Below are 57,671 nucleotides of genomic sequence, written 5' to 3'. Positions count from 1 at the left end.
CGCATCCGCGACGTAAGACTGGGGCCAGACGGCTATCTCTATCTGCTGACCGATCACGACAATGGCAAATTGCTGAAAGTCGGGCTGGATTAATAAATCAGGCACCTTACGGTGCCTGTTTCACTTAAGACAGTGGAATCATGACGTGCTTCTGATACGCCGGGCGCTCGGTGAGTTGCTGATACCAGCGTTCCAGATGAGGATGCGACTGTTGTTCAATCGGCATATTCAGCCAGCCGTAAGCAATACAGCCTAGCGGAATATCGCCAACGCCGAATTGATCGCCGGATAGCCACGGCTGATTAGCCAGAACGGTATCCACAATATCAAACAAACGTTCGCATTCGGCGATGCCTTTCTGTACCAAGGCGGTATCGCGTTTTTCCGGTGGCGTACGCACGATATTAATGAACACCGGCCCGAAGGAGACGGCGAGAGAGGTTGCCCAGTCCATCCATTTTTCGGCACTGGCACGCTTGCCCGGATCGGCAAGATACAGCGAGTCCTGACCATACTGTGCCGCCAGATAACGTACGATGGTATTGGATTCCCACAGCACCAGATCGTCGTCACGTAAACAGGGGATGAGGCCATTAGGATTCATCGCCAGATAGTCGGCTTCATGGTTAAGACCGAATTGTCCGCCTGCCACAATATGCTGATAAGGCAGCGCAAGTTCTTCCGCACACCACAGGACTTTCTTTACGTTGGTCGAGTTATCACGACCCCAAATCGTTATCATAGTTGCCCCTTTCTTCGTGAAGCCTGCCCCGGTTATCCGCGACAGTTGATGAGAAATAATGATATGCCTTTTTAGTCTTTATGATTTAACTCGTCATTCTTAATAATGACAGCAAGTTACATTCAGACAGGAAAGTTACACAATGACATTGACGCATTCTGTTCGTGCCGCGCTGGGCATCACACTACTTGCCGCCGGTATGCAACTGGCGCTGGCCAGCAGCGATCCACAGACGATCACGTTTGGCGTAGCACCCGGGCCGTATGGTGACATGGTGAATCTGGCCATCAAACCTGAGCTGGTGAAAAAAGGCTACAAGGTCGTCGTGCGTGAATTCAGCGATTACGTTCAGCCCAATCTGGCGCTGGCCAACGGCAGCATTGATGCCAACCTCTTCCAGCATACGCTGTATCTGGAAAAATTCGCTGCCGATAAAGGGTTAAAAATCTCCCCGCTGATTACCGTACCGACAGCCAGCATGGGCTTCTACTCGAAGAAAATCAAATCGCTGGATGAGCTGAAAAAAGGAGACGTGGTCACGCTCTCTAACGATGCCACCAATCTGGCGCGCGGTCTGCGTTTTCTGCAATCGATAGGGCTGGTTACGATCAAAGCTGATATCGATCCGACCAAAGCATCTGAGAAAGATATTCTTGAAAACCCGCGCGGCTTGGTCTTCAAACCGATGGAAGCGGCGCAGTTACCCCGCACGCTGGATAGCGTGACGGCATCGCTGGTGAACGGTAATTTTGCGCTGGCGTCCGGAATGAAATTGTCATCGGCTATCAAGCTGGAAACGCTGGATGAGAACCTGAAAAATATTATTGCCGTGCGTACCGACGATCTCGATAAGCCATTTGTTAAAGATACCAAAGCGATTGTGGAATCACCGGCGTATGCTGCGGTGATCAACGATCCGGCGTTGATGTATAGCCAGTTCCAGAAACCAGAATGGATGCAGGCGAAAACGCCAGCGCCCGCACAGTAAGTTTTAGGCTACACAGAATATCTTTTGGCCGGTCTATGACCGGCTTTCTTCTTTTCCGCTCAGGCCAGGAGTTTGCGGATAATGATTCAGCTAGAAGGGGTAAGCGTTGACTTCTCACAAGGGAAGCAACCAGAAAACCGCGCGGTAGACAACGTGTCGTTGCACATCCAACGGGGCGAGGTCTACGGGATTGTCGGCACCAGCGGCGCGGGGAAAAGCACGCTGCTGCGGACCATTAATCTCTTGCAGCGACCGACTGCGGGTCGCGTGCTCGTCAATGGCGTGCTCATCAGCGAATTAGCGGGGCAGCCGCTGCGGGAAGAGCGCCAGAAAATTGGCATGATCTTTCAGCATTTCAACCTGATGCAGACGCGTACCGTGGCGGAAAACGTGGCGTTCAGCCTGAAAGCCGCTGGGAAATCCAGTGCGGATATCGCGGTGCGCGTGCCGGAAATACTGCACGTGGTGGGGCTGACGGATAAAGCGTCGTCTTATCCTGCGCAGCTCAGCGGCGGACAGAAACAGCGTGTAGGTATCGCCAGAGCCATTGCTAACGATCCCGAAGTATTGCTGTGCGATGAGCCAACGTCGGCACTCGACCTGGAAACTTCAGCCGCTATTCTGGCGCTGCTGAAAGAGATTAACGAGACACTGGGCATTACTATCGTGCTGATTTCTCATGAGATGAGCGTGATTAAGGCCGTGTGCGATCGCGTGGCGGTAATGACGGGCGGGCAGGTTGTAGAAGAGGGTGATGTTTTCGATATCTTTGCGACGCCACAGCACGCGTTTACCCGTCAACTGGTATCCCACACGCTCGATCTTGCATTGCCGCCTCGCTTGTTGGTGGATTTACAGGGCACACTACTGAAGATTCTGTTCGTTGGCGAATCGGCGGAGCAACCCGTGCTGTCGGACGTGGCGATGCGCTTTGGCGTGTCCGTTAACATTCTGCACGGCAAGATCGAATACATTGGTAATCGTGCGCTAGGCATTCTCGTCGCGCTACTGACTCATCCATCCGACCCCGAAAAAGTGACCGAAGCCGTGGCGCATATTCAGGTAAGAACGGCGAACGTGGAGGTGCTACATGGCTGATTTATGGATCGATCTGGTCGCGGCGTTTGGCGAAACGTTCCAGATGGTAGGGATCTCCACGCTGCTTGCCGTGATTGGCGGTTTACCGTTGGGGCTGCTGATTTACGTCACCGACAGGAATCTGTTCTGGCAAAACCGCGCCGTTTATCTGTTTGGTACGGTACTGGTGAATATCATCCGTTCTATTCCTTTCGTGATTCTGCTGGTCTTACTGCTACCGCTGACGCAGTGTCTCTTAGGCAATACGATTGGGCCTGTAGCGGCGGCGGTGCCGATGTCGGTTGCGGCGATCGCGTTTTATGCACGTTTGGTGGATAGCGCGCTGCGTGAAATCGACCCCGGTATCGTGGAAGCGGCCGAAGCATTTGGAGCCAGCCCGATGCGTATTATTGGCACGGTGCTGTTGCCAGAGGCGAAAGCGGGACTATTGCGTGGCCTGACAATCACGCTAGTGAGTCTCATTGGCTATTCGGCGATGGCAGGCATTGTCGGCGGCGGCGGGGTGGGGGATTTGGCGATCCGCTTCGGCTATTACCGCTATGAAACCGAGGTGATGGTGATTACCGTTATTGCGCTGGTTATTCTGGTACAGGTGGTACAAACGCTGGGTGACTGGCTGTCAAAACGTGCAGATAAGCGCGAACGCCGCTAAGGGAATGTCCATCACTGGCACGAGGGAAGCTACGCTGTTATGTCCCTCGTGCTATCCGCTATTTTTCTGGTAGTCCTGCCGTCTGCATTTTCAGATATTCCTTAATTTCTCCTAAGTCCTTTTTTTATCTGCATTTTTTTAGAATCTTTCATTTCTTTGACTATCTTTACAGAAGGAACGGTTTTCATCCCAGAGATGACGCGTTACCTTTGTGTGTTACTAAAGTTTTCAAAACATATTGAAAATTAAGAATTTTTAACGACTGATGGATATCGCGGCGAACTCATGAAAACAACTCCTTTCCTGACCAGACTCACGTCTTTCTCTGTAGGTACGGTATTGCTTGTTGGTTTAGTGCCATTCACCTATGCGGAACAGTTGCCAGCGGTGCCGCAGATTGATGCCAAAGCCTATATCCTGATTGATCACCACAGCGGTAAAGTGCTGGCGGAAAGCAATGCTGATGAGCGTCTTGATCCTGCCAGTCTGACAAAAATTATGGCGAGCTATGTGATTGGGCAGGCGATCAAATCCGGTAAAATTCGTCCGACGGATGAAGTGACAGTCGGAAAAGATGCCTGGGCAACCGGCAATCCGGCGCTGCGTGGCTCGTCGCTGATGTTTCTTAAGCCGGGCGACCGCATCCCCGTTTCTGAGTTAAATAAAGGTATTGTCATTCAGTCCGGCAATGATGCCAGCATCGCGCTGGCGGATTACGTCGCGGGTAGTCAGGATGCGTTCGTTAGCCTGATGAACAATTATGCGAAGGCACTTAACCTGACGAATACGAATTTTCGGACCGTGCACGGTCTCGATGCGCCGGGGCAGTACAGTACCGCACGTGATATGGCGCTGTTAGGGCAGGCGCTGATTCGCGATGTGCCGGAAGAATATGCGTTGCACAAGGAAAAAGAGTTCACCTTCAATAACATTCGCCAGCCTAACCGTAACCGTCTGCTGTGGAGCACTAACCTGAATGTGGACGGTGTGAAAACCGGCCACACCAACGGAGCGGGGCACAATCTGGTGGCCTCGGCCACCGAGGGCAATATGCGCTTGATTTCCGTGGTGCTAGGGGCGCAAACGGATGCCATTCGCTTCCGTGAAAGTGAGAAACTGCTCACCTGGGGCTTTCGCTTTTTCGAAACGGTAACGCCTATCAAGACTGATGCGCCTTTTACTACGCAGCGGGTCTGGTTTGGTACTGAGAAAGAGGCTCGACTCGGCGTCGCACAGGATGCTGCGCTGACCATCCCGAAAGGGCAAATGAAGAACCTGAAAGCCAGCTTTACGCTAAATCAGCCGCAGCTTGCCGCACCACTGACCAAAAATCAGGTTGTCGGCACTATCGACTTCCAACTGGACGGTAAAAGCATCGGACAGCGTGAACTGGTCGCGATGGATGATATCCCCGAGGCCGGTTTCTTTAGCCGCCTCTGGGATACGGTGGTGATGAAGGTACAGCAGTGGTTCGGTGGGCTATTCGGCTAATTTCCGGGGTGGATTAACTGAATGCCGTTGTTGGAAAAATAGCGTAAGTAGGTGTCGCTCGGGGCGCTGTCGGAAATGACGGTATCAAACAGCGTCATCGGGCCAATGCAGGCGCGTTTAATCTGACCGAACTTGCTGCTGTCCGCCACTAGAATGATTCGCTGTGCGGTTGCCATCGCGCGTTGCTTCATGCCCAGTTCGGCAAAGTTAAAGCAGGTGGCACCCGCAGTCAGTTCGATACCCGCCGCAGAGATAAAGGCTTTGTTCGGACAGACGTTGTCCAGCTCGCTTCGCTGGTTGAGCGGGGTAAAAATTGCGTTATCTGGATGGTATTCCCCGCCGCACAAAATCACTCTGCACGCCTTTTTTTCCTGTAGTGCTAAAAAGGTGTTCAGGGAATAGCAAATCGCGGTAAAGGGCAACTCATCAGGAATGGCATCAATGATGAAAGGAATCGTGGTGCCACAGTCGAAAAAAACGGTATCGTTTGCTTCCACCAGATAAGCAGCCGCAGTACCGATAGCCTGCTTCTCTCTTACGTGCTTGCTCTGCTGGTCGGAGACAAAATAGTTCGTGACACCGTTATTCTTCAGGTCGCTAACCACGTAGCCGCCGAGCAGCATGACGCTGGTGGAATCGGCATTCAGATCGCGGCGCACGGTCATCTCGGACACGCCGAGTAGCTGTGCGGCGTCTTTAAGATGGAGTTTATCGGTTTTCTTTAATGCCTGAGCCAGTCTGCCGATTCGTTCGTCGCGCCGCGTTTCCATAAAATTCCCTGCTAGTAAGCTATTTTTGTTGTTAGTAGTTTCCTGCTGCGGCCGTTTCACCCGAAACGATAGCGACGCCTGAACTGGTGCCGATACGTGTGGCGCCTGCTTCAATCATACGCTGTGCCGTTTGGCGATCGCGAACCGCGCCGGATGCTTTGACACCCATGTCGCTGCCGACGGTGCTACGCATCAGTCGAACGTGTTCTTCGCGTGCGCCGCCGGTGCTGAAACCGGTAGACGTTTTGACGAACGCGACATCTAACTGACGACACATTTCACACACCAGGACAATCTGTTCGTCATCAAGCAGACAGGTTTCCAATATTACCTTCAACGGTATAGCGGCGCAAACCTCACGCACGGCCTGAATGTCCGCTTTGACGGCGGCAACATTCCCGCTTTTCAGCCAGCCGACGTTAATCACCATATCGATTTCCTGCGCACCGGCATCAATTGCCGCTTTCGCTTCAAAAGCTTTGCTGGATGTCAGGCCTGCACCAAGAGGGAAACCGATAACAGAACATACCTGTACTTCAGTGCCTTTCAGCTTTTCGGCCACGAGAGGTACGTAACCTGAGTTAACACAGACGGCATAAAAACGGTGAGCGATCGCTTCATCGCACAGGGTAACGATTTGCTGTTCGGTGGCATTGGCTGCCAACAGAGTGTGGTCGATATAGCGTGCGTAGTCAGTCATGGTAAATCCTTGGAGGTGGAGATAAGAAATCAGATAGCGTGATTATGACACTCAATGATTTTTATGTCACAAAAATAACAATGGAATTAATTTTTGTTATTTAAATAACAAAAAATGAAATGAATGTGATAGCGGATGTGGGGATATCGGGGAATAGGGAAGAGGTATACTCTAAATAATTCAAATTTCAGGAAGGCGGCAAGCGAAGGACAAATTCGTCGGGAACGAATTTGACCAGCCAACGGCTGACCTTCGGTGAGAGACAGGATGTCTCTCATTTCATCCCGATGAGTTTACACAGGTAAGTGATTCGGGTGACTGAACGTAGCCAACGCACATGCAATTTGAAGTATGACGAGTATAAGCGGAAAAGAAAACGCCCATCGTTCTTGAACCTGAAAGGCGGGAACGATGGGCTCCTCAATAAGGGGAATCAAAGAAAAGCAGTGGCACTTATTCAGACTGTAGGGCAAAGAAAAAGTTCTGGCTTTGAGAAAATAATATTGACGCTTTTTTACACTTTCTCAGCCGGGCAGTTCAGGCCAGATAACGACGATAAGTGAACCCGCTAAAGTGAGTAACACGTTAGCGATGGCATAGGTACCCGCATAGCCGAGCGCAGGGATGTTACTGCGTGCCGTATCGCTGATAATTTCCATCGCGGGGGCGCAGGTTCGTGCACCCATCATGGCACCAAACAGCAGCGCACGGTTCATTTTCAGCACATACGCACCAAACAGAAAACAAATCACCACCGGCAGCAGACTCACGATCAGCCCTGAAGCCAGCATCTGAATACCAACGTCACCCAGGCTGCTGTTTATGGTGCTACCTGCACTCAGGCCAACGCCAGCCATAAAAACCATCAGGCCGAATTCTTTGACCATGTTAAGTGCGCCTTGCGGAATATAGCCGAAGGTCGGGTGGTTGGCGCGCAGGAACCCCAGCATGATACCGGCGAACAATAATCCAGCCGCGTTACCGATGCCAAAGGTGAAGTTGCTGAATTGGATGGTGATCAGCCCGACCATCACGCCGATGACGAAAAAGGCGCAGAAGGCCAGCAGGTCGGTGACCTGGCTATGAATAGAAATGAACCCGATTCTGTCAGCAATACTTTTGACCCGGCGGGCGTCACCGCTGACCTGCAAAACATCGCCTTTATTCAGCACGACGTTATCGTCAATCGGCATTTCAATTTGGCTACGGACAATACGGTTGAGGAAACAGCCGTGATCGGTCAGCTTCAACTGGCTCAGGCGTTTGCCGACGGCATTGTGGTTCTTGACGACGATTTCTTCCGTTACGATGCGCATATCCAGCAAATCGCGGTCGAAAACCTCTTTGCCATCGCGAAAATTGGAGTTCAGGCGAGAATGGGCGTCGGGATAGCCGACCAGGGCGATCTCATCGCCGATTTGCAAGACGGCGTCACCGTCGGGGCTGGCTAAGATCCCGTTGCGTCGGATGCGCTCGATGTAGCAGCCAGTCTGGCGATAAATCCCCAGCTCGCGCAGATTCTTGCCATCCGCCCAGTCAACCAATTCCGGCCCGACGCGATAGGCGCGAATCACGGGCAGGTACACTTTTCTCTGGCTGTCTGGGTCTAATCCGCGCTCGCGGGCAATCTGCTGAGCGCTGGTAGGCAAATCCTGATGCTGGAGTTTGGGCAGGTAGCGTGCGCCAAAAATGAGGCTAACCAGCCCGACCAGATACGTCAGCGCGTAGCCCAAACTCAGGTGATCTTGCTCAATACCGAGCTGATTACCCAAGCTGGCAGTGTTGCGCAGCGTGTCGCCCGCACCGACCAGCACCGGCGTTGAGGTCATGGACCCGGCCAGCATCCCCGCTGTCAGGCCAATTCCCCAACCAAAGAATTTTCCTAAGCCTAACGCCAGTAACATGGCGCTGCCGACCATCACCAGCGCCAGCATGAAATAATTCTTTCCGTCGCGGAAGAAAATAGAAAAGAAATTTGGCCCAGCTTCCACGCCCACGCAAAAAATAAATAACATAAAGCCGAGGCTTAGCGCTTCGGTATTAATCGAAAAATGCTGTTGGCCGAGTAATAAAGAAACAACTAAAACTCCAATAGAATTACCGAGTTGTACTGGCCCGAGGCGCAATTTCCCCAGACAGAGTCCTAATGAAAGAACCACGAATAAAAGTAGAATGTAATTCCCATTTAACAAATCAGCGACGTTTATATTCATGGAATGTAACTTGTTGTTTACCAGTAAGTTCTTGATGTTATTCATTATAGCGGCTAGATTTAGCCATGAAATGCATGAATTCCCGCGACGGTATCAATACGCGTCAGCTGAAAGGAATCAGCCTCGTCCAGTATAATTTATCCGATAAAAATTGTTCAGTGTAATTATTGTTTAATTTAATGATTGTGGTGTCGCTGTTGAAGAAATGCGCTGGGTTATCGTCTTTTTCTGTGGACAGCCTGCGTGTCGAATAAATCGTAGCGAAGCCTCATGTTTTCATATCGGGGAATAGATACACCAATCATTTTTACCATGCCGCATATTTTCGGTATCTGGTTGATGCAGGTTGGGAGGCATATTGAGAAGGGGCGATTTATGGCAAGAAATAAAGGCTGGGTCGGTGCGACCTGCTGTTTTTTATTGTTCACCGTCGTGTTTCTGAGTCAAAAGATTGAGGTATCAGAGGTTGTGATGAGTGATGGGCTACACGGTAGTCCAGGAATGTTACTTTTTCTGCTGCCCGGCATGGTGGCCTGTTTTCTTTCCGCGCGCGGTCGCCTGCTTTACCCATTGTTTGGCGCACTGGCGGCAATGCCCGTGTGTTTGCTGGTGCTACACCTGTGGAGTACGCCTATGCGCTCTTTCTGGCAAGAGCTGGCCTACGTGATGAGTGCGGTTTTCTGGTGTGTATTCGGTGCGCTGGGCATGCTGTGTTTGCGTCGTCTGTATCGACGCTATCTTCGTTGACGGACGCGGTTTCGAACCCATAAAAAAAGCGCGGACTGTCGCCGCGCTATTGTTTTGGCAGTTCGATGATCTAGGTGTTCTGCCAGTGTGATGATTATGACTGGAACAGAGCCAGATGCTCTTTAGCATAGGCTTCAAAATCGGTGCAGCCGCCGATGTGTTTTTCATCCAGGAAAATCTGCGGTACGGTTTCAACCGGCTTTCCTACCGTCTTGGACAAATCTTCTTTCGAAATGCCTTCTGCGTGAATGTCTACATAGCGGAAGCTGAAGTCATCACGTTGCTCGGCCAATTTCTCTGCCAGTTCTTTCGCACGTACACAATAAGGGCAAGCGGGGCGCCCGAAAATTACAGCGAACATGTAAACTCCTTTGTAAAATTAGAAAATGTTCTCATTCTTGAAACGTATAGCGTGACGCCTATTACAGACGAGGTCACGGCTAAAAATGTTACGGTTAATGAGGTTACTGCGAATCGCGTCACTATACCGAAATTTATCAATACTATGCCCGCATTCATTGATGAAAAAAAGTAGTCATTACCTGTTACAACGATTTGCTGAAGCTATTAGGTGGTGGGGTAATGCAGATTCCGCCCGAGCTACGATATAATTTCGTCATACTTCAAGCTGCCTATGAGATGTACTTTACCGACTGAAGGATGCCAGTGTGACACCAACGATTGATTTGCTACAGCGCCACCGTTCTATTCGTGCGTTTACGTCTCAGGCCATAACGGATGAGCAACGCGACGCCATCATTACCGCCGCACAAAGTGCGTCCAGCTCCAGTTTTTTACAATGCAGCTCAATTATCCGTATTACCGATCCTGCGGTGCGCGAAACGCTCGTTCACTATACTGGCGAGCAAGGCTATGTGGCACAGGCGGCAGAATTTTGGGTCTTTTGTGCCGATTTCCACCGCCATGTGGCGATCTTCCCACAGGCAGAAACCGGGCTGGCTGAGCAATTGCTGATTGGCTGCGTCGATACCGCGCTCATGGCGCAGAATGCACTGATTGCCGCCGAATCGCTGGGGTTGGGTGGGGTATTTATCGGCGGGATCCGCAATCGAATCGCTGACGTGACGCAGCTGTTGCAACTGCCAACGTTGGTTCTGCCGTTGTTTGGTCTGTGTCTGGGGCACCCTGACGCGGACCCCATGCTGAAACCGCGCATGCCAACTGCGATGATGCTGCATGAAAATGTCTATCAGCCGCTCGACCGCGATGTGCTGGCGCAATACGACCAGCAGATGGTGGAATATTATCTGCAACGTACCGGTAGTCGTCGTGAAAGCTGGAGCGAGCACGTGGAACGGACGCTGAAAAAAGAGTTACGTCCATTCATGCTGGACTACTTACATCAACAAGGATGGGCGATACGTTAGTATCCGTAGGATATTTATGAAGATAGCCATTCTGTCTCGTGATGGGGCGTTATATTCCTGCAAACGTCTGCGTGAAGCGGCTGAGGCGCGCCAACACAGCGTTGAGATTATCGACCCGCTTTCCTGCTACATGAATATCAATTCGGCGGCGCCATCGGTGCATTACCGCGGGCGTCGGCTGGATAAATTTGATGCGGTTATTCCGCGTATCGGTTCACAGATCACGTTTTATGGTACGGCGGTATTGCGCCAGTTTGAAATGCTGGGCAGCTACCCGCTGAATAATTCAGTCGCCATCATTCGCGCCCGCGACAAACTGCATTCATTGCAACTGCTTGCTCGTGAGGGGATTGACCTGCCGATCACCGGATTTGCTCACTCGCCGGATGATACCGGCGATCTGATTGCGATGGTGGGTGGTGCGCCGCTGGTTGTAAAGCTGGTGGAGGGCACGCAGGGAATTGGTGTGGTATTGGCCGAGACGCGACAGGCGGCCGAAAGCGTGATTGATGCCTTTCGCGGGCTGAATGCGCACATTCTGGTGCAGGAATACGTGCATGAAGCGCAGGGGAAAGATATCCGCTGTTTTGTGATCGGCAACCGCGTTGTTGCGGCGATTGAGCGACAGGCGAAAGCGGGGGAATTCCGTTCAAACCTGCATCGCGGCGGGTCGGCGAATAAAGTGAAAATTACGGCGCAGGAGCGTGCGATTGCTATCAAGGCGACAAAAACGCTGGGGTTGAATGTCGCGGGCGTTGATATATTGCGTGCCGATCGAGGGCCGCTGGTGATGGAAGTCAACGCCTCGCCGGGGCTGGAAGGGATTGAAACGACGACCGGACTCGATATTGCCGGCATGATGATTGAGTTTATTGAGCAAAATACCCAGAGGCGCTTCGCAATATCGGCAACAATAAGCAAAAGTTAGCTTTCTGAAACAGGGACCGCGCCGTAAAATACGGCGTTCCTTATTTTGGCGTGTAAGCACCAGCCAGCGGCGCTATCCGGTACGTCACGTGCCGCGGAACGAGGAAAGCGGGTGGCGTGGCGCTTTTATCATGGCATCGTCGCGCAATATTCCGTAAGCTATGTGCCGTTTTTAAGGCTGTTTCTGTTTTAACATCGCTTCTGTGTAAACGGTGTTTTCTTTTCAACAACGCTGTCTGTACGGCGGCAGGTATGAGGCAAACATGATGGATTCACTCATCGTCCCGGATTTGGCTATGCTACGGCGGTGGCTGGATCAACTGAACATTCTGTATTTCGAATGTGATTCCTGTCAGGCGCTCCATCTTCCTCATATGCAAAATTTTGATGGCGTGTTCGATGCGAAAGTTGATCTGGTAGATAACGTGATTCTGTTTTCTGCTCTTGCCGAAGTGAAGCCCAGCGCGTTGATTCCTCTGGTTGGCGATCTGAGCCAAATCAATGCCAGCTCGTTGACCGTCAAGGCGTTTATCGACGTTCAGGATGATAATCTGCCGAAACTGATTGTCTGCCAGTCATTCAGCGTGGCCGCTGGTATGACGCTGGAACAATTCCGACATTTCATGCAGCAGTCCGAAGAACAAATCTCAATGGTGATCCTTGAGGCCGGCGCTAATAATCTGCTGTTTATCGGCGAGGAAGAAGAGGGCTCTGCTGCCAGAGTCACCACCTCTCATCTGCATTGATACGGTTGCTGCCAACGGCAGCAATTGGTTTTACTTATTTTTCTTTTACCGCCATTTATTCTGGTTATTTCGCATTATTGCCAGATATTTCTCTTTGTTTGCCGCTAAACGCCTTCATCACATCGATAAAATGTGAATAAATAATCGTTAAAACCCATTTTTTACGTTCAAGTATGGTGCACACGATGTTGTGGGGTTATGCTTTATTCCTGTAAGACACAGACAGCGGAATCAGGGCTATGTGTGTGTCTGGGCGAATAAAAATCGGTGCATACTCATTCACCGATTGGAGAGCGCGGCAGGACATATTTTGTATCGGAACGATACATACTACTCCCACGAATCACCCCCTTGAATGGAGGAAGGAACGGATGTTCACCCAACGTAAAAAATGGCTATCGGGTGTTGTTACCGGCTTGCTGATGGCCGCGTCCGTCACCGCATCTGCGGAAGAGAAAACGCTGCATGTTTATAACTGGTCCGACTATATCGCGCCGGACACGTTAGCCAATTTCCAGAAAGAAACCGGCATTAAAGTCGTCTATGACGTGTTTGATTCCAACGAAGTGTTGGAAGGCAAGCTCATGGCGGGCAGCACGGGTTTTGATCTGGTGGTACCTTCTGCCAGCTTCCTGGAGCGCCAGCTCTCTGCGGGAGTTTTTCAGCCATTAGACAAGAGCAAGTTACCGAATTACAAAAATCTGGATCCTGATCTGATGAAGCTGATTGCGCAGCACGATCCAGAGAATAAATATGCCCTGCCTTACCTGTGGGCGACCACGGGCATCGGCTATAACGTTGAGAAAGTCAAAGCCGCGCTGGGTGCCGATGCACCGGTTGACAGCTGGGATCTGGTTCTGAAGCCGGAGAACCTGGAAAAGCTGAAAAGCTGCGGCGTCTCCTTCCTGGATGCACCGGAAGAGATCTTTGCAACCGTGCTGAACTATCAGGGTAAAGATCCAAACAGCACGAAACCGGGTGATTACACCACGTCCGCGACCGACCTGCTGCTGAAACTGCGTCCGAGCATTCGCTACTTCCATTCATCGCAGTACATCAACGACCTGGCAAACGGCGATATCTGCGTCGCAGTCGGCTGGGCGGGCGATATCCTGCAGGCAGGAAACCGTGCGAAAGAAGCGAAGAACGGGGTGAATATCCAGTACAGCATTCCGAAAGAAGGCGCGTTGGCATTCTTTGATGTCCTCGCTATTCCAAAAGATGCTAAAAATCTGGATGAAGCCTATGCGTTTCTGGATTACCTGATGAAGCCGGAAGTGATGGCGGGAATCAGTAACCATGTGTATTACGCGAGCGGTAATCTGGCCTCCTTGCCGTTGGTGAACGCCGAGATTCGTAATAACCCGGGCGTTTATCCGCCGGCGGATGTGCGTGCCAAACTGTTTACGCTTAAGGTGCAATCTCCTCAGATTGACCGTACACGTACGCGTGCATGGACTAAGGTTAAAAGCGGCAAGTAGCCTCTTGGATCTGAATCGTAACCCACGCGCTTGACGGTTGCTGGTTGCGGCAACCTGATGGATGGGTATAAAACGTGGCAAAGAACAGGCGGATAATCCGCCTGTTCGCGCTCTATTTTGTGTCACACTGCTGAATGCAAAAAGCGCCGAATGGCGGCATCTGCGGTGTGGCTTGTTCTGCTTTTGCCGGAGAGCAATGCGAAGTGAATGACGCGATCCCCCGCCCTCAATCAAAACCTCAAAAAGCAGCCACACCGCTGCTGGAAGTGCGTAACCTGACGAAGTCGTTCGACGGTCAGGCCGCCGTTGATGATGTCAGTCTGACTATTTATAAAGGCGAAATTTTTGCGCTGCTGGGGGCATCCGGCTGTGGGAAATCCACGCTGCTGCGTATGCTGGCAGGTTTTGAGCTCCCCACGCAGGGGCAGATTTTTCTGGATGGTCAGGATTTATCATTGGTGCCGCCTTACCAGCGTCCCATCAATATGATGTTCCAGTCTTACGCGCTGTTCCCACACATGACGGTGGAAAAGAATATCGCGTTTGGTCTGAAACAGGACAAACTGCCGCGTGCAGAAATCAAAGATCGTGTGGAAGAGATGTTGTCGCTGGTGCACATGCAAGAGTTCGCCAATCGTAAACCGCATCAGCTTTCTGGCGGTCAACGCCAGCGTGTTGCGCTGGCTCGTAGTCTGGCGAAGCGCCCTAAACTGCTGCTGCTTGACGAACCGATGGGCGCGCTGGACAAAAAATTGCGCGACCGCATGCAGCTTGAAGTCGTCGATATTCTGGAGCGTGTGGGCGCGACCTGCGTGATGGTAACGCACGATCAGGAAGAAGCCATGACGATGGCAGGCCGTATTGCCATTATGAATCGCGGTAAGTTCGTACAAATTGGCGAGCCGGAAGAGATTTATGAGCATCCGAACACGCGTTTCAGCGCGGAGTTCATCGGCTCAGTCAATATGTTTGAAGGGATCTTGCAGGAACGTCAGGACGATGCGCTGATCATCAAAAGCCCTGGACTCGTGCATCCGCTGAAGGTGGATTCGGATGTCTCGGTGGTCGATGGCGTTCCGGTCTACATCGCGTTGCGTCCTGAGAAAATCATGCTGTGCGAAGACGTTCCGGCCGACGGTTGTAACTTCGCGGTAGGGGAAGTGGTGCATATCGCCTATCTGGGCGACCTGTCGATTTACCACGTCAGGCTTAATAGCGGGCAAATCATCAGCGCGCAGTTACAAAATGCCTACCGCTATCGCAAAGGCACACCGACCTGGGGAGATGAGGTTCGGCTGTGTTGGGATGCCGATAGCTGTGTGGTTCTGACGGTGTAGCGAGGAAGAATGTCATGACTTTATTTCCCGAACATAACACGGCGGAACCACCGGGCAAGGCCAGACTCTGGCTCCGTGTACTGATGGCGCGCTGGCGTCAAAAACACGGGCGTAAGCTGGTCATCGCGCTGCCATATCTGTGGCTGCTGCTGCTGTTCATGCTGCCGTTCCTGATCGTGTTCAAAATCAGTCTTGCAGAGATGGCGCGGGCGATCCCGCCGTATACCGATCTGGTCTCGTGGCTGGACGGCAAGCTGGATATTTCCCTGAACCTTGGGAACTACCTGCATTTGTTGGACGATCCGCTGTATTTCGATGCCTATATGCAATCGCTTCAGGTTGCTGCCGTGTCGACGCTGTGCTGCCTGCTTATCGGTTACCCGCTGGCCTGGGCAGTGGCGCACAGTAAACCGTCAACGCGTAATATCCTGTTGTTGCTGGTGATTCTTCCGTCGTGGACGTCATTCCTGATTCGCGTCTATGCCTGGATGGGGATTCTGAAAAATAACGGTATCCTGAATAACTTCCTGCTGTGGCTGGGCGTGATCGATGAACCGCTGGTTATTCTGCATACCAATTTGGCGGTGTATATCGGCGTCGTGTATTCCTATCTGCCGTTTATGGTGCTGCCGATCTATACCGCGCTGATGCGTCTGGACTATTCGTTAGTGGAAGCGTCGTTGGATCTCGGAGCGCGACCGCTGAAAACCTTCTTCAGCGTGATCGTCCCCTTAACGAAAGGGGGAATCATTGCGGGCTCGATGCTGGTCTTTATCCCTGCAGTGGGAGAGTACGTGATTCCAGAACTGCTCGGCGGGCCGGACAGCATCATGATTGGCCGTATTCTGTGGCAGGAATTCTTCAATAACCGCGATTGGCCAGTGGCATCTGCCGTTGCCGTCGTCATGCTGTTGCTGTTGATTATGCCGATTATCTGGTTCCACAAACATCAGAGCAAAACGGCGGAGGGTGAGGCGTGAATAATTTACCTGTTGTTCGCTCACCGTGGCGTATTGTGATTTTGGTATTGTGCTTTACGTTCCTCTATGCGCCGATGCTGATGCTGGTGATCTACTCGTTCAACAGCTCCAAGCTGGTGACCGTATGGGCTGGCTGGTCGGCACGTTGGTACGTCGAACTGTTCCACAATACGGCGATGATCAGCGCGGTGCTCCTGAGCCTGACGATTGCTGCCGCCTCGGCCACGATGGCTGTGATTCTTGGCACGATCGCCGCCGTGGTCATGGTACGTTTTGGCCGTTTCCGCGGTTCCAATGGGTTTGCCTTTATGCTGACAGCGCCGCTGGTTATGCCAGATGTGATTACCGGCCTGTCGCTGCTGTTGCTCTTTGTGGCATTAGGGCATGCGATTGGCTGGCCAGCGGAAAGAGGAATGCTCACCATCTGGCTGGCACACGTTACGTTCTGTACCGCGTATGTCACCGTGGTGATCAGTGCGCGACTGCGTGAGCTTGATCGTTCGATTGAAGAAGCGGCGATGGATCTGGGAGCGAACCCGCTCAAGGTGTTCTTCATTATCACAGTGCCGATGATTGCTCCTGCGCTGCTTTCCGGCTGGCTGCTGGCGTTTACGCTGTCGCTGGACGATCTGGTTATCGCCAGCTTCGTGGCAGGGCCTGGCTCGACAACGCTGCCAATGCTGGTGTTCTCCAGCGTCAGAATGGGCGTTAATCCACAAATTAACGCATTGGCTTCCCTGATATTGTTAGTCGTTGGTATTATTGGGTTTATCGCCTGGTGGTTTATGGCGAGGGCAGAAAAGCAGCGTTATCGCGATATGCAAAAAGCGAGACGCGGCTGATTCGATCTCTCACCCTAATTTGTTAGCCTAGCGAAGATGACCAGCAACGCCGCCAGAGTATGGGGGCGTTGCTGTTTTGTATGGCAATCAAGTTTTGTATGACTATCAAGTTTTATATTGGCATCAGACGTTATATTGATGCTGTATTTTTGGCGGGTAAATACCGCATGAAGGGAGAGCGTTGAAATTCTGTATATGAAGAAGGAAATAACACAACGCAAAGTTTATGCCCCGGTGCCTGTGATGGTGGCGGGGATTGCGATTATTGCTACCCGCGTTTTGGGGATTTTGCTGCTTGTCTGGGAGCTAGGTTTCAGCGATTTGAGCGGCTGGATTGGCAGCAATGCAGAAGCCTGGGATTCAACACTGGTGCTACTGCTGTCGCTGGTTGTCGTCGGTGTTGAAATTCGCTGTGGTTTTGCCGTTTTGGCCGGAGTGAACTGGGGGCGATGGGGTTATGTGGTCTGTCAGGCCGTCGTGGTGTGTTACCTGCTGCTGGCATCGCTGAGTGAATTTATGCCGGCGATATTCCATATCTCAGGAGAAAACAACGCTGCCGTGCTGCATCAGCTCCTGCTGCAAAAGATCCCAGATCTTCTGGTGATTGTTTTACTGTTTCTGCCACGACGCAGTAAGCGTTTTTTTATGCGTCAGAAATAGACATTTCTCTCTTATGAGCCACTCTGGATGAAGGCGTCGCCCATAAATCGGCAAAAGGTCGCAGGGTGACGCCGTCAGGGTGATATAATCCTCGCATTCCGTATTATTTTAATAGTTAGATTTTTATGCATTGTGCCCGCTACAGCACGGGAACCTGTCGTTCCTGCCAATGGCTGGAAAAAGCCTACCCGCAGCAATTGTCTGATAAGCAGCAGCATCTTGAAGGTTTGCTGCAACCGCATGCCGTGCAGTGCTGGTTGCCCGTGCAGCCTTCTGCCCAGTCTGCCTTTCGTAATAAAGCCAAAATGGTGGTGAGCGGCAGCGTGGAACGCCCGCTGCTGGGAATGCTACATCGTGATGGAACAGCGGTGGATCTCTGCGATTGTCCACTTTATCCCTCCACCTTCGCACTGATTTTCGACGTGCTTAAAGTCTTCATCGCTCGTGCGGGGCTGACGCCTTATAACGTGGCTCGACGCCGTGGGGAGCTGAAATACCTGCTGCTGACGGAAAGTACGCAGCACGGTACATTCATGCTGCGCTTTGTCTTACGCTCGGAAACCAAGCTGGCACAGCTGCGTGCCGCATTGCCCTGGCTACAGCAGCAGTTGCCACAGCTTGAGGTGATATCCGTCAATATTCAGCCCGTGCATCAGGCGATTATGGAAGGGAAAACGGAGATTATCCTGAGTGACGCTGTCGCGCTGGCTGAACAATTTAATCAGGTGCCGTTGTATATCCGTCCGCAAAGCTTTTTCCAGACGAACCCGCAGGTGGCAGCCGCGCTGTATGCGACGGCTCGCGATTGGGTGGCAGAGCTGAATATTACCAGTATGTGGGATCTGTTTTGCGGGGTAGGGGGTTTTGGCCTGCACTGTGCATCATCGGAGATGCGTCTGACGGGGATTGAAATCAGCGCCGAGGCGATAGCCTGCGCGCGTCGCTCTGCGGAACAGTTAGGGTTGAAGCAGGTAGAGTTTCAGGCGCTGGATTCTACACAGTTCGCGACCGCTAAAGCGGAAATTCCAGATCTGGTATTAGTCAACCCACCACGCCGTGGTATCGGCAGCGAACTGTGCGCCTACCTGAGCCGCATGGCACCGGACTATATTCTCTATTCCAGCTGTAACGCTGAAAGCATGGCGAAAGACATGACGGAATTGGCGAATTATCGCGCGCTACGCGTACAGCTATTCGACATGTTCCCGCACACGGCACATTACGAAGTGCTGACGTTATTGAAACGCGCTTGATAAGCGATAACTATATGTAATAAAAAATATCTTGGTGGCAATTTACTACGTTGTTGTATCCATGTTCGACAGTATGAAAGTTTCGGGCGTGTCAATTCTGGTGCTTTTCTATGATTTCCTCACACGCCCGACAAGGAGCGCTCAATTGCCGCAGCTCCTTGACCACTGGCTTTCGGCGCGAATTGCGCCGCTGCGCGGTGCCTTCGGCGATCGTTCCCGCTTTTCGAGCCGCCAGTGACGCGTTCCCGACGCGGCACTGTCTTTCGCGGCGTCCTGCCGCTCACTCGACGGTAACGATCACCTCAGCGCAATTTTTTACTCCTGGACGACAAAAAAGCGGCGTTATATGCATGATTTCATACGATACCGCACCGCGCAGATCGAACCTTATTGCGGGAACCACTTGTCGTTGATGGTTTTATAAGTGCCGTCCGCTTTGATGGCGTCCAGCGCTTTATTCAGTTTCTCCAACAGCGCCTTGTCATCAGGACGAACGGCGATGCCCAGTCCGGTGCCGAAGTATTCCGCGTCAGTCACATGTTCGCCAACCGTTGTCAGTTCAGGGCTCGTCTTGATCCACTCGTTGACGACAGCGGTATCACCGAATACACCATCGATACGGCCATTTTTCAGATCCAGAACCGCGTTCTGGTAGCTGTCATAAGAAACGGTTTGCACTTCCGGGTGCTTATCATGCATGTATTTCTGGTGCGTCGTGCCGTTTTCCATACCAATGCGTTTGCCCTTCATCGCGGCAAAGTCGCTGAATTTCCCTTTTTGCGCGATAACCACGGCTGAGTTGGCATAGTAAGGCTGCGTGAACGCGACCTGCTTGCTGCGCTCAGGCGTGATGTCCATACCAGAAATCACGGCGTCATAGCGACGGAATTTCAGCGCAGGGATCAGGCTGTCAAACGCCTGATTGGTGAACGTACAGGTCGCCTGCATTTGCTTACACAACGCTTTCGCCAGATCCATATCGAAACCGACGATTTCGTTGCTGGCATCCAGTGACTCAAATGGCGGGTAGGTAGCTGATGATGCAAAACGTATGGTGTCTGCGGCGGTGGCGCTGAAAGCGATTCCTGCCAGTAACGTGGCGAGCACTAATTTTTTCATTACCTACTCCTGTCTGTTTTTCTTATAGTGCATACCCGTCATACTTCAAGTTGCATGTGCGTTGGCTGCGTTCACGCACCCGAATCACTTACTCAAGTAAGCTCATCGGGATGCCTTCTCTTGCCGCCTTCCTGAAACTCGAATTATTTAGGGTATGAATATATGTGCGGAAGGGTTCCGACGTCATGGCGATTACCATGCCATTAATTGAATTTATATGCAATTAAAATGATTAATAAGTCGATTTATTGCATGTTTTTACGTCAGCAGGCCATAAAAAAGCAGGCTATCAAAGCCTGCTTTCTAAGTGGATACATGCAATAAGCATTAATTGCGGCGTTCGAATGCCAGCGAACGACGCTCAACCCAGCGCATCAGTAGTGTCAGTAACCCGTTGACGCACAGGTAGATAATCCCTGCGGCACCAAACACCATCACATCATACGTCCGGCCGTACATCAGTTGGCTGTAGCCCATCACTTCCATCAGCGTGATGGTGTAAGCCAGTGAGGTACTCTTAAACACCAGCACCACTTCATTTGAATAAGAAGACAGCGCACGTTTAAACGCAAATGGCAGCAAAATACGTAATGTCTGCTTCTGATCCATGCCCAACGCGGCACAGGATTGCCACTGTCCGGCAGGAATCGCTTTTACCGCACCATAGAACAGCTGCGTAGTATAAGCCGCGCTATTGAGCGCCAGTGCCACCATCGCACACAGCCAAGGCTGTGAAAGCAGGTTCCACAGCCAGGGGATTTGCTGGATAGAGGTAAATTGCCCAGGGCCGTAGTAAATCAGGAAGATTTGCACCAGCAGCGGCGTACCGGTAAACAGCGTAATGTAGCCTTTCGCCAACAGCGAGATGACCGGTGTTTTGAGCGTCAGTACCACAGTCAACAGCAGCGATAACACCAGCGCCACGACGATGGAGACCGCCGTTAAGGTCAGGCTGGTGTGCAGGCCTTTTACAAGCTCAGGTAAATAAGCGAGCATCAGGAAGGCCTCCGCTCAAAACGCGTGGTGCGCAGTTCAATGCGTTTCAGCACGTACTGACTTAACAACGTAATAATTAAATAGATCGCCGCCGCGACAACGTACCAGGTAAAGGGCTCCTGCGTCCGTGTCGCAATGCTTTTGGTTTGCAGCATCAAATCGTTCACGCTGATCAGCGACACCAGCGCGGTATCTTTCAGCAATACCAGCCACTGATTGCCTAATCCCGGCAGGGCGTGACGCCACATCTGCGGCATGATCAAACGGAAAAATATCGCGGATTTACTGAGTCCCAGCGCCTGACCCGATTCCCATTGCCCTTGCGGGACGGCTTTCAGTGCGCCGCGCAGCGTTTGGGAGGCGTAGGCGGCATACAGCAACGCCAGCGCAATCACGCCGCACAGGAAGGGGCTGATTTCAAACATGCCGATATCCAGTTTTACCGGAATCTGCACGATGAAGAGATTCAGGGTAAATCCGTCTGCCAGCATCATCAACAGCTGAGAAGAGCCGAAATAGATGAACAGCACGACCAGAATTTCTGGCAGGCCGCGCAACAGCGTCACGACAGCGGTTCCCGTCCAGCTAACGGCTTTCCAGCGGACAGTTTCCCAAACGGCAAACAGCATCGCCAGCACGAGGCCGAGCACCAGTGCACAAACGGCAAGGCCGACGGTCATCCCGGCGGCGCTTGCAAGAGGTTGAAATTCAATCATTGAGCGTCAGATTACTGCTGGAACCATTTTTTGTAGATGGTCTCGTAAGTGCCATCCTGCTTGATTTTGTTGAGCGCAGTGTCGAATTTTTTCAGCAGCTCATCGTTGTTCTGGCGCACGGCGATGCCCAGACCGATACCGAAGTAACCTTTATCCGTCACTTTCTGACCCACTGTTGCCAGCGCATCGTTCTGCTTCAGCCATTCGTTAACCACGGCGGTGTCACCGAACACGGCATCCAGACGACCATTTTTCAGGTCCAGCACGGCATTCTGGTAGCTGTCGTAAGGCACGGTTTTGATATCGCTATGCTTTTCCATCAGGTATTTCTGGTGGGTGGTGCCATTCTGTACGCCAACGCGTTTGCCTGTCAGCGCGGCGATATCGGCAACTTTCCCTTTCTGAGCAATAAACTGAGCAGAGTTGTCATAGTAAGGCTGGGTGAACGACACCTGCTGCTGACGCTCAGGGGTAATGTCCATTCCCGCGATGACAGCTTCGAAACGACGGAATTTCAGGCCAGGGATCAGGCTGTCGAAAGCCTGATTGCTGAACGTGCAGGTTGCCTGCATTTCTTTGCACAGCGCATTGGCCAGATCGATATCAAAACCCTGGATTTGGTTATTGGCATCGACAAATTCGAACGGAGGGTAGGAGGCTTCGGTTGCGAAACGGATGGTATCTGCGGCGTTAGCAGAGACGGCACCGACGGCGAATAAGGCTGCAACAATCAATTTTTTCATTATCATTTTCCTGATAGTAATCAATGTGACAAATAACCAGCGAATTCAGGCGTCTGCGGCTGGGTAAAGTGCGTCGCATCCCCTTGTTCAACGATGCGGCCGTTTTCCATATACACCACACGGCTTGCCGTTTTACGGGCAAATTCAACTTCGTGGGTCACAATCACCTGCGTAATGCCAGTTTCTGCCAATTCACGGATGATGTTGACGACCTGAGCGGTAATTTCTGGATCCAGCGCGGCAGTAGGTTCATCAAACAATAGAACCTGCGGTTCCATCATCAGCGCACGGGCAATCGCGACACGCTGTTGCTGTCCGCCAGAAAGATGAAGAGGGAAGCGATCGGCAAAGTCATTAAGGCGCAGACGTGTCAGCAGTTTATCTGCTCGCGCTTTCGCTTCTTCCTTACTCAGCCCCAGCACGCGGCAGGGCGCTTCGATCAGGTTTTGCACTACAGTCAGATGCGGCCACAAATTATATTGCTGGAACACCATCCCGACATTCTGACGCAATTCACGGATCGCGCTGTCGGATGGCGTGCGCTGAAAATCAAACTGATTACCGGCGATGGAAAGCTTGCCAGAACGTGGCATTTCCAACAGATTAAGAACGCGTATCAGCGAGCTCTTTCCCGCGCCGCTGGGACCAAGAAGAACCAGCGTTTCACCCGCAGGACAATCGAGGGTGATATCAAATAGCGCCTGGTATGTGCCGTAGAAACAGTTAATGCCGTTTAGTTGAATACTCATGCGTAAGAATTGAATAGACATTGATGCGGCGAATGTTAACGTCGGCAGAATAGTTATGCAATCACCGTGGGTTAAAATTTGCCAATAAGCGATTTGTTGGTTAAATAATAGCACAAAATAGTGACTTACGGCTGAGCACGTGCTTTCTCATCGCGATGCCAGCAGAGCCGCGCCCTATATAGCCAATAGCAGTGAAAGGAGACGACATGCAATTATCCACTACGCCGAATCTGGAAGGCTTCACCATTACTGAATATTGTGGCGTCGTGACCGGCGAAGCCATTCTGGGCGCGAACATCTTCCGTGACTTTTTTGCCAGTATCCGCGATGTCGTCGGCGGCCGTTCCGGTGCCTATGAGAAAGAGCTGCGTAAGGCGCGGCAGATTGCGTTCAAAGAGTTACAGGAGCAAGCCGAAGATTTAGGGGCGAATGCCGTGGTAGGCATCGATCTTGACTATGAAACCGTTGGGAAGGACGGCAGCATGCTGATGGTGACCGTTAGCGGTACCGCAGTAAAGGTTCGCCGCTAGTGGCTTATAGTCGTCATACTTCAAGTTGCCAGAGACGGTGTGAAAAAGCGGTGGGACAACGATGTTGAAATGGATGGTCTGCATAGCGCTGGGGCTGTTGGCAGGTTGCCAGTCAGCCTCCTCGTTGAAAGAACAGAATAATTATGTGCTGGAGACCGCATTGCAGTCGCGAGCGCAGGAGTCTCGTATCCGCTTTCTGGTGATTCATTATACGGCGGAAGACTTTGCCACCTCGCTGAATATTCTGACGGATGATCACGTCAGCGCGCATTATCTGGTTCCAGCACATCCACCTTTGCAGCACGGTAAGCCACTTGCCTGGCAACTGGTGCCGGAATCTCAGGCTGCCTGGCATGCGGGAGCCAGTAGTTGGCGTGGGTTTAGTCGGCTGAATAATTCGTCGATTGGCATTGAGATCGAAAACGCGGGCTATCAGCGCACGCTAACCGGCTATACGTGGGAACCGTTTACCGCCTCGCAAATTCAGCTCGTGACCGCGATCGCCCGCGATATCGTTGATCGCTATCAGATTGCGCCGCAGAACGTGGTGGCGCACAGCGATATCGCCCCACAGCGCAAACAAGACCCCGGGCCACTCTTCCCGTGGAAAGCGCTTGCGCAAGCGGGAGTGGGGGCCTGGCCGGATGCGCAGCGGGTAGCATTCTATTTGAATGGACGTTTGCCGTTGCAGCCAGTGGATGAAGCGGTTCTGCTGGAAAAGCTGGGGCGTTATGGCTACTCGGTGCAGGACACGATGGCCGCGCGTGAGAAGCGGCAGGTGATTGCCGCTTTCCAAATGCATTTCCGCCCCGAGAACTATCAAGGCCAGCCGGATGCGCAGAGTGAAGCGATTGTCGACGCGCTGCTGGAGAAATACGGCAGCCGCTAAACCGTTTCCTTTTCTGCCAGTTTCGCAATACGCGCCGCCATACCACGGAAGATAAACAGATGAGCAGGCATCATCAGGAACCAGTAAACCAGCCCGTTGAACCCGGAAGGGTGCCAGCGGGCGCGGACGTCCACGGTTCGGTGAGTGCCTTTATCCGTGATAGTAAAGTTGAGTTTCCCCAGCCCCGGTGCTTTCATGCCGAATAGCAGCACCAGCTGACGCTGTGGCTTGATCGAGATAACCTTCCAGCCGTCAATCTTGTCGCCCACTTCCAGCGTTGGACGCTCGGGGCGTCCATAAGTCACGCCGTTACCGCAGAGATCGTCCAGCCGGGCGCGGATGTTCCACAGTGTATTCGCGTAAAAATAGCCTTCCTTCCCGCCGACTTGCTGGATGACCTGCCAGAGCGCCTGACTGGACGCGGGCGTCTCCATCGTATGGCCCGCCTGTTTAGGGTAAAAGCCGTAATTCGGCTTCCAGCGCGCGCGCACCTCGGTGTCATCGCCCCAGTCCGCCTGCTGTACGCTCTCCATTTCGCTTTGCAGCGTGAGGCGCACGGCGTCATCAAAGCTCATTAGCGTTTGTGGGATTAATGCTTGCAATTCGCGGCCATCGGCCTGTAAGTCGTGTTTTAGCCCCTGAATTAGGGCGCGGGCGATGGAGGGAGGAACCGAGGTCACCAGATGCAAGAACCAAACAGACACCAGATGCGTCGGCATGGGAACGGGAATCAGCAACCGGCGCTTGCCGCTGATCTGAATGAAACGCTCGAACATGGTCTGGTAGCTGATGTATTCGGGGCCTGCGGCATCCATGATGCGGTTTTCTGTCGCGGGGTGCTGTGCGATGCCGATCAAATACACCAGCAGGTTTTCCAGCGCTATAGGGGACGATTTAGAGCGCACCCAGCGCGGCGGCGTCAGTATCGGCAGGTTATAGACCATATCGCGCATGATCTCGAACGCCGCCGAACCGGTCCCGATAATAATGCCCGCACGCAGCTCTGTGACGGGAATACCGCTGCTGCGTAAAATATCGCCCGTGATCTGGCGTGCCTGCATGTGCGGTGAGGTATCGTCTTTCGCCTGAAGCGACCCCAGATAAATAATCTGTTTTACGTTGCTGGAGGTTAGTGCCAGCAGCAGATTCATGGCGGTCATCCGTTCTCTTGCGACGAAGTCCGCGCCGTCGCCCATGCTGTGCACCAGATAATAGAGCGTTTCCGCGCCCCACAGGCCATCAGGCAAACTTTCTGGCTTAGCGAGATCAACCTGTTGGCAGTCGACGCCCGGCCAATGCCGCGACGCGAGGGATTCGATATTCCGACCGGCAGCGATGACTCGGTTGCCTTGTTTGCTCAAGCGCTCGGTTAAATGGCGGCCAATGTAGCCAGTTGCGCCCAGAATCAGGATCGGGGCTGAGGGGGATGTCATGTGCCAGTGGCTCCACAGCAAAATATAACCATGGCTTACTATAATCGGGAAAGGGCAAATCGGGAAAAGACAAATCAGGAAAAGACAAATCGGCAAAAGATGAATGGGGAAAGGGCAAAAGCGATGAAAACTATGGCGTTAATACTCGCCTGAAACCCAGCGTCATTTAACATGACCTACCTGCCCGATAGCCGAGGCTACCAGGCAGAAGGGGGTAAAACGCGGGTATATCAGGCCAGAACGGTGTCGCCTTGCAACTGGCAACTACAGGCCAAAACATAGCCCTGTTCGATCTCGGCTGGTGTTAGCGTCATGGTACTGCTGGTGGTGTAATTACCGGATAGCACGCGGGTTTTACAGCTCCCGCAAACACCGGCGCGGCAGGCGGCGACAACTGGCACCTTATTGGCTTCCAGTGCGGCCAGCAGACTGATGCCTACCGGAACGCGCAGATTTTTCAGCGGACGACTGATGGTCAGCGTGAGCTGATCGGCATCGTCATCCAGTGCTTCATCTGCCGGGCGGAACTGTTCTTTGAAGATGCGGTTTGAGGCAACGCCAAGCTGCTGACTCAATGTTTCAATCTGGTTCATGTACGGTGCCGGGCCGCAGGTCATCACGGTGCGGCTGGCGATATCCGGCACGTGTTCGACCAGCAGGTCGCCGCTGATACGTCCCGAAAGGAAACCGGGCGCAGCGTCAAACTCTGCCATCAGCGTCAGATGCAACTGCTGCGGATAACGCTGCACCAGATCCTGCCATTCTTTGGCGAAGATCACCTGCAGCGGATTGCGCACGTTGAAAATAACGTGGATATCGGTTTGCGGTTTATTTGCCAGCAGCCAACGGCACATCGACATAATCGGCGTGACGCCACAGCCTGCTGCCGCCATCAGGTAGCGATCGCTGACCGCGTTGGCGCAGGTAAACTCGCCCTGTGCATCGGACAGCCACAGATAATCACCGACTTTCAGCGCTTGGGTCAGCCAGCGGGAACCGACACCGTCGTCGAGTCTTCTTACCGTCAAGGTAATAAAACGGCTGAGGCCCGGTGAAGAAGAAATCGTATAAGCCCGTAGCGTCTCCGCGCTGTTGGCAATGCTGACTAACGCATACTGACCCGGCTGATACGGATAAAAATCATGATTAACCAGTGAAATCGTCCAGACATCAGGCGTTTCCTGAGTAATCGAATGTACCTGCATGCGGTTAGAACACAGCGGTGTCGGCCCAATCTGTAGTGCGGGCATGGTCATAATCAATCTCCATAACAAACGGGTACGGTGAAGCGTGTAAAACTGGCGGCCCATAAAACAGTGGGCTTAGCGTGAGGCATCAATGCCGATACCTCACGCTGCATGACGAGGAACGCGCTCCTCCGTCCGCATTGATTCATCAAGCGGCCAGAATGGTGTTCATGTCCTGTTCAACGGTGGTAATCGCTCGCATACCGAATTTGTCGTTCAGGATGGCAAGCAGGTTGTCCGTCAGGAAGCCCGGTGCCGTTGGCCCGGTGTAGATATTCTTCACGCCGAGGGACAGCAGGGTGAGCAGGATGACAATCGCTTTCTGTTCAAACCAGGACAGCACCAGACTCAGCGGCAGATCGTTCACGCCACAGCCCAGTTTCTCCGCCAGCTTAACGGCCAGAATAATGGCCGCGTAGGCGTCATTACATTGGCCGACATCCAGCAGACGCGGCAGGCCTTCCAGCGTACCGAAGTCCAGTTTGTTGAAACGGTATTTACCGCAGGCCAGCGTCATGATCAGGCAATCTTGCGGAACGTTTAGCGTAAAGTCCGTGAAGTAGCTACGTTCTTCACGGCTACCGTCACATCCGCCAACCAGGAAGACGTGGCGCAGTTTTTTCTGTGCAACCAGATCGATGACGGTATCCGCAGCGCTCAACAGCGTTTCACGACCAAATCCGACGGTGATCATGTGCTCGATTTCGCTGTATGGGAAACCAGCCAGACCCTGTGCCTGTTCGATAACCGGGCTGAAATCGTCGCCTTCCAGGTGGTTCACGCCCGGCCAGCCTACGATGCTACGCGTCCAGATGCGGTCGCCGTAGTTACCTACGTTTGGATCGATAATACAGTTGGAGGTCATGACGATTGCGCCAGGGAATTTGGCAAACTCAGTCTGCTGGTTCTGCCAGCCGCTGCCGTAGTTGCCCGCCAGATGCTTGAATTTTTTCAGCTCTGGGTAACCGTGTGCAGGCAGCATTTCGCCGTGGGTATAAATATTCACGCCGGTGCCTTCGGTTTGCTCGAGCAGCATGCGCAGATCTTTCAGATCATGACCTGAAATCAGAATCGCTTTACCCGCAATTGGGCGGACGTTGACGGAAGTCGGCTGTGGATGGCCGTAAGCATGGGTCTCGCCATGGTCAAGGATCGCCATAACGTTGAAGTTCATTTTACCGATGCCCATTGCGTTGTTCAGCAGGGTGTCAACATCGGATGGCTGTGTGCCCAGCCATGCCATGAAAGCATGATATTCGGCATAGATCGCGTTGTCATACTGACCGAGAACGTGGGCGTGCTCCATATAAGCTGCCGCACCTTTCAGGCCGTAAAGGTTGAGCATGCGCAAGCCGTGAACGTCGTCACCAACGCTGGCTTTATCGCTGTCCAGCGCAAAGTCTGCCGCCTGTTGCAGTAAGGTCGGAATATCGTTACCAGCCAGTTGCAGGGCTGCCATTGGGTGATCGACGGTCACGGTGGCATCGTGCAGACGGCAGCGAACAGCCAATGACTCGCGCAGTGTAATGGCTTCCTGTGCGTAGCCAATAATGCGCTGAGAATCGAAGTTAACGTTGGTCAACGTAGAGAAGAAGGCGCGTGGCGCAAAGCTGTCGACATCGTGATCGATGATATCCAACTCGCGCGCTTTCAGCGCCCAAGCAGAAAGCCCTTGCAGCACAGCGACCAGCAGGTCTTGCAGGTCGGAGGTTTCTGCGGTTTTGCCGCACATGCCCTGCGCGTAAGAGCAGCCGTTTCCAACAGGGGTACGAATCGTTTGTTCACATTGCACACAAAACATAATGACTTCCTTTTTTAAGTTGCATTTAAAATGCTTGTTTTAAAGCATAGTGTTAGCCGAGGCAGGTAAAAAGGCTTTTTTACTGCAACTTTAGGTAAATTTGATTTAGCGCAAGTTTGGTGATGGGCAATGAAAATCACTCTCAATCACAGCCCATAAACGAGGGGGAAAACGGTGTTCAGTGTGCGCTTATGAAGAAAATAACGCCATCAATATGGGAGCCGCGAGGCTTAATAAGAAACCATGTACGATGGCAGCAGGCACGACATCGATACCCGCGCAGCGGTACCAGATAGCCAATGATGAGCGGTAATAAAATAATTAATAATCCTGAATACATCACAGAATTGATGTCCTTACGCGAGAAAAACGGCGCTAACCCGTATTTTAGGATTGGCAGGGGCCCGTCGTTAAACCATGAGGCTTTTCTTCTTCAGTTCTACCCCGATAGGCATCGACACAGCGGAAAGACAAACCGTGCGTTCGTTGACAACATCGTAGGATTCATCGGCTACACTTGGCGGGAAGAAAAACGATAATCTATTAAAATTAAACAAATTATCGAAGTGAGTAAAGCGCTGTCTGGCAGGATATTCTATACACTGAGCATTTTTGCAGCAGAAACTCGCAGGCAGCTGCTACAGGAGAGAAAGATGCATCTGGAAAGTATTGAAATCCTGGGATTTCGGGGAATCAATCGTCTGTCGCTGACGCTGGACGAGAACAACGTACTGATTGGTGAGAACGCCTGGGGGAAATCAAGCCTGCTGGATGCGCTCTCGCTGCTGCTGGCACCGACGTTGCCGCTTTACCATTTTGATATGCAGGATTTTCACTTCACGCCGGGAGATGAAAATAGTCGGGAAAAGCATCTTCAGGTTATTTTCACGTTTTGCGAGACGGCACCTGGCCATCATTTATCCCCTCGCTACCGTTCGCTTAGCCCCGTGTGGGTGGAGGGCGAAGCGTCGCTATACCGCGTTTTTTATCGGTTAGAAGGTGAGGTCGACGAAAGCCAGTCGGTCTTCACCTGGCGTAGCTTTCTGGACGCTGACGGGCACCCGATACCACTGGATGATATTGATGAACTGGCCAGAGAAATTATCCGCCTGCATCCGGTACTGCGGCTGCGTGATGCGCGTTTTATGCGGCGTTTGCGCTCCGGGACGCTGGCCGCGACGTTAGATAACAGCAATGAAAAGCTGGCTCAGCAGTTTGAGCAACTGATGCGCGAGCTGGTGCAAAATCCGCAGAAGCTGACGGATAAAGAGCTGCGTCAGGGTCTGGTGGCGATGCGGCAACTGCTGGAGCACTATTTTTCCGAGCAGAACGCCACGGGTAATGACCGGCGCCATCATCGGCATGCGCGAACGCATAACGGTAAATCGTGGCGATCGCTGGATAACATCAATCGCCTGATTGCTGACCCGAATAGCCGCAGTCGCCGGATTATCCTGCTGGAATTGTTTTCTACGCTGCTACAGGCGAAAGGGTCGGTGGCGTTGGATCCCCATGCGCGTCCGCTCTTGTTGATTGAAGACCCGGAAACCCGGCTGCACCCGATTATGCTATCCGTCGCCTGGGGGCTTTTGGTGCAGTTGCCACTCCAAAAGGTCACAACAACGAATTCGGGCGAGCTGCTGTCGCTGGTGCCGATGGAGCAGGTGTGTCGTCTGGTGCGGGAATCCTCACGGGTGGCGACATACCGTATTGGTCGTCAGGGTATGAGTGCTGAAGATAGCCGACGCATTGCGTTTCACATTCGTATGAATCGACCCGCGTCACTCTTTGCCCGCTGCTGGCTGCTGGTGGAAGGGGAAACCGAAGTTTGGATGCTGAATGAACTGGCGCGCCAATGTGGACATCATTTTGAGGCGGAAGGGGTGAAAGTGATTGAATTTGCCCAGTCCGGGCTCCGGCCATTGCTGAGGTTCGCACGTCGTATGGGGATTGAATGGCATGTGCTGGTCGATGGCGACGATGCGGGGAAAAAGTATGCCGCGACGGCGAAAAGCATGTTAACCGTACAGGACGAGAGCGAGCGCGATCATTTGACCGTCTTGCCCGCATCGGACATGGAACACTACATGTACCGTGAGGGATTCAGTCACGTTTATCACCGCATCGCGCAGTTGCCGGAAAAAGTGCCGCTCTCGATGCATAAAATCATCATCAAGGCTATTCATCGGTCGTCCAAGCCAGACCTGGCGATTGAAGTCGCGATGGAAGCCGCAGCGATGGGTAGCGAGGCAATCCCACCGCTTATCCGCAGCATGTTCTCCCGCGTGCTGTGGCTGGCCCGTGGGCGGGCGGATTAGTGCGATACATATAAAAAAATGCCGTTCGATATAACGAACGGCATTTGTCGCATTATAGTCATTTTACGGTTTAGCGTAGCGTGTTCTGAGTAGACATGTAGGGTGTAGCAGGGGTCAGGATGCGGCCTCGGCGACTTGCGGGACGATCAGGCAGGCATGATTGCCTTTCGGCCCTTGATGAACATCAAACCTGACAACTTGTCCGGCTTTCAGAGTCCGGTAGCCATCCATTTGAATGGTTGAGTAGTGCGCGAAGATATCGTCACCGCCCCCTTCTGGACAGATAAAACCAAACCCTTTGGCATTATTGAACCATTTAACAGTACCTGTCTCCATGCATTGACATCCTTCGCAAGAGTATTCTTTTCAGTAAGGTGTGGTTATTTGGTTACTACGAATACGAATTGATTAAAACCCCATCAATTCATCCGTACACTTTAGTGAAATCGATCCCGACGTCAAGCGATCCACCGCGTGGTGAGGAGGGCAGTTTGTCAAAGTTTGATGCAGATAACGCTATTGATGAACCCACGATCGCGTTGCGTAATCAAGATATCGGTTACAGACCTTGAATTTTGCTTTCCGGGAACCATTTAATCCCTCAGGTGGTAAAATAAAAAGCAGACGTGCTACTGTAAATGTAGAGATACCCGTCATCTTTCAAGTCGCAGGCGCTTACTTCCTGCTTCTCGGATCTATTAGGAATAAACAGACCAATGTCGTGAGTCGCGATATTCGTTACATGATGTGGATAGAGAATGGGAAACAACAGTACGTGGTCACAATCTGAGAACCTGACCGCCGATAAACAGAAAGAAAAATTGCAGCCGCCTTCCATGTATAACGTGGTGTTGAATAACGATGATTACACCCCGATGGAATTTGTTATTGACGTTCTGCAAAAGTTCTTTTCTTATGATATTGAACGTGCCACACAGCTTATGTTAACCGTGCATTATCAGGGTAAAGCGATTTGTGGCGTATTCAGCGCTGAAGTGGCTGAGACCAAGGTCGTACAAGTTAATCGTTATGCCAGAGAAAATGAGCACCCGCTGCTCTGTACGCTGGAAAAAGCCTGAAGTCAGGCGATTTATTGGGAGAGGTGCCTATGCTCAATCAAGAACTGGAACTCAGTCTCAACATGGCTTTCGCCAGAGCGCGTGAGCACCGACACGAGTTTATGACCGTGGAGCACCTGCTGTTGGCTCTGCTCAGTAACCCAGCCGCCCGTGAAGCATTGGAAGCTTGCACGGTAGATTTAGCCGCGCTGCGTCAGGAACTGGAAGCGTTCATTGAGCAAACCACACCAACATTACCGCAGAGTGACGACGAGCGCGAAACTCAGCCCACGCTTAGCTTCCAGCGCGTACTCCAACGTGCCGTTTTCCACGTGCAGTCCTCTGGCCGCAGCGAAGTGTCCGGTGCCAACGTATTGGTCGCTATTTTTAGCGAACAGGAATCTCAGGCCGCCTACCTGCTGCGCAAGCATGACGTCAGCCGTCTGGATGTGGTGAACTTTATTTCCCACGGCACGCGTAAAGAAGAATCCGATCAGGCGCCGAACCCTGAAAGTCCCGTCAATGAAGAACAGGCAGGAGGGGAAGATCGTATGGAAAACTTCACCACCAATCTGAATCAACTGGCTCGCGTTGGCGGTATCGATCCGCTCATTGGCCGGGATAAGGAACTGGAGCGTACGATTCAGGTATTGTGCCGTCGCCGTAAAAATAACCCGCTGCTGGTCGGCGAATCTGGCGTCGGTAAAACCGCGATTGCTGAAGGGCTGGCCTGGCGTATTGTGCAGGGCGATGTGCCGGAAGTGATGGCGGAGTGCACGCTGTACTCGCTGGATATCGGCGCGCTGTTGGCAGGCACCAAATACCGCGGTGACTTTGAAAAACGCTTCAAGGCGCTGCTGAAACAGTTGGAACAGGATAAAAACAGCATTCTGTTCATTGATGAAATCCACACGATTATCGGCGCGGGTGCAGCGTCCGGCGGTCAGGTTGATGCGGCTAATCTGATTAAACCGCTGCTTTCCAGCGGCAAGATTCGCGTTATCGGCTCGACCACCTATCAGGAGTTCAGCAATATCTTTGAAAAGGATCGGGCGCTGGCGCGTCGTTTCCAGAAAATCGATATCACTGAACCTAGCGTGGAAGAAACCATACAAATCATTAATGGCCTGAAGCCGAAGTATGAGGCTCACCATGATGTTCGCTATACGTCGAAAGCGGTTCGTGCGGCGGTAGAACTGGCGGTGAAATACATTAATGACCGTCACCTGCCGGATAAAGCGATTGATGTGATCGACGAAGCGGGCGCGCGTAGCCGACTGGTGCCGGTTAGCAAACGTAAGAAAACGGTCAATGTGAGTGACATCGAATCGGTTGTCGCCCGCATCGCCCGTATTCCAGAAAAAACCGTCTCCGCCAGCGATCGTGATGTGCTGAAGAACCTCAGCGATCGCCTGAAAATGCTGGTGTTTGGGCAGGACAAGGCAATCGAAGCGCTGTCCGAATCTATCAAGATGAGTCGTGCAGGGCTGGGTCAGGAGCGTAAACCGGTTGGTTCCTTCCTGTTTGCTGGTCCTACCGGCGTCGGTAAGACGGAAGTGACGTTACAGCTGGCCAAAGCGCTGGATATCGAACTGCTGCGCTTTGATATGTCCGAATACATGGAACGCCATACGGTTAGCCGTTTGATTGGCGCGCCTCCGGGCTATGTGGGCTACGATCAGGGCGGTCTGTTAACGGATGCCGTGATTAAGCATCCTCATGCGGTGCTGCTGTTGGATGAGATCGAAAAAGCGCATCCTGACGTCTTTAACCTGCTGTTGCAGGTGATGGATAACGGTACGCTGACGGACAACAACGGCCGTAAAGCGGATTTCCGCAATGTCATTGTTGTCATGACCACCAACGCAGGCGTGCGGGAAACACAGCGTAAATCCATTGGTATCATCCATCAGGACAATAGCACTGATGCGATGGAAGAGATCAAAAAGGTCTTTACGCCGGAGTTCCGCAACCGTCTGGATGGCATTATCTGGTTCAACCATCTGTCGACTGACGTCATTCAGCAGGTTGTCGATAAGTTTATCGTAGAGCTTCAGGCGCAGCTGGATGCGAAAGGCGTCTCGCTGGAAGTGAGCGATGAAGCGCGCGACTGGCTGGCAGAAAAAGGCTACGACAAAGCAATGGGCGCCCGACCAATGGCACGCCTGATGCAGGAAAGCCTTAAGAAGCCGCTGGCCAACGAGCTGCTGTTTGGTTCGCTGGTGGACGGTGGCTCTGTTACGGTGGAGCTGGATAAAGAGACGCAACAGCTGACATACGGCTTCCAGAGCGCACAGAAACGAAAAGCAGAAAGCGTTAATTAATCAATATCGTGTGTTATCTAAGAGGGATGCTGAGGCATCCCTTTTTTATTGGGTCGCAGACTGATCTTGGTGCGCTATTTTGCATTATGGCCCAGTTAAAAACACGATTCTTGGATCTTTTCGGATAGGCCAAGATTTTGCACAATCATGGCTGCCGAGCTGCCAGCCCTGTTACGCGTTACTCGATATATGGCTGTCTCTCTTCGCCTTAACCCTTTCTCATTTTGGAGTGAACGATGAGCCAACGTCTTGATTACTACAGTAAGTCTCCCGAGGCTGCCAGGAAGTATCTGGAGTTCAATAACATTCTGCACAAGAAACCATTTTTGGCTGAAATAGGCCATCTGGTTACGCTGCGTGCCTCTCAGCTTAACGGCTGTGCATTTTGCGTTGATATGCACGTTAAAGAAGCCAAGATTAATGGGGAGCGCGAACTACGCCTGCATCATGTGGCTGTCTGGCGTGAATCACCGCTTTTTTCCCTGCGTGAGCGTGCTGCACTTGAGTGGACAGAAGTATTGACTCATCTTCCGCCGCACGGCGTACCGGACGAGGTGTTTACGCGCGTTCGCGAACAGCTGTCAGAAGAAGATCTGGCTGACTTATCTTTCATGATTATCGCGATTAATGGCTGGAATCGTTTGGGCGTCGCGTTTCAGGTTGTTCCCGGCTCCGCAGATAAGCTGTACGGTCTGGAAAAAGCCAATCTGAGCTAATTAACGGCCGTGCTGTTCAAGCTCGGCCAGAATCAACGTAGCCAGCTGCTCTGGTTCTGACATTGTGGCGCAGTTGGTGAAACTGGCGAGCAGTGCGTTGTCACCGTTTCCTGATACAGCCCAACGTGATAGCGGCTGAACGGCAATCCCTTGAGCCAGCAAGCGGTCGGCAAGTCGTCGATCGCTTATGCTATCCGGCAGGCGTAACACTAAATGCATGCCGCCGGGCTGCGCGTCGATATGTATGCGATCGCCTAAAATACCCTGTAACGCAGCGATGGTGGCGGCGCGACGTTCTGCATAAAGGCGTCGTGTGCGCTGAATGTGCCTGGCAAAATGGCCTTCAGCAATGAAGCTGGCAACGATAGACTGCGTCATGGTTGGCGATGCGGAAGCGAAGAAAATTCGGCTGATATGTTCAAAGGTGGCAATCTGCGCCTGTGGTACAACCAAATAAGCCAACCGAATCCCCGGAAATAACACCTTGCTGAAGGTGCCCGCATACAGAACCCGCCCATGACGATCCAGACTGGCGAGCGCGGGAAGGGGGCGGCTGACGTAGCGATATTCCCCATCATAATCATCCTCTACTATCCAGGCATTCTGCTCGGTTGCCCACTGCAATAATGCCTGTCGCCGAGGAAGCGACAGCGACATCGACAAGGGGCTTTGATGTGCGGGCGTGACAACGGCCATACTGGCATCATTCGCCAGCGCGATACCGTGCTCCACGTTGAGTCCTTCACGATCGACGGTGACAGGAACCGGACATAACCCAGACTGTGATAGCAACTGGCGAGTAGGGGGATAGCCGGGATCTTCAACCCAGACGCGTTGCTCGGATTTCAGCAAGGCCAGAGTGGTGAGTTGTAAATTGGCGCGCCAACCTGAGGTGATGAATACCTGACTGGCGGTACAGTCAATGCCACGCGCTACTTGCAGGTAAGAGGCGATGGCGTTTCTGAGCGCTGGTAAGCCATAAGGTGCAGGGTAATCCCAATCCGGTAACTGCATGCTGCGAAGATAACGTGCGCCCAGCCGAGCCCATAGTTTGCGCGGAAAGGCGTCAAAAGCGGGAACGCCCATTTGAAAAGGCAACAGTTGCGATGGACGCCACAGTATGTTTTGTTCATCGTCTGGCGCTGAGGGCGATACCGTCGCATCGGTAACGGAAGTTGGCGCTAAGGGTAAATCGGGATTCACCCGCGTTCCTGCTTGCCCACGAGCCTGCAGATAACCTTCGGCAATCAGCAACGAGTAAGCCTGTTCTATCGTTCCGCGTGCGACGCCTAGCTCTTTCGCTAGCATTCGTGCGGAAGGCAGACGGTCACCCGGTGACAATAGGTCTGTGTTGATAGCCCGACGCACGCGTTCGTAAAGCTGGCGATAGAGCGGTGCATTCTCCTGAAAGGAAAGGGGAGAAAATAGATGAGAGTCAGGCTTCATACAGGGAATCCATGACAAGCAAGCTGTTGACCTTAAACGGTTGGCTCCCCAAAACTGTTTTTAAAAAAACAAAAGCCCTTGCCATGAAGGGAAGGGCTGGAGAGGGAGACACATCCTCATATATCGCTGTGATTAGCGATGAGCGAACCGGTTAGCGGCTGCGGAAGACAATGCGGCCTTTACTCAGGTCGTACGGGGTTAACTCTACAGTGACTTTGTCACCCGTCAGGATGCGGATATAGTTTTTACGCATTTTACCGGAGATATGAGCGGTAACCACGTGCCCGTTTTCCAATTCAACGCGGAACATGGTGTTGGGCAGCGTATCAAGCACGGTGCCTTGCATTTCAATATTGTCTTCTTTGGCCATCGAATCCTCTAGGTCTAACTACCTTTATTTTTTAACCGCAAGATAATGCCGAAAAACCGACATTATGTAAAGAAGCGTTCACGTTTGGGGCGTTATTTGCCCGATTTCTCTGTCAAATTGCGGGTTCGGCGAGCAGTTGTGGTAGCCAACAGCCGTCATCGACGGTGAGATCCTGCCACTGCGAAAGTTGTTGCAGAAAGCGATCGCGGGGTATTTCACTCACGCCCAGAGAAGCCGTATGGGCGTTTAACACCTGACAATCGATCAGTTCACCACCGTGGCGAATAAAATGCTGTTGAAATGCCAGCAGCGCGTATTTTGACGCATTATCCGTGCGGCTGAACATCGACTCGCCACAAAATAACCGTCCTTGCTCAATACCATATAGCCCACCAACCAGTGCGCCATTCTGCCACACTTCGACAGAATGTGCTTCTCCTGCCTGATGAAGCTGGCGATAAGCCGAGATAATGTTCGGCGTAATCCAGGTGCCGTCATGGTGCTCATGGGCGCAGGCGTGAATAACATCATCAAAGGCCTGATTCAGCGTGGCATGAAACGTATGGCGCTTCAGAAATTTTTTCATGCTGCGGCTGATATGCAAGTCGCCAGGAAACAAGACCGCGCGTGGATTTGGAGACCACCATAAGATCGGCTCACCGGGAGAGAACCAGGGGAAAATGCCCTGTCGGTAAGCCGCTTTTAGGCGGGCAACGGAGAGGTCGCCGCCAACGGCCAGCAGGCCGTTGGGGTCATCTAGCGCATGATTCGGATCAGGGAACTGAAGCGATTGAAGCGAAAGTTGGTATAGACGCATGTTTTTCAAACGTTATGTTTCAACCGAGTTTTCCCTAAACGTGTTGGCGGAACTGCCAATAACGACCTTGTTGTGCCATTAAGTCCTGATGGCTCCCCTGTTCGATCACTTTGCCATCATCCAGAATACAGATGCGATCCATCGATTCTAAGCCGTATAGCCGGTGAGTGATGACGATCAGCGTCTTATCGGCACAGTGCTGGCGGAGCAGTTGCAGAATACGCTTTTCGGTTTCTGCATCCAACCCCTCAGTCGGTTCATCCAATAAAACGAGCGGTGCGTCGTGCAATAAGGCACGCGCCAACGCGATACGGCGCTGCTCGCCACCAGACAGCTGTCGACCGCCTTCTCCCAGCCAGGCATTCAGCCCTTCGTTTTCCAGCAGTTTTTCTAACCCAACCTGCTGTAAGACCTCAGCCAGTTTTTCATCCCGCGCGGCTGGTGCGGCCAGCAGCAGGTTATCACGTAGTGTTGCGCTGAAAATATGCACGCGCTGTGGCACCACGCTCATCATGGCGCGGAGATCGTCTTCCCGCCAATCGGCAAGGGGATGTCCATTCAGCGTAATTTCTCCGTATTCACAATTCCACGCCCGGGTCAGCAATTGCAATAGCGTCGATTTCCCGCATCCTGTACGCCCCAGCAGTGCCAGATGCTCGCCCGGTTGAATGGAAAGCGTAATATTCTGCAACACGGGCTGTGGTTGGCCGGGATACGTGAAACCGACATGTGAGACATTAAGTGACGCCTCGCGTGAGGTTTCTGGCCCATGATCAGGGAACGTGACGTCAACGGGCTGGCGAATGATTTGATCGACCCGAGCGGCGGAGGCAATCACTTGCCCCATATGCTGAAAGGCCACCGTGACGGGAGCCAGTGCTTCAAAAGCAGCAAGTGAGGCGAACACGAATAGCGCAATCAACGCACCGGGCTGTGGATTACCGCCAACCCCATCCGCTGCCAGCCACAGAATCAGGGTAACGGTCAGACCGCTGCATAAAATCATCACCGCCTGAGACAGACCGGTAAGGTTGGCCTGCTGACGTTGTCGGCGCAGCCAGTTAATTTCCACCAGAGCCAGCTGTTGGCGGACGCGACTGAGTGCGCCGAAGACGGTGAGTTCCGCCTGGCCTTGCAGCCAGGTCGTTAACTGAAGGCGGTATTGTGCACGCAGCGCGGTCAAATCCTGTCCGATGCCGTTTCCCGCCCGATAAAAGACAATTGGCAGGCACAGCAGTAGTACCAGCATGATGGCACCCAGTGTCAGAGCCAGTGAGGCATCAATGAAACTCAGGCCATAGCAAACGATAAGAATGACGGCAAAAGCGCTGACGATGGGTGAAATCACGCGGAGATAGAGGTGGTCGAGCGTATCTACATCCGCTACGAGCCGGTTTAGCAGTTCAGCCTGACGAAACTGCGCCAGTCCCCCCGGCGAGAGCGGCAGGATGCGAGAAAAGGTGAAAACACGCAGGCGCAGCAAAACGCGGAAGGTGGCATCGTGGCTGACGACTCTTTCCCCGTAGCGTCCGGCCGTACGTGCAATCGCTGCGCCCCGCACGCCAGCGGCGGGCAGCATATAGTTAAAGGTGAGCAACCCGACGATCCCTGCCAGTGCGGCACCCGCCAGAAACCAGCCGGATAGCGCGAGTAGACCAATGCTGGCCAGCAGCGTTGCAATGGCCAATACTACGCCCAGACTCAAATACCAGAAGTGCTGGCGATAAAGCGCGAGAAACGGTTTTAATACCTGCATCGTTTTCATCTGAGCCATTACAGCGCCTCCTGTCGTTGTGCCAGCAGCGTCGCGAAGGGACCTGCTTCGGCTCGGAGTGTTTGATAGTCACCCTGTTGAACTAACCGACCGCCGTCCATGACCCAGATCGTGTCATACTCGGCGATCTCGGTGAGCTGATGCGTGACCAGCAGCGTGGTCTGGGAGCGTGCTGCGCCGTTCAGCGCCGTCATAACCAGCTCCTCGCTATGGGCATCCAGGCTGGCTGACGGTTCATCCAACAGCAGTAAGTTGCAAGGGTGAATGAGCGCACGGGCAACGGCGACGCGCTGTGCCTGTCCGACGGAGAGGCGTGCCGCACCGTCACCGATCGTTGTTTCCAACCCCTGCGGGAGCTGCGGTAAAAATTCCTGTACATACGCGTGTTCAATCGCATATTGCAATTCCAAAGGACTGGCCTGCGGATTACCCAGCAGAATATTGCTGCGCAGCGTCTGTTCCGGCAAGTGGGGATTTTGTCCGACCCAGCTTAACTGCTTACGCCATGATTCAGGCGTCAGCGTGTTCAATGCCTGACCGTTGACGGTGAGTGAACCGCGATAGGGCAGGAATCCCAGCAATACATTAAGCAGTGAGCTTTTCCCGGCTCCGCTGAGGCCGACCAGCGCGATACGTTCACCTGCGCGAATATCGAACGTCAACGGTTGGGTCAGCGGCGTGCCATTCGGCGCGAGGACAACCAGATCTTCCGCTCGGATAGCAATGGCGGTATTGCTGCTGAATTCGTGTGTGCCAAAGCCGACGGTTTCGCCTTCCTCTGACAAAAAAGTCACCAGTGATTCCGCTGCCCCGATAGCCTGAGCCTTGGCATGATAGAAGGTGCCCAAATCGCGTAAAGGCTGAAAGAATTCCGGTGCCAGAATCAATACGAGGAAGCCGGCGAAGAGTGTCACTCCCATGCCGTAATGACCAAAATCCAGCTCCCCGAGATAAGAGAAACCGAAATAAACGGCGACAACGGCAATCGAAATGGAAGCGAAAAACTCCAGTACGCCCGAGGAGAGAAACGCCATGCGTAGCACTTCCATCGTACGACTACGGAAATCTTCGGAAGCATGGCGGATTTGTTCGGTTTCAGCCTTACCACGATGGAACAGACGTAGCGTTTCCATCCCGCGCAGGCGATCGAGGAAGTGTCCACTCAGGCGTGCCAGCGCCAGAAAGTTGCGTCGGTTGGCATCCGCCGCGCCCATGCCCACCAGCGCCATAAAAAGCGGGATAAGCGGGGCGGTTAGAAACAGAATCAGGCCAGCAGCCCAGTTGAGCGGGAAAATCGTGATTAAGATAAGCAGTGGAATCAGCGCGGCAAGATACATCTGCGGCAGGTAGCGGGCGTAATAATCCTGCATATCATCAACCTGCTCAAGGATCATCGTTGCCCAACTGCCGGCGGGTTTGCCCTGTACCCAGGCAGGGCCGAGCTGTTGCAATCGATCCAGGACCAGCTTACGAATTTGCTGTCGAACGGCTTGTCCGCAAAGAAAACCAACACGCTCGCGTAACACACTGTTGAGCGCGCGCAGAATAAATGTGGCAATCAGCAGCAGGAAAGGGGAGAGCAAAGATTCGCGAGTCGCATGCTCAATGATCAAGGCATGAAGCAGCGTAGCTAACAGCCAGGCTTGCGCCACGATTAACGCACCGCTCAGGAACCCAAGCAGTAGTGAAATTCGTAGCCAACGTTGCGCCAGCTTACTCTGTTGTTTCAGCCAGGCGGTCAGTTCTTGCTGTCTGGTTTTTTTCATCAGGCACCAGTTCGTTATATTGCAGAAATGGACTTAACAGAAAATAACTCTCATGCAACTGTTAGTTAACAAAATTATCTTCTATCACGCAGAATGACGCCATGTTACCGCGACAGGGACGCGCTGCAAACGAAAAGGAGAGGGGAAATGGGTGAGGCGATCAATTTTGTGTTGCGGAAGGCAAACCAGAGATAAAGAAAACGGAACGGCTGTTGCCGCTCCGTTATCAGCAGCGAATTACTTGTTGACGGTCAGCCCGTCAAGATAACGTTCAGCATCCAGTGCCGCCATACAGCCGGTACCTGCGGAGGTAATGGCCTGACGGTAGATGTGATCCATGACGTCGCCTGCGGCAAAGACGCCAGGAATGCTGGTCTGTGTCGCGTTGCCGTGAATACCGGACTGCACTTTGATATAACCGTTTTCCAGTTCCAACTGACCGCCAAATACGGCCGTGTTTGGACTGTGGCCGATAGCGATAAACACGCCAGCCAATTCCAGTTCTTCGGCCGCGTCGCTCTGCGTATCGCGGATACGGACACCGGTTACACCCATGTCATCGCCCAGCACTTCGTCCAGCGTACGGTTGGTATGCAGGATGATGTTGCCGTTTTTAACTTTGTCCATCAGGCGGTCGATCAGAATTTTCTCTGAACGGAACGTCTCGCGACGGTGGATCAAATGCACTTCCGCCGCGATATTAGACAAATACAAAGCTTCTTCTACTGCGGTATTCCCGCCGCCAACTACAGCGACTTTCTGGTTACGGTAGAAGAACCCGTCACAGGTTGCGCAGGCAGAAACCCCTTTGCCTTTAAACGCGTCTTCAGACGGCAGACCGAGATAACGAGCCGATGCCCCCGTGGCAATGATCAGCGCGTCACAGGTGTACTCGGCGCTATCGCCGAATAAACGGAAGGGACGGTTCTGTAAATCAACACGTTCAATATGATCGAAGATCACTTCGGTATTGAATTTGGTCGCGTGTGTATGCATACGCTCCATTAACAGCGGGCCAGTTAAATCATCGGCATCACCCGGCCAATTTTCTACTTCGGTCGTGGTCGTCAACTGACCGCCTTTTTCCATACCCGTGATTAATACTGGCTGTAAATTCGCCCGTGCAGCATAAACAGCGGCAGTGTAGCCAGCGGGGCCTGAACCCAGAATCAATAACTTGTGATGTTTAACAGTACCCATGCTTTCCTCATTTCATGACGGCGGATAATGCTCATATAACGGTTTCTACAACAAACCCGCTTCCTTACTACGAACAGTCTCTACCACGGACAATGCGAACGATTGTAAGGAAATTACAAGAGTAAAAAAAGTATGCAGAAAAGTTGCTGGCTATTTGTTTAATCGTTAATGACGATGAGGATGACAAATCGCTGAAAAATCAGCCACATTCATAAGTAAAATGATTGAAGTCACCTCGGAGAATGGCTCTGGCTTATCCAATCTGGCAGTTTCTTCTGATTTTCGTTGTTTTGCTTTGACAATCGGCTGTGCATTTGCGAAAACATCTGGGTAAGAGGAAATTTTTTGTATGTGAACAGTTAAAAGCTCGGCTTTTTATTCGTTTTTGCGCAGGTAGTAGGCCTTTGGGCCACGGATATGACGTGATGGTCTTTTCGCGGGTGAGCAATACGTGGGGCGAGAACGAGAAGTTAATGACTGTTGATATACAAAATAGGCAGCGTGTCTTCTTTAGGGGTAGCTCTGATACATGAGGTCTATCGGGGTAAAGCGGGTGCAGGGAAAAGTGAAGAGAGACAATAATAATGGTAGACACTAAAAAACGGCCAGGCAAAGATCTCGATCGTATTGATCGTAACATCCTGAACGAATTGCAAAAAGATGGACGTATTTCCAATGTCGAGCTTTCCAAACGTGTTGGCCTGTCGCCAACACCTTGTCTGGAACGTGTACGTCGTCTGGAAAGACAGGGCTTCATTAACGGCTACACAGCGCTGCTAAACCCGCATTATCTGGATGCGTCACTGCTGGTTTTTGTTGAAATAACGCTAAACCGCGGCGCGCCTGATGTATTTGAACAGTTCAATGCTGCGGTGCAGAAGCTGGAAGAAATTCAGGAGTGTCATCTGGTTTCCGGTGATTTTGACTACCTGTTGAAAACGCGAGTGCCAGACATGTCCGCTTACCGTAAGCTCCTGGGTGAAACGCTGCTGCGTTTGCCAGGCGTAAACGACACCCGTACCTACGTGGTGATGGAAGAAGTGAAGCAAAGCAACCGTCTGGTCATTAAGACGCGATAAATGTGTGGGTGCAAAACCCGATAAATTCAGCTACACTCCTGTGAATTTATACAGTTCCAGCGCCGGGTTTTCTCGGCGCTTTGTCATAAACCTTACAGGCCCCTGGAGAGACTCTTGAGCCAGGAATATACAGAAGATAAAGACGTTACCCTGAAAAAGCTCAGTGGAACACGTCGTTTGCTTGAAGCGATTTTAATCGTTGTGGCACTTTTTGCGGTTTATCTTAGTGTCGCACTACTCAGTTTCAGCCCCTCCGACCCCAGTTGGTCACAGACTGCATGGCATGAACCTATTCACAACCTCGGTGGTGTAGCAGGTGCATGGCTGGCGGATACGCTGTTCTTCATTTTTGGTGTTCTGGCCTACGCTATTCCACCGATTATGTTATCCCTGTGCTGGGTCGCTTTCCGCCAGCGTGATAACAACCAGACTATTGACTACTTTACCTTTTCACTTCGCCTGATTGGGACATTGGCGCTGATCCTGACCTCTTGCGGTTTGGCTGCGTTGAATATTGACGATCTCTACTATTTTGCTTCCGGTGGTGTGTTGGGAAGCCTGTTGAGCAGCTCAATGATCCCACGTTTCAACAGCATGGGCGCAACGCTGATTCTGCTATGCGTGTGGGGGGCAGGGTTAACGCTGTTTACCGGCTGGTCATGGTTAACGATCGCTGAAAAAATTGGCGCAGGTGTCTTGGGTTGCCTGACGTTTATGTCAAACCGTTCACGCCGCGACGAGGACTATCGCGAAGAACACGATCGTGAAGAGGATGAGCGCGATGCGCTTAATCTGCGTCACGATGAGACGTTGGGTGAGGCAGTCACACAACAGCGTGATGACGATGATGTTCTGTTTTCTGCGCCTTCCGTGGCTGATGCGGTAAACGACACGGCGGTAGACAATAAGATAGAAGTGTCATCCCCGGTAGCTGAGAACGCACCGACAGCGACACAGCCAGCTCTCTCCGCTGAAACGCCGGTGGCAGGGTCAACATTGTCCGATGTGGCAGCGTCTGATTCAGCATTACCAGGATCAGCATTCTCTGCTTCATCGGCTGGCATTGTGCCGCCTGTTACTCCGTCTGCGATTGATTCGACGCCGTCGCTAAATCCGCCGCTGTATTCGTTTGAAATCCCTGAAACGCCAGCGGCAATGCCAGAGATCGCAAGCTCGCTTGAACGCCATAGCAGTGCGTATGCACCTTACGGAAATAGTTACGGAGAGAGTGCCGTCCCACCGATTGTTACGGCACCTGTGGCTCAACCGTTTGCTGAGCCGCCACAACCGACACGCGATACGGATTTCGACGCGAATAACACCTTTATGCCGGCGTTCAGTGCCGATGGGGATGATAACCCGCAGATTAAACGCGGCGTAGGGCCTGAGCTGCCGCGTCCTAATCCTGTACGTATCCCTACTCGCCGCGAGCTGGCGTCATACGGAATCAAACTGCCGTCGCAGCGGCTGGCTGAAGAGCAAGCAAGGCTGCAGGCGCAGAACGGTAGCGAAGAAGCGGAAGTGGCGAATGACGTGTATCGGGAAGAGACACCGGATGATATCGCCCAGCAGGAAGCCGCATTGCAGCAAGCGTATCTGGATCAGCAACGCCAGCGTTACGGAGAGGAATACCCGTTACAGGAAGACGATGAAGACGCGCTTCTGCAAGCGCAGCTAGCCAGAGATTTCGCGGCACAGCAGCAGTCACGTTATGATGCCAGCGCATTGCAGCGCGATGAGGAAATTCCTGCTCCAATAGCACCGCCTGCGGTCAGTGCGCCTGTTCAGCCAAACCCTGTCACATCGCATAATGCTTTTTCATTCTCGCCGTTTAGCGCGGAGAGTGAGCGCGAGCCTGAACCGACTACGTTCAGTGAATCCACCTATTCGCAACCGTCCTACCGCTCTGAACCCGAGCTTCCGCCGATGCATGCTGGTGAAGATGAGGACGACGAGGATGAGCACAACCCGCTGACGTTTAGTCAGCCAGCGCAACCAACGTCAGCGCCTGTTGAGGCCGCGAAACAGGAAACGGTGGCAACACCAACGCATCATCCAGCAATGGATGGCTTGATTCACCCGTTCCTGATGCGTAATGAACAACCGCTGCAGAAGCCGACTACGCCGCTGCCAACGTTGGATTTGTTGACTCCACCGCCGGCTAGCGAAGCACCTGTTGATAATTTTGCACTGGAACAGACGGCGCGCTTGATTGAAGCGCGTCTGGCTGATTTCCGGGTAAAAGCCGATGTAGTCGATCACTCTCCAGGGCCGGTGATCACACGGTTTGAATTGGATCTGGCACCGGGTGTTAAAGCGGCACGTATCTCGAATCTGTCGCGCGATTTGGCACGTTCACTGTCAGTTGTCGCGGTGCGTATTGTTGAGGTTATTCCCGGCCGACCGTACGTCGGGCTAGAGTTGCCTAATGCGCATCGCCAGACGGTTTACCTGCGAGAAGTGCTGGATTGCGATCAGTTCCGTGATAATCCATCGCCGCTGTCGATTGTGTTGGGTAAAGATATTGCGGGCGAACCTGTCGTTGCCGATTTAGCGAAAATGCCACACCTGCTGGTTGCTGGTACGACGGGGTCGGGTAAATCGGTCGGCGTCAACGCCATGATCATCAGTATGTTGTATAAAGCCACGCCGGAAGACGTACGCTTTATCATGATCGACCCGAAAATGTTGGAGCTCTCGGTGTACGAAGGCATTCCGCATTTGTTGACGGAAGTTGTCACTGACATGAAGGATGCGGCCAATGCGCTGCGCTGGTGTGTCGGTGAAATGGAACGTCGTTACAAGCTGATGTCGGCGCTTGGCGTGCGTAATCTGGCGGGATACAACGAACGGGTGATGACGGCAAATGCGATGGGGCGTCCGATTCCCGATCCGTTCTGGAAGCCGGGTGACAGCATGGATATGACGCCGCCAGTGCTGGAAAAACTGCCGTATATTGTTGTTATGGTCGATGAATTTGCTGACCTGATGATGGCGGTGGGTAAGAAAGTTGAAGAACTGATTGCCCGACTGGCGCAAAAAGCGCGTGCTGCGGGGATTCACTTGGTGCTGGCGACGCAGCGTCCTTCGGTTGATGTCATCACCGGATTGATCAAAGCGAACATTCCGACGCGTATCGCGTTTACCGTTTCCAGCAAGATCGACTCACGCACAATCCTCGATCAAGGGGGCGCAGAGTCGCTATTGGGGATGGGGGATATGCTGTATATGGCACCTAACTCCTCGATACCTGTCCGTGTTCATGGCGCTTTTGTGCGTGATGAGGAAGTTCACGCCGTCGTTCAGGACTGGAAAGCGCGCGGTCGCCCTCAATATATCGATAATATTGTCAGCGGTGGCGACGATGCTGAAGGCGGAAGCCTCGGTCTTGATGGCGATGAAGAACTCGATCCGCTGTTCGATCAGGCGGTAGAGTTTGTGGTCGATAAACGTCGTGCGTCAATCTCGGGCGTACAGCGTCAGTTCCGAATCGGCTATAACCGTGCCGCGCGAATTGTTGAGCAAATGGAGGCGCAGGGTATCGTCAGCTCTCCAGGGCACAACGGGAACCGCGAAGTATTGGCTCCGCCATCAATGGAATAAGCACGCCGTACTGATTGACGTCACTCCACGATAAGGGCTGCGCGAGCAGCCCTTATGCAAAGAAGCGTAAAAGCGACAATAAGCAGATAATTCACCTATCACCGTCCGAGTGGGTTCAGATAACATAGATCTATAGATAATACAGCTCGACGAATAATACCGATCTGTAAAGAACATAGGCGCTATACAACGCGTCTGACCTCGATAGATGAAGGTTCGTTATATTAAGAAATTCAAAGGATTATGCGTATGAAAAAGTGGTTAGCTATCAGTTGCCTGATTGCAGGTGTTACCTCAACCGCTGTCTATGCGGACGCGGCAAAAGATTTGCAGGGTCGCCTCAATAAAGTAAACAGTTTCCACGCCAATTTTAGCCAGAAAGTCACCAGTGCTGACGGCGCAGCGGTACAGGAAGGGGAAGGCGAACTGTGGTTGAAACGCCCGAACTTATTTAACTGGAAAACCACCTCACCTGACGAAAGTACGTTGATTTCTGACGGTAAAACGCTTTGGTTCTATAATCCGTTTGTTGAGCAAGTCACGGCAACCTGGCTGAAAGATGCGACAGGGAATACGCCGTTCATTCTGATTACGCGTAACGATGCCAGCGACTGGAATAAATACGATGTGCGCCAGAAAGGCGATGATTTTGAGCTTACGCCGAAGTCAGCGAGCGGCAATCTGAAACAGTTTGCGATTAATGTGACGACAAGCGGCACAATCAAACAGTTTACCGCGACGGAACAAGACGGGCAGCGGAGCACTTATGTGCTGAAAAACCAGCAAAACGGCGCTGTTGATGCCGCGCAATTCACGTTCACACCGCCGAAAGGCGTCACGCTGGATGACCAGCGTCAGTGAGGCCAGAGTGAGCAACCTGTCCCTTGATTTTTCCCATAATGAATTCCAACCGCTGGCCGCGCGTATGCGGCCTGCAACGTTGGCACAGTATATCGGCCAACAGCACCTGTTAGGGGCCGGTAAGCCTCTGCCACGAGCCATTGAGGCAGGGCAACTGCACTCAATGATTCTCTGGGGGCCGCCAGGAACGGGAAAAACCACGCTGGCAGAACTGATTGGGCATTACGGGCAGGCTGATGTTGAGCGTATTTCTGCCGTGACGTCCGGCATCAAAGAAATTCGTGAAGCGATTGAGCGTGCCCGACAAAATCGTAATGCGGGACGCCGCACTATTTTGTTTGTCGATGAAGTCCATCGTTTCAACAAAAGTCAGCAGGATGCGTTTCTGCCACATATCGAAGATGGAACGATCACCTTCATTGGTGCAACAACCGAAAACCCCTCTTTCGAACTCAATTCCGCGTTGTTATCTCGCGCCCGCGTCTATTTGCTAAAAGCGCTGACGGCAGAAGATATCGAGCAGGTCTTGCAGCAGGCAATGAGCGACAGCGAGCGAGGATATGGCAGACAGAATATTGTTCTGCCTGCCGAAACCGCGCGGATGCTGGCCGAATTGGTCAACGGCGATGCCAGACGTGCGCTGAATAGTCTGGAAATGATGGCCGACATGGCGGAAATCGACGGGCAGGGCATGCGTGTTCTGACGCCAGCACTCCTCAACGAAATCGCTGGTGAGCGTAGTGCCCGCTTTGATAACAAAGGCGACCGCTATTACGACCTGATTTCGGCGTTGCATAAATCGGTAAGAGGTTCCTCGCCGGACGCGGCGCTTTATTGGTACGCCAGAATCATTACCGCCGGCGGCGACCCGCTGTATGTTGCCCGACGGCTGTTGGCGATTGCATCGGAGGATGTTGGCAACGCCGACCCGCGTGCGATGCAGGTGGCTATCTCCGCCTGGGATTGCTTCACTCGTGTCGGCCCTGCAGAAGGGGAGCGCGCCATTGCTCAGGCGATTGTTTATCTGGCCTGTGCCCCTAAAAGTAACGCCGTGTATAGCGCATTTAAAGCCGCAATGCAGGATGCGCGCGAGAAGCCAGACTATGATGTTCCCGAGCATTTGCGCAATGCGCCTACCCGATTGATGAAGGAAATGGGGCTCGGCGCAGAGTATCGGTACGCACACAATGAACCTAATGCCTATGCCGCTGGCGAGAGCTATTTTCCGCCGGAAATGGCCGATACGCACTATTACGTGCCGACCTCACGCGGCCTTGAGGGCAAAATTGGTGAAAAGCTCGCCTGGCTTGCCACTCAGGATCAAAATAGCCCGACAAAACGCTACCGTTGAACTAAGCGTTGCGGTAAGGTTATTGCGGTATTTTCTGAAACCGGCCGCGTAGCGCGCCGTGTACGACACCATTTCATTTGATAATCATAAGCACAGGATTAGCATGCTCGATCCCAATTTACTGCGCAATGAGCTAGACGCAGTCGCCGAAAAGTTACTGGCTCGCAGAGGCTTTAAGCTTGATGTTGAGACCCTGCGTAAGCAGGAAGAACGTCGTAAAGTATTGCAGGTAGAAACTGAAAACCTGCAGGCAGAGCGTAACTCCCGATCGAAAGAGATTGGTGCAGCGAAAGCACGCGGTGAAGATATCGAGCCTTTGCGTCGTGAAGTTAACACATTAGGCGAAAAACTGGATGCCGCGAAAGCCGAGCTGGATCAGTTGCAGAATGAAATTCGCGATCTGGCGTTAACGATCCCGAACCTGCCGGACGACTCTGTGCCGCTAGGAAAGGACGACACGCAGAACCAGGAAGTGGCTCGCTGGGGTGAACCACGTAAGTACGATTTCCCCGTACGCGATCATGTTGAACTCGGAGAGATGGCTGCCGGGCTGGATTTTGCCGCTGCGGTGAAATTAACCGGTGCGCGTTTTGTCGTGATGAAAGGACAGATTGCCCGTCTGCACCGTGCGCTTGCCCAGTTCATGCTGGATTTGCATACACAGCAGCATGGCTATCAGGAAGCGTATGTTCCTTATTTGGTCAACCATGCTACGTTGTACGGTACGGGACAGTTGCCTAAGTTTGGTGAAGACCTGTTCCATACCACTCCGCTGAGCGAAGAAGCGGAAAGTAGCAGCTATGCGCTGATTCCGACGGCTGAAGTCCCGCTGACCAACCTGGTGCGTGACGAGATTCTTGATGAAGAATCTTTACCGTTGAAAATGACTGCACACACGCCGTGCTTCCGTTCAGAAGCGGGCTCGTATGGTCGTGATACGCGTGGGTTGATTCGTATGCACCAGTTTGACAAGGTTGAACTGGTACAAATCGTCCGCCCTGAAGATTCCATGCAGGCGCTGGAAGAATTGACGACTCACGCTGAAACCGTGCTGCAATTGCTGAAATTACCGTATCGTAAGGTCTTGCTGTGTACGGGTGATATGGGCTTTGGTTCCACCAAAACTTACGATCTGGAAGTCTGGCTGCCGGCGCAGGATACGTACCGCGAAATCTCCTCTTGCTCAAACATGTGGGATTTCCAGGCGCGCCGTATGCAGGCTCGCTGCCGTAGCAAGTCCGACAAGAAGACTCGACTGGTTCATACGTTGAACGGTTCTGGTCTGGCAGTCGGTCGTACACTGGTTGCTGTTCTGGAAAACTACCAGCAGGCTGATGGCCGTATTGAAGTTCCAGAAGTGTTGCGTCCGTATATGGGCGGACTGGAATTTATTGGTTAATCGCCGATGACCTGAAAAAAAGCGCCCGTTTAAAGGCGCTTTTTTTACGCCTCCTGTTCGGTAATATTTTTTCATCGTAAAAATAGCCTCTCTATCTTAAACAACCCGTTCGACTTAAATTTTAAGTTAAAAATGATTTGAAATCAGCAGAATAGCTGCACCCTGCTTTTAAACGTGACTGCCTTCTTATGGACGTTGATTAATTCTTTCAATCCATAATTTGGGAAAGGACTTTTAGCACTTTTTGCCCGGATTGACTTTTATATACGCAGTGGCATGATGCGCTCACTCTTCTCCGGTTGTTTGGTTATCCACTTCGCTATGTCTGCTTATTCCCGCCCAGTGCTGTTATTGCTCTGCGGACTTTTGCTGCTGACGGTTTGTATTGCGGTATTAAATACCCTGGTACCACTGTGGCTGAGTTATCAATCTCTTCCTGTCTGGCAGGTTGGCCTTGTTGGGTCATCCTACTTCGGCGGCAATCTAGTTGGTACGCTATTAGCCGGTAAGTTAATCAAACTTTATGGATTTAACCGTAGCTATTATTTCGCGGCTTTATTATTTGGTATCGCGATCGTTGGTCTCGGTATTTCTGGGGATATCGGCAGTTGGTTATTCTGGCGCTTCCTTGCCGGTATCGGCTGTGCATTAATCTGGGTCGTGGTTGAAAGCGCTTTACTATGTAGCGGAACACCGACGCAGAGAGGGCAACTGCTTGCTGCCTATATGATTGCTTATTATCTCGGTAGCGTAGTGGGACAGCTCCTGCTTGGTATATTGCCGAGCGCGTTGCTGAACGTGCTGCCGTGGATGGTCGCGTTAGTTATTTTGGCGGTATTACCGCTGCTGTTTACTCGTCTCCCTACGCCGCCAGAGCAGCAAGAAAAGCATGTCAACATGTGGAAAATGCTGACGTACCGCAGTGCTCGTTTAGGCGTACACGGCTGTATTATTTCCGGCGCAATTTTAGGATCGCTATATGGTCTGATGCCGCTGTATCTCTCCCATCAGGGAATGAATGATGCACAGGTTGGATACTGGATGGCGCTGCTGATTAGCTCCGGGATTATCGGGCAATGGCCTGTTGGACGCATGGCCGATCGTTATGGCCGATTGCTGGTTCTGCGGGTATTAGTTTTTGTGGTGATTATTGGCTGTATTGCTATGTTAAGCATTAGCCACTATGCCATGGCACCATCGCTGTTCCTGCTGGGATGTGCAGGGTTTACGCTGTATCCCGTTGCCATGTCTTGGGCATGCGAAAAAGTGCGCCCTGACGAACTGGTCGCGATGAATCAGGCGTTGCTCCTCAGCTATACGCTTGGCAGTCTTTGCGGACCAAGCGTTGCTGCGGTATTGATGCAGAGCTACTCTGATCGATTGCTGTTTGTGCTGATCGCGGTCGTTGCCATGATTTACCTGATGATGTTGCTCAGAAAGGCCGATCACCACCCAACGCCATTAGCTGCTGCTTGAGCTAACGGCATCGAGGCTGGCCAGCGAACTTTGTCCAGCTTCTACCATGTTATTCCACAGCGCTTCGGCCACTGGGCTAAGGCGCTGTTTCGCGTTTCGCACCAGATAAAATATACTGGTTAGCATGAGTTTTTCCGGTGAAATTGCCGTGAGTTGCCCATTCTCAACCCATTTGGCGGCATAGTGATCGGGAAGAAAACCAATATGTGTGCCAGCCAATAAGAGCAGTAAGCTGCCCTCTACGTTCCAGGCGGTATTTTGCAAGCCTTTCTTTGCTACCGGGCCTAGCTGTTTACTAATCTCGTGTAATGCATGGCCGCCAATGAGCAATCTGTTCGGGTTAAGCGTTCCATCACGCCATTCTTTTTCTATTCTTGCCGCATTTTCCGATGTGGAATAAAAATAGCTTTTTTCAACAAAAACAGGCTGAAAATAGATGTCTGGTGGGACATCGTCCGGTAAGACGCTCAGAACAATGTCGATATGTCCATTTTTCAAACGTTCCATCAGCGGAGTGTAATCACCGATTTCCAGCTCAACGGCAACGTCAGGGCTTTGGACATACAGTTTCCCAATCGCGTTGGAGATAACTTTAGCAGGGTGAGTGACCGTGTTATCCAAACAGCCAATACGAGCTTCACCAATGAGCTGATGCTTGATCCTTGCTAATCGATTTGCAAAGTCATCCAGTGTGGCAATAACCGATTTGGCTTCTTGATAGACCACTTCGCCTTCCGTTGTGAGAGCAAATCCTCCGCGTCCTCGCTCACACAAGACTAGCCCGAGCGTATCCTCCAGACGAGACAGGTAGTGACTCAACACGGGCTGGCTTAAGCCTGTTGCGGCTTGTGCGTTAGTAATTCCTTGTTTTTCAACAATTTTACAAAAAAGTTTTAACCAGCGAATCTCCAGTTTATCTAAACGCATAGCATGTCCTTCGCATACATTACATATCTGAATGTTAACATCAAAATATATCTGTATTAATCGATATGAAACCCATTTATCTTGTTGTCACGCCACATCACTGATGTGGTCGCCACAAAAAATCGTGGTTTTATGCGTCACATCAGGGTCTCTCATAAAGCATAATGGTGTTGTTAGCTTGCTGACGGCACCATTGTTCTATACGCCGCCAGGCAACCTCTATAAAATATCACAATGATACAATAATTATTTGTTGCTTATTTAATGGAGGAGTTATGTCTCAAGGGAATGCTGTACCTGAAAAAGAACAACAGGGGCGGCAAATTTATGATTACGAATACGAACGTGTTCCTGCTGAAGCTAGAAAAAGCTGGTATGTTATCGCTTTAATATGGCTGGCAATGGGAATTGACATTTCAGGCCTATTTCTTGGTGCTTTTTTAAGTGGCGGGTTACCTTTTTCTCAGGCAGTTAGTGCCACGCTTATCGGCTCTGCCTTTTTAGGTGTGCTGGCAGCATTATGTGCTAATGTAGGCTATGGATGCGGATTATCAACAACCCTACTCAGTATCTCCGTTTTTGGGCGTCTTGGTGGAAAGATAATCGGCATTTTCTCTGCTGTATCATTGATTGGCTGGTTTGCTTTTCAACTCGATTTTTTTGGCGTAATGCTGCAAAAAGCATTGCTACATTATGAATTAGAACCCGGACGCTTCCCTATTTTGGTTTTCGGTATGGTGCTGATGACCTCTACCGCTATTTGGGGTGTCAGGGCATTGGGAAAACTGAGTATATTCAGCGTGCCATTAATGCTGATATTGATAATTACAGGTTTAGTTTTAGCCGCAAGTAATCATCCCGAAATACCGATTCCGATAATTAAAACGCCAATTAGCATGGGAAGTGCTATCTCTTACGTTGTTTCTATATGGATAGTCTCTGCCGTGATGTCACCGGATATTGCCCGCTATGCCAAAACACGCAAAGACGCGCTTCTCGGCGCTGGTTTAGGATTCTTTTTAGGCAATAGCTCAACGATAGTAGTTGCACTCATTCTGACTCATCTGGTGGGTACAGAGGATTTGGTAGAAGTGTTCTTCAGTATTGGTTTGGGCATGTCTGCTATTATCGTGCTTATTTTTGCTCAGTGGACCACAAACAGTACCAACCTGGTCTCTGCATCGCTGGGGCTGTCCGTTGTTATTCGAGCACTCTCACGGCCAATATTGGTTGTGTTAATGGCTATTGCTGGGTTGCTGCTAGCTTACAACGGTATGATTAATAATTTTACTCAATTCTTATCACTGCTCGGTGTACTGATTTCTCCTATCGCAGGTGTCTATCTCGTCGAATATTATTTTATTAAGTCCTCTCGTTTGCAGAAAAATGTATCAGAAGCATCATTCTTAAATATGGCGGCGGCTATATCTTGGTCACTCGGTAGTACTGTGAGCCTGTTGACCTCCCCCGACTTTTTCGATTTATTTACGATAAGCTCGATCTCTGCCCTGGATGGCGTAATTGTCAGTATGGCGATGTATATCGGTATACATAAAATTTTTCCTCAATTGGCAGATTGATCGTGTTACACAGATAACACGAGATCTTGGGTAGGGTATGTCTCGTTATATTAATGCGCAAACAATTGATGATATAGCACTAGGGGCCGCTGTTCTCGGTACAGGAGGCGGCGGCGATCCGTATGTAGGTTCTTTAATGGCAAAACACGCATTAAAAAATGCGGATAAGGTACCTATATTCGGTTTAGATGAAATTAAAGATGACGATATATTTGTTCCTTGCAGCATGATCGGTGCAACGACGGTTGTTGTAGAAAAGATCATGTCAGCGAGCCAATTCGTGCGGGCATTTGACGCGATGGAAAAGGCGCTTGAGCGACCTATTACGGCGACCTTTCCCATCGAAGTCGGCGGTATCAATTCGCTAATGCCGTTTGTCGTTGCGGCTGCAAAAGGTTTACCTGTTATCGACTGTGATGCGATGGGGAGAGCTTTCCCCGAAGCGCAGATGGTGACCTTTTTTCTCGATGGTTTACCCTCTGCACCAAATACGTTAGCCGATGAAAAGGGAAACACCGTTACCTTAAATCCTATTGACGGTATGTGGTCTGAACGTTTAGCCAGAATGATCTCGGAACAAATGGGAGCCGCCTGCGCGATGTGTGATTACCCCTTACTTGGTAGCCAACTTAAGCGTAGCGCCATCAAAGGTACGCTGACGTTGGCGCAGGATATAGGAAGAATGCTGCGCCAGGCTCACCAGTCAGGCAGTCATCCGGTACAGTCCCTACTGACGGTCTTGAATGGTCATATCGTTGCCTCTGGCAAAATTGTTGATGTAGCACGGCGCACAACAGGCGGTTTTGCTCGGGGCAAAGTCGTGCTGGATGGCATGGGGAGCGACAAAGGCGAATCGTTTACGGTGCTTTTTCAGAATGAGCTCCTGTTGGCTTATCGTTCTTCACAGACGGCAGAACCTACGCAGGATAATCTGCTGGCCGTTGTGCCTGATTTAATCTCCATAGTAGATAGTGAAACCGGACGTCCGATCATCACCGAGCATTTACGTTATGGGCAGCGAGTTGATGTGATTGCCTATCCGTGCAATGACAAGTGGCGAACGCCAAAAGGGATTGACGTTGCGGGGCCGGAGTATTTCGGTTATCCGGTGCAGTATGTACCGATAGAACTGCTTGCGAATCGCTGAGGCTTTCCCGATGTTACATAAAAATGATTACCGACTCGGGATTGATGTCGGCGGCACCAACACGGATGCGGCAATTTTAGATGCGAACCTGCGCTGCGTCGCGACGGCCAAATTTCCTACCAGCCTGGATATCTACAGCGGCATCGAACGGGTGATTGCGGAGGTATTGGTGCAGTCTGGTATCGCACCACAGCATATTCGCTATGCGATGTTGGGCACAACCCAATGTACCAATGCGATTGTTGAGCGGAAAGGGCTGGACCGCGTCGGGTTACTGCGCCTGAGCCTGCCAAGTAGCGATAGCGTCCCACCGCTGTGTGGCTGGGATGACGAGTGGCAAAGGGCGTTAGGCGAGCATTTCTATCAGATTCATGGCGGCTATGAGTTTGATGGCCGAGAGATTCATTCCGTACTGCCGGATGAAGTACTCGCGGTTTGTGACAAGATGCGCGGGCATGTCGATAGCGTGGCTATCTGTGGCGTATTTTCTCCCGTAAATAATGAGCAGGAACTGCAGGTTGCGCAGTGGGTTAATGCGGCATTACCGGATGTCTCCCTGTCGTTATCCCACCGGATAGGCAGCACAGGATTATTGGAAAGGGAAAACGCGACCATCCTGAATGCATCGTTGCAAAGTACCGCGAACCGCTTTGTTAACGGCTTTACGCAAGCGCTAGTTCGGCACGGTATCAACGCTACGCCGTTCTTCGGGCAAAACGATGGCACATTGATGTCCGAGAGCATGGTGAAGCAATATCCTATTTTGACGATGGCCTGTGGACCAACGAACTCGATTCGTGGGGCATGCCATCTTTCTGGGCTGGATAATGCGCTGATTATCGATGTCGGTGGCACGACGACCGATATTGGCGTCCTGGTGAATGGCTTCCCGCGTGAATCGGCAATCGCCGTTGAAGTCGGCGATGTGCGGACGAATTTCAGAATGCCAGACATTATTTCTATCGGCATTGGCGGTGGAACCTGCGTGCGGCAGTCTCAGGATGGACAACTTACCCTTGGGCCGGACAGTGTCGGCTATCGCCTGCTTGAACAGGGCGTCAGCTTTGGCGGTGAGACGCTAACGCTCAGCGATATCATGCTGCAACTTCATCGTGAACGATGGATGACGGCTCTTCCTCATCCGCTGCCCGAACTGGATAATGCATTTTGCCAGCAGGCTTATCGCCAGATGATTGAGAAAGTGGAAAGTGCTATCGATCG

General features: G+C 52.0%; 52 protein-coding genes (2 of these 52 only partly in view). 30 read left to right on the top strand and 22 right to left on the bottom strand.

Annotation, left to right across the window (positions count from 1 at the left end; genetic code table 11):
- Positions 1-93, top strand: the 3' portion of a protein-coding gene (locus Q3A88_RS01315) for a PQQ-dependent sugar dehydrogenase (RefSeq protein ID WP_317177261.1). 1,074 nt of this gene lie to the left of the window's left edge; the window shows 93 of its 1,167 coding nt (coding positions 1,075-1,167); its start codon lies off the left edge, out of view; it ends in the stop codon at positions 91-93.
- Between the two features lie 31 nt (positions 94-124).
- Here Q3A88_RS01315 and Q3A88_RS01310 read toward each other — a convergent pair whose 3' ends face one another.
- Positions 125-742, bottom strand: a complete 618-nt coding sequence (locus Q3A88_RS01310; RefSeq protein WP_104211901.1) for a glutathione S-transferase family protein — start codon at positions 740-742, stop codon at positions 125-127.
- A 142-nt stretch (positions 743-884) separates the two neighbouring features.
- On the opposite strand from Q3A88_RS01310, the gene Q3A88_RS01305 reads away from it, so the two are divergent.
- From Q3A88_RS01305 to Q3A88_RS01290, 4 genes are all read left to right on the top strand, one after another.
- Positions 885-1,730 carry a MetQ/NlpA family ABC transporter substrate-binding protein gene (locus Q3A88_RS01305; protein WP_039287063.1) on the top strand — a complete coding sequence of 282 codons (846 nt, stop codon included), beginning with the start codon at positions 885-887 and terminating at the stop codon, positions 1,728-1,730.
- An 81-nt stretch (positions 1,731-1,811) separates the two neighbouring features.
- Positions 1,812-2,828, top strand: coding sequence for a methionine ABC transporter ATP-binding protein (locus tag Q3A88_RS01300; RefSeq protein ID WP_317177260.1), 1,017 nt, complete (start codon positions 1,812-1,814; stop codon positions 2,826-2,828).
- A complete protein-coding gene (locus Q3A88_RS01295) occupies positions 2,821-3,480 on the top strand; it encodes a methionine ABC transporter permease (protein WP_014915042.1) in 660 nt (219 codons plus the stop codon). Before Q3A88_RS01300 ends, Q3A88_RS01295 begins: the two co-directional genes overlap by 8 nt.
- A gap of 285 nt (positions 3,481-3,765) precedes the next feature.
- On the top strand, positions 3,766-4,971 hold the full coding sequence (locus Q3A88_RS01290) for a serine hydrolase (RefSeq protein ID WP_039514582.1): 1,206 nt from the start codon (positions 3,766-3,768) through the stop codon (positions 4,969-4,971).
- On the opposite strand, the gene deoR is transcribed toward Q3A88_RS01290, so the two are convergent.
- The 3 genes from deoR to Q3A88_RS01275 all read right to left on the bottom strand — a co-directional run bounded on the left by deoR (position 4,968) and on the right by Q3A88_RS01275 (position 8,654).
- Entirely contained in the window at positions 4,968-5,741 is a 774-nt protein-coding gene (deoR, locus tag Q3A88_RS01285; RefSeq protein ID WP_317177259.1) for a DNA-binding transcriptional repressor DeoR, read from the bottom strand. The two genes, Q3A88_RS01290 and deoR, sit on opposite strands and share 4 nt — an antisense overlap.
- 31 nt (positions 5,742-5,772) lie before the next feature.
- Positions 5,773-6,441, bottom strand: coding sequence for a deoxyribose-phosphate aldolase (gene deoC / locus Q3A88_RS01280; protein WP_039287051.1), 669 nt, complete (start codon positions 6,439-6,441; stop codon positions 5,773-5,775).
- A gap of 524 nt (positions 6,442-6,965) precedes the next feature.
- Positions 6,966-8,654 carry an aspartate:alanine antiporter gene (locus Q3A88_RS01275; RefSeq protein ID WP_014915046.1) on the bottom strand — a complete coding sequence of 563 codons (1,689 nt, stop codon included), beginning with the start codon at positions 8,652-8,654 and terminating at the stop codon, positions 6,966-6,968.
- A gap of 375 nt (positions 8,655-9,029) precedes the next feature.
- Between Q3A88_RS01275 and Q3A88_RS01270 the strand changes: the two genes are divergently transcribed.
- Positions 9,030-9,401 carry an inner membrane protein YbjM gene (locus tag Q3A88_RS01270; RefSeq protein ID WP_110163057.1) on the top strand — a complete coding sequence of 124 codons (372 nt, stop codon included), beginning with the start codon at positions 9,030-9,032 and terminating at the stop codon, positions 9,399-9,401.
- 94 nt (positions 9,402-9,495) lie between these two features.
- Here the strand turns inward: Q3A88_RS01270 and Q3A88_RS01265 are convergent, their stop codons facing one another.
- On the bottom strand, positions 9,496-9,762 hold the full coding sequence (locus Q3A88_RS01265; protein ID WP_010277298.1) for a GrxA family glutaredoxin: 267 nt from the start codon (positions 9,760-9,762) through the stop codon (positions 9,496-9,498).
- A 307-nt stretch (positions 9,763-10,069) separates the two neighbouring features.
- Here Q3A88_RS01265 and nfsA point away from each other — a divergent pair, with 307 nt between their 5' ends.
- The 9 genes from nfsA to rlmC all read left to right on the top strand — a co-directional run bounded on the left by nfsA (position 10,070) and on the right by rlmC (position 19,015).
- Entirely contained in the window at positions 10,070-10,789 is a 720-nt protein-coding gene (gene nfsA / locus Q3A88_RS01260; RefSeq protein WP_039514584.1) for an oxygen-insensitive NADPH nitroreductase, read from the top strand.
- Positions 10,790-10,805: 16 nt separating this feature from the next.
- Positions 10,806-11,717 (top strand): 30S ribosomal protein S6--L-glutamate ligase, encoded by a 912-nt coding sequence (gene rimK, locus Q3A88_RS01255; RefSeq protein ID WP_039509099.1) that lies wholly within the window; start codon positions 10,806-10,808, stop codon positions 11,715-11,717.
- 265 nt (positions 11,718-11,982) lie between these two features.
- Complete coding sequence (locus Q3A88_RS01250; protein ID WP_039275494.1) at positions 11,983-12,462, top strand: YbjN domain-containing protein; 480 nt, start codon at positions 11,983-11,985, stop codon at positions 12,460-12,462.
- 371 nt (positions 12,463-12,833) lie between these two features.
- A complete protein-coding gene (gene potF, locus Q3A88_RS01245; RefSeq protein ID WP_014915052.1) occupies positions 12,834-13,943 on the top strand; it encodes a spermidine/putrescine ABC transporter substrate-binding protein PotF in 1,110 nt (369 codons plus the stop codon).
- A 203-nt stretch (positions 13,944-14,146) separates the two neighbouring features.
- Positions 14,147-15,280, top strand: coding sequence for a putrescine ABC transporter ATP-binding subunit PotG (gene potG, locus Q3A88_RS01240; RefSeq protein WP_039275501.1), 1,134 nt, complete (start codon positions 14,147-14,149; stop codon positions 15,278-15,280).
- A gap of 14 nt (positions 15,281-15,294) precedes the next feature.
- Positions 15,295-16,260: a putrescine ABC transporter permease PotH gene (potH, locus tag Q3A88_RS01235; RefSeq protein WP_010277280.1), complete on the top strand. Its 966-nt coding sequence runs from the start codon at positions 15,295-15,297 to the stop codon at positions 16,258-16,260.
- A complete protein-coding gene (gene potI / locus Q3A88_RS01230; protein WP_010277277.1) occupies positions 16,257-17,102 on the top strand; it encodes a putrescine ABC transporter permease PotI in 846 nt (281 codons plus the stop codon). The genes potH and potI overlap by 4 nt, the downstream gene beginning before the upstream one ends.
- Before the next feature lie 207 nt (positions 17,103-17,309).
- Positions 17,310-17,762 (top strand): YbjO family protein, encoded by a 453-nt coding sequence (locus Q3A88_RS01225; RefSeq protein ID WP_180774687.1) that lies wholly within the window; start codon positions 17,310-17,312, stop codon positions 17,760-17,762.
- Between the two features lie 125 nt (positions 17,763-17,887).
- Positions 17,888-19,015, top strand: coding sequence for a 23S rRNA (uracil(747)-C(5))-methyltransferase RlmC (gene rlmC / locus Q3A88_RS01220; protein ID WP_317177258.1), 1,128 nt, complete (start codon positions 17,888-17,890; stop codon positions 19,013-19,015).
- Between the two features lie 387 nt (positions 19,016-19,402).
- Here rlmC and artJ (Q3A88_RS01215) read toward each other — a convergent pair whose 3' ends face one another.
- From artJ (Q3A88_RS01215) to artP, 5 genes are all read right to left on the bottom strand, one after another.
- The gene (artJ, locus tag Q3A88_RS01215; RefSeq protein ID WP_039275497.1) at positions 19,403-20,134 is read right to left on the bottom strand and encodes an arginine ABC transporter substrate-binding protein; all 732 of its coding nucleotides are present in this window, start codon (positions 20,132-20,134) and stop codon (positions 19,403-19,405) included.
- Positions 20,135-20,461: 327 nt separating this feature from the next.
- The gene (artM, locus tag Q3A88_RS01210; RefSeq protein ID WP_010277266.1) at positions 20,462-21,130 is read right to left on the bottom strand and encodes an arginine ABC transporter permease ArtM; all 669 of its coding nucleotides are present in this window, start codon (positions 21,128-21,130) and stop codon (positions 20,462-20,464) included.
- A complete protein-coding gene (gene artQ, locus Q3A88_RS01205) occupies positions 21,130-21,846 on the bottom strand; it encodes an arginine ABC transporter permease ArtQ (protein WP_015839956.1) in 717 nt (238 codons plus the stop codon). Before artQ ends, artM begins: the two co-directional genes overlap by 1 nt.
- A gap of 11 nt (positions 21,847-21,857) precedes the next feature.
- Positions 21,858-22,589, bottom strand: coding sequence for an arginine ABC transporter substrate-binding protein (gene artJ, locus Q3A88_RS01200; RefSeq protein WP_039500663.1), 732 nt, complete (start codon positions 22,587-22,589; stop codon positions 21,858-21,860).
- 20 nt (positions 22,590-22,609) lie between these two features.
- Positions 22,610-23,338, bottom strand: coding sequence for an arginine ABC transporter ATP-binding protein ArtP (gene artP, locus Q3A88_RS01195; protein WP_280927623.1), 729 nt, complete (start codon positions 23,336-23,338; stop codon positions 22,610-22,612).
- A gap of 206 nt (positions 23,339-23,544) precedes the next feature.
- Between artP and Q3A88_RS01190 the strand changes: the two genes are divergently transcribed.
- Positions 23,545-23,868, top strand: coding sequence for a heavy metal-binding domain-containing protein (locus Q3A88_RS01190; RefSeq protein ID WP_014915058.1), 324 nt, complete (start codon positions 23,545-23,547; stop codon positions 23,866-23,868).
- A gap of 61 nt (positions 23,869-23,929) precedes the next feature.
- Entirely contained in the window at positions 23,930-24,757 is an 828-nt protein-coding gene (locus Q3A88_RS01185) for an N-acetylmuramoyl-L-alanine amidase (protein ID WP_233989658.1), read from the top strand.
- Here the strand turns inward: Q3A88_RS01185 and Q3A88_RS01180 are convergent.
- The 4 genes from Q3A88_RS01180 to Q3A88_RS01165 all read right to left on the bottom strand — a co-directional run bounded on the left by Q3A88_RS01180 (position 24,754) and on the right by Q3A88_RS01165 (position 29,538).
- Complete coding sequence (locus tag Q3A88_RS01180) at positions 24,754-26,190, bottom strand: DUF2867 domain-containing protein (RefSeq protein ID WP_233989659.1); 1,437 nt, start codon at positions 26,188-26,190, stop codon at positions 24,754-24,756. The genes Q3A88_RS01185 and Q3A88_RS01180 overlap by 4 nt on opposite strands.
- Positions 26,191-26,420: 230 nt before the next feature.
- The gene (hcr, locus tag Q3A88_RS01175; RefSeq protein ID WP_094371378.1) at positions 26,421-27,446 is read right to left on the bottom strand and encodes an NADH oxidoreductase; all 1,026 of its coding nucleotides are present in this window, start codon (positions 27,444-27,446) and stop codon (positions 26,421-26,423) included.
- 139 nt (positions 27,447-27,585) lie between these two features.
- Positions 27,586-29,238 carry a hydroxylamine reductase gene (hcp, locus tag Q3A88_RS01170; protein WP_039287019.1) on the bottom strand — a complete coding sequence of 551 codons (1,653 nt, stop codon included), beginning with the start codon at positions 29,236-29,238 and terminating at the stop codon, positions 27,586-27,588.
- A gap of 189 nt (positions 29,239-29,427) precedes the next feature.
- Positions 29,428-29,538: a LysO family transporter gene (locus tag Q3A88_RS01165; RefSeq protein ID WP_410522751.1), complete on the bottom strand. Its 111-nt coding sequence runs from the start codon at positions 29,536-29,538 to the stop codon at positions 29,428-29,430.
- Positions 29,539-29,891: 353 nt separating this feature from the next.
- On the opposite strand from Q3A88_RS01165, the gene Q3A88_RS01160 reads away from it, so the two are divergent.
- Positions 29,892-31,556 (top strand): ATP-dependent endonuclease, encoded by a 1,665-nt coding sequence (locus Q3A88_RS01160; protein WP_014915064.1) that lies wholly within the window; start codon positions 29,892-29,894, stop codon positions 31,554-31,556.
- 114 nt (positions 31,557-31,670) lie between these two features.
- On the opposite strand, the gene cspD is transcribed toward Q3A88_RS01160, so the two are convergent.
- Positions 31,671-31,892, bottom strand: a complete 222-nt coding sequence (gene cspD / locus Q3A88_RS01155; RefSeq protein ID WP_010277240.1) for a cold shock-like protein CspD — start codon at positions 31,890-31,892, stop codon at positions 31,671-31,673.
- A 422-nt stretch (positions 31,893-32,314) separates the two neighbouring features.
- Between cspD and clpS the strand changes: the two genes are divergently transcribed.
- The 3 genes from clpS (at position 32,315) to Q3A88_RS01140 (ending at position 35,654) form a co-directional block, all read left to right on the top strand.
- Positions 32,315-32,635, top strand: a complete 321-nt coding sequence (gene clpS / locus Q3A88_RS01150) for an ATP-dependent Clp protease adapter ClpS (protein WP_005967385.1) — start codon at positions 32,315-32,317, stop codon at positions 32,633-32,635.
- A gap of 29 nt (positions 32,636-32,664) precedes the next feature.
- Positions 32,665-34,938, top strand: a complete 2,274-nt coding sequence (gene clpA / locus Q3A88_RS01145) for an ATP-dependent Clp protease ATP-binding subunit ClpA (protein WP_110163048.1) — start codon at positions 32,665-32,667, stop codon at positions 34,936-34,938.
- A gap of 236 nt (positions 34,939-35,174) precedes the next feature.
- On the top strand, positions 35,175-35,654 hold the full coding sequence (locus tag Q3A88_RS01140; RefSeq protein WP_110163047.1) for a carboxymuconolactone decarboxylase family protein: 480 nt from the start codon (positions 35,175-35,177) through the stop codon (positions 35,652-35,654).
- On the opposite strand, the gene Q3A88_RS01135 is transcribed toward Q3A88_RS01140, so the two are convergent.
- The 6 genes from Q3A88_RS01135 to trxB form a co-directional block, all read right to left on the bottom strand.
- Positions 35,655-37,100, bottom strand: coding sequence for a PLP-dependent aminotransferase family protein (locus tag Q3A88_RS01135; protein ID WP_317177257.1), 1,446 nt, complete (start codon positions 37,098-37,100; stop codon positions 35,655-35,657).
- A gap of 151 nt (positions 37,101-37,251) precedes the next feature.
- The gene (gene infA / locus Q3A88_RS01130) at positions 37,252-37,470 is read right to left on the bottom strand and encodes a translation initiation factor IF-1 (RefSeq protein ID WP_002211347.1); all 219 of its coding nucleotides are present in this window, start codon (positions 37,468-37,470) and stop codon (positions 37,252-37,254) included.
- A 112-nt stretch (positions 37,471-37,582) separates the two neighbouring features.
- Positions 37,583-38,287, bottom strand: a complete 705-nt coding sequence (gene aat, locus Q3A88_RS01125) for a leucyl/phenylalanyl-tRNA--protein transferase (RefSeq protein WP_110163045.1) — start codon at positions 38,285-38,287, stop codon at positions 37,583-37,585.
- Between the two features lie 34 nt (positions 38,288-38,321).
- Positions 38,322-40,061, bottom strand: coding sequence for a heme ABC transporter ATP-binding protein/permease CydC (gene cydC, locus Q3A88_RS01120; protein WP_317177256.1), 1,740 nt, complete (start codon positions 40,059-40,061; stop codon positions 38,322-38,324).
- Positions 40,061-41,827: a heme ABC transporter permease/ATP-binding protein CydD gene (gene cydD / locus Q3A88_RS01115; protein WP_110163043.1), complete on the bottom strand. Its 1,767-nt coding sequence runs from the start codon at positions 41,825-41,827 to the stop codon at positions 40,061-40,063. The genes cydC and cydD overlap by 1 nt, the downstream gene beginning before the upstream one ends.
- A 237-nt stretch (positions 41,828-42,064) precedes the next feature.
- Positions 42,065-43,027, bottom strand: coding sequence for a thioredoxin-disulfide reductase (gene trxB / locus Q3A88_RS01110; RefSeq protein WP_317177255.1), 963 nt, complete (start codon positions 43,025-43,027; stop codon positions 42,065-42,067).
- A gap of 584 nt (positions 43,028-43,611) precedes the next feature.
- Here trxB and lrp point away from each other — a divergent pair.
- From lrp to Q3A88_RS01080, 6 genes are all read left to right on the top strand, one after another.
- The gene (gene lrp, locus Q3A88_RS01105) at positions 43,612-44,106 is read left to right on the top strand and encodes a leucine-responsive transcriptional regulator Lrp (protein WP_010277211.1); all 495 of its coding nucleotides are present in this window, start codon (positions 43,612-43,614) and stop codon (positions 44,104-44,106) included.
- A 114-nt stretch (positions 44,107-44,220) separates the two neighbouring features.
- Positions 44,221-47,709 (top strand): DNA translocase FtsK 4TM domain-containing protein, encoded by a 3,489-nt coding sequence (locus tag Q3A88_RS01100; protein WP_317177254.1) that lies wholly within the window; start codon positions 44,221-44,223, stop codon positions 47,707-47,709.
- A 249-nt stretch (positions 47,710-47,958) separates the two neighbouring features.
- Positions 47,959-48,570, top strand: coding sequence for an outer membrane lipoprotein chaperone LolA (gene lolA / locus Q3A88_RS01095; RefSeq protein ID WP_010277204.1), 612 nt, complete (start codon positions 47,959-47,961; stop codon positions 48,568-48,570).
- A gap of 7 nt (positions 48,571-48,577) precedes the next feature.
- Positions 48,578-49,921: a replication-associated recombination protein A gene (locus Q3A88_RS01090; protein WP_110163070.1), complete on the top strand. Its 1,344-nt coding sequence runs from the start codon at positions 48,578-48,580 to the stop codon at positions 49,919-49,921.
- A 103-nt stretch (positions 49,922-50,024) separates the two neighbouring features.
- Positions 50,025-51,320 (top strand): serine--tRNA ligase, encoded by a 1,296-nt coding sequence (gene serS / locus Q3A88_RS01085; RefSeq protein ID WP_317177253.1) that lies wholly within the window; start codon positions 50,025-50,027, stop codon positions 51,318-51,320.
- Between the two features lie 321 nt (positions 51,321-51,641).
- Positions 51,642-52,796, top strand: coding sequence for an MFS transporter (locus Q3A88_RS01080; protein WP_039286987.1), 1,155 nt, complete (start codon positions 51,642-51,644; stop codon positions 52,794-52,796).
- Here Q3A88_RS01080 and Q3A88_RS01075 read toward each other — a convergent pair.
- Complete coding sequence (locus Q3A88_RS01075; RefSeq protein WP_317177252.1) at positions 52,782-53,723, bottom strand: LysR family transcriptional regulator; 942 nt, start codon at positions 53,721-53,723, stop codon at positions 52,782-52,784. The genes Q3A88_RS01080 and Q3A88_RS01075 overlap by 15 nt on opposite strands.
- 275 nt (positions 53,724-53,998) lie before the next feature.
- Here Q3A88_RS01075 and Q3A88_RS01070 point away from each other — a divergent pair, with 275 nt between their 5' ends.
- The 3 genes in view from Q3A88_RS01070 to Q3A88_RS01060 are tightly spaced (at most 37 nt apart) and all read left to right on the top strand, a layout consistent with a single transcriptional unit that may run on beyond the window.
- The gene (locus tag Q3A88_RS01070) at positions 53,999-55,303 is read left to right on the top strand and encodes a cytosine permease (RefSeq protein WP_317177251.1); all 1,305 of its coding nucleotides are present in this window, start codon (positions 53,999-54,001) and stop codon (positions 55,301-55,303) included.
- Positions 55,304-55,340: 37 nt separating this feature from the next.
- Positions 55,341-56,450, top strand: coding sequence for a DUF917 domain-containing protein (locus Q3A88_RS01065; protein ID WP_317177250.1), 1,110 nt, complete (start codon positions 55,341-55,343; stop codon positions 56,448-56,450).
- A gap of 10 nt (positions 56,451-56,460) precedes the next feature.
- Positions 56,461-57,671: the 5' portion of a hydantoinase/oxoprolinase family protein gene (locus Q3A88_RS01060; RefSeq protein ID WP_317177249.1), read on the top strand. The gene runs 358 nt beyond the window's last position; 1,211 of the gene's 1,569 nt are visible here — the first part of the coding sequence; the start codon lies at positions 56,461-56,463; its stop codon lies beyond the right edge, outside the window.

It is taken from the genome of Pectobacterium sp. HCp5_1, from assembly GCF_032905925.1.
Classification (GTDB): Bacteria; Pseudomonadota; Gammaproteobacteria; order Enterobacterales; family Enterobacteriaceae; genus Pectobacterium; species Pectobacterium brasiliense_A.
The sequence above is the reverse complement of the archived record's forward strand: the minus strand, read 5'-3'. Positions and strand labels throughout refer to the sequence as shown.

What these genes read in the sequence shown, in the direction of transcription:
- Q3A88_RS01070 (WP_317177251.1), top strand. Translation starts at nt 53,999, where the DNA reads ATGTCTCAAGGGAATGCTGTACCTGAAAAAGAACAACAGGGGCGGCAA.
- Q3A88_RS01250 (WP_039275494.1), top strand. Translation starts at nt 11,983, where the DNA reads ATGGATTCACTCATCGTCCCGGATTTGGCTATGCTACGGCGGTGGCTG.
- clpA (WP_110163048.1), top strand. Translation starts at nt 32,665, where the DNA reads ATGCTCAATCAAGAACTGGAACTCAGTCTCAACATGGCTTTCGCCAGA.
- Q3A88_RS01075 (WP_317177252.1), bottom strand. Translation starts at nt 53,723, where the DNA reads ATGCGTTTAGATAAACTGGAGATTCGCTGGTTAAAACTTTTTTGTAAA.
- Q3A88_RS01275 (WP_014915046.1), bottom strand. Translation starts at nt 8,654, where the DNA reads ATGAATATAAACGTCGCTGATTTGTTAAATGGGAATTACATTCTACTT.
- artQ (WP_015839956.1), bottom strand. Translation starts at nt 21,846, where the DNA reads ATGATTGAATTTCAACCTCTTGCAAGCGCCGCCGGGATGACCGTCGGC.
- potF (WP_014915052.1), top strand. Translation starts at nt 12,834, where the DNA reads ATGTTCACCCAACGTAAAAAATGGCTATCGGGTGTTGTTACCGGCTTG.
- Q3A88_RS01160 (WP_014915064.1), top strand. Translation starts at nt 29,892, where the DNA reads ATGCATCTGGAAAGTATTGAAATCCTGGGATTTCGGGGAATCAATCGT.
- Q3A88_RS01185 (WP_233989658.1), top strand. Translation starts at nt 23,930, where the DNA reads ATGTTGAAATGGATGGTCTGCATAGCGCTGGGGCTGTTGGCAGGTTGC.
- lrp (WP_010277211.1), top strand. Translation starts at nt 43,612, where the DNA reads ATGGTAGACACTAAAAAACGGCCAGGCAAAGATCTCGATCGTATTGAT.
- artP (WP_280927623.1), bottom strand. Translation starts at nt 23,338, where the DNA reads ATGAGTATTCAACTAAACGGCATTAACTGTTTCTACGGCACATACCAG.
- Q3A88_RS01305 (WP_039287063.1), top strand. Translation starts at nt 885, where the DNA reads ATGACATTGACGCATTCTGTTCGTGCCGCGCTGGGCATCACACTACTT.
- Q3A88_RS01290 (WP_039514582.1), top strand. Translation starts at nt 3,766, where the DNA reads ATGAAAACAACTCCTTTCCTGACCAGACTCACGTCTTTCTCTGTAGGT.
- Q3A88_RS01295 (WP_014915042.1), top strand. Translation starts at nt 2,821, where the DNA reads ATGGCTGATTTATGGATCGATCTGGTCGCGGCGTTTGGCGAAACGTTC.
- aat (WP_110163045.1), bottom strand. Translation starts at nt 38,287, where the DNA reads ATGCGTCTATACCAACTTTCGCTTCAATCGCTTCAGTTCCCTGATCCG.
- Q3A88_RS01265 (WP_010277298.1), bottom strand. Translation starts at nt 9,762, where the DNA reads ATGTTCGCTGTAATTTTCGGGCGCCCCGCTTGCCCTTATTGTGTACGT.
- serS (WP_317177253.1), top strand. Translation starts at nt 50,025, where the DNA reads ATGCTCGATCCCAATTTACTGCGCAATGAGCTAGACGCAGTCGCCGAA.
- Q3A88_RS01270 (WP_110163057.1), top strand. Translation starts at nt 9,030, where the DNA reads ATGGCAAGAAATAAAGGCTGGGTCGGTGCGACCTGCTGTTTTTTATTG.
- artJ (WP_039500663.1), bottom strand. Translation starts at nt 22,589, where the DNA reads ATGAAAAAATTGATTGTTGCAGCCTTATTCGCCGTCGGTGCCGTCTCT.
- cydC (WP_317177256.1), bottom strand. Translation starts at nt 40,061, where the DNA reads ATGGCTCAGATGAAAACGATGCAGGTATTAAAACCGTTTCTCGCGCTT.
- cydD (WP_110163043.1), bottom strand. Translation starts at nt 41,827, where the DNA reads ATGAAAAAAACCAGACAGCAAGAACTGACCGCCTGGCTGAAACAACAG.
- artJ (WP_039275497.1), bottom strand. Translation starts at nt 20,134, where the DNA reads ATGAAAAAATTAGTGCTCGCCACGTTACTGGCAGGAATCGCTTTCAGC.
- hcp (WP_039287019.1), bottom strand. Translation starts at nt 29,238, where the DNA reads ATGTTTTGTGTGCAATGTGAACAAACGATTCGTACCCCTGTTGGAAAC.
- cspD (WP_010277240.1), bottom strand. Translation starts at nt 31,892, where the DNA reads ATGGAGACAGGTACTGTTAAATGGTTCAATAATGCCAAAGGGTTTGGT.
- rimK (WP_039509099.1), top strand. Translation starts at nt 10,806, where the DNA reads ATGAAGATAGCCATTCTGTCTCGTGATGGGGCGTTATATTCCTGCAAA.
- Q3A88_RS01065 (WP_317177250.1), top strand. Translation starts at nt 55,341, where the DNA reads ATGTCTCGTTATATTAATGCGCAAACAATTGATGATATAGCACTAGGG.
- Q3A88_RS01190 (WP_014915058.1), top strand. Translation starts at nt 23,545, where the DNA reads ATGCAATTATCCACTACGCCGAATCTGGAAGGCTTCACCATTACTGAA.
- Q3A88_RS01080 (WP_039286987.1), top strand. Translation starts at nt 51,642, where the DNA reads ATGTCTGCTTATTCCCGCCCAGTGCTGTTATTGCTCTGCGGACTTTTG.
- Q3A88_RS01310 (WP_104211901.1), bottom strand. Translation starts at nt 742, where the DNA reads ATGATAACGATTTGGGGTCGTGATAACTCGACCAACGTAAAGAAAGTC.
- Q3A88_RS01180 (WP_233989659.1), bottom strand. Translation starts at nt 26,190, where the DNA reads ATGACATCCCCCTCAGCCCCGATCCTGATTCTGGGCGCAACTGGCTAC.
- artM (WP_010277266.1), bottom strand. Translation starts at nt 21,130, where the DNA reads ATGCTCGCTTATTTACCTGAGCTTGTAAAAGGCCTGCACACCAGCCTG.
- deoR (WP_317177259.1), bottom strand. Translation starts at nt 5,741, where the DNA reads ATGGAAACGCGGCGCGACGAACGAATCGGCAGACTGGCTCAGGCATTA.
- clpS (WP_005967385.1), top strand. Translation starts at nt 32,315, where the DNA reads ATGGGAAACAACAGTACGTGGTCACAATCTGAGAACCTGACCGCCGAT.
- infA (WP_002211347.1), bottom strand. Translation starts at nt 37,470, where the DNA reads ATGGCCAAAGAAGACAATATTGAAATGCAAGGCACCGTGCTTGATACG.
- potH (WP_010277280.1), top strand. Translation starts at nt 15,295, where the DNA reads ATGACTTTATTTCCCGAACATAACACGGCGGAACCACCGGGCAAGGCC.
- hcr (WP_094371378.1), bottom strand. Translation starts at nt 27,446, where the DNA reads ATGACCATGCCCGCACTACAGATTGGGCCGACACCGCTGTGTTCTAAC.
- trxB (WP_317177255.1), bottom strand. Translation starts at nt 43,027, where the DNA reads ATGGGTACTGTTAAACATCACAAGTTATTGATTCTGGGTTCAGGCCCC.
- rlmC (WP_317177258.1), top strand. Translation starts at nt 17,888, where the DNA reads ATGCATTGTGCCCGCTACAGCACGGGAACCTGTCGTTCCTGCCAATGG.
- Q3A88_RS01140 (WP_110163047.1), top strand. Translation starts at nt 35,175, where the DNA reads ATGAGCCAACGTCTTGATTACTACAGTAAGTCTCCCGAGGCTGCCAGG.
- Q3A88_RS01135 (WP_317177257.1), bottom strand. Translation starts at nt 37,100, where the DNA reads ATGAAGCCTGACTCTCATCTATTTTCTCCCCTTTCCTTTCAGGAGAAT.
- lolA (WP_010277204.1), top strand. Translation starts at nt 47,959, where the DNA reads ATGAAAAAGTGGTTAGCTATCAGTTGCCTGATTGCAGGTGTTACCTCA.
- Q3A88_RS01300 (WP_317177260.1), top strand. Translation starts at nt 1,812, where the DNA reads ATGATTCAGCTAGAAGGGGTAAGCGTTGACTTCTCACAAGGGAAGCAA.
- deoC (WP_039287051.1), bottom strand. Translation starts at nt 6,441, where the DNA reads ATGACTGACTACGCACGCTATATCGACCACACTCTGTTGGCAGCCAAT.